Annotated in this window: 58 protein-coding genes, 1 tRNA gene and 2 pseudogenes (1 of these 61 running past the window's edge); 18 read left to right on the plus strand and 43 right to left on the minus strand. The window is 70.0% G+C overall.

What is annotated here, in order from left to right:
* Positions 1–357: 357 nt before the first annotated feature.
* From ABD716_RS00005 to ABD716_RS00045, 9 genes and pseudogenes are all read right to left on the minus strand, one after another.
* A pseudogene (locus ABD716_RS00005) lies at positions 358–852 on the minus strand (hypothetical protein); the annotation flags it as partial.
* A 12-nt stretch (positions 853–864) separates the two neighbouring features.
* Entirely contained in the window at positions 865–1,026 is a 162-nt protein-coding gene (locus tag ABD716_RS00010) for a hypothetical protein (RefSeq protein WP_344772489.1), read from the minus strand.
* Between the two features lie 158 nt (positions 1,027–1,184).
* The gene (gene rplA / locus ABD716_RS00015; protein ID WP_344772491.1) at positions 1,185–1,874 is read right to left on the minus strand and encodes a 50S ribosomal protein L1; all 690 of its coding nucleotides are present in this window, start codon (positions 1,872–1,874) and stop codon (positions 1,185–1,187) included.
* Between the two features lie 68 nt (positions 1,875–1,942).
* Complete coding sequence (rplK, locus tag ABD716_RS00020; RefSeq protein WP_344772493.1) at positions 1,943–2,374, minus strand: 50S ribosomal protein L11; 432 nt, start codon at positions 2,372–2,374, stop codon at positions 1,943–1,945.
* A 117-nt stretch (positions 2,375–2,491) separates the two neighbouring features.
* Complete coding sequence (gene nusG / locus ABD716_RS00025; protein ID WP_344772495.1) at positions 2,492–3,430, minus strand: transcription termination/antitermination protein NusG; 939 nt, start codon at positions 3,428–3,430, stop codon at positions 2,492–2,494.
* A 64-nt stretch (positions 3,431–3,494) separates the two neighbouring features.
* On the minus strand, positions 3,495–3,773 hold the full coding sequence (gene secE / locus ABD716_RS00030) for a preprotein translocase subunit SecE (protein WP_344772497.1): 279 nt from the start codon (positions 3,771–3,773) through the stop codon (positions 3,495–3,497).
* Positions 3,774–3,814: 41 nt separating this feature from the next.
* Positions 3,815–3,887 (minus strand) — tRNA-Trp (locus ABD716_RS00035).
* A 138-nt stretch (positions 3,888–4,025) separates the two neighbouring features.
* A complete protein-coding gene (locus ABD716_RS00040) occupies positions 4,026–4,682 on the minus strand; it encodes a LuxR C-terminal-related transcriptional regulator (protein ID WP_344772499.1) in 657 nt (218 codons plus the stop codon).
* Positions 4,679–5,683 (minus strand): ATP-binding protein, encoded by a 1,005-nt coding sequence (locus tag ABD716_RS00045; RefSeq protein WP_344772501.1) that lies wholly within the window; start codon positions 5,681–5,683, stop codon positions 4,679–4,681. Before ABD716_RS00045 ends, ABD716_RS00040 begins: the two co-directional genes overlap by 4 nt.
* A 114-nt stretch (positions 5,684–5,797) precedes the next feature.
* On the opposite strand from ABD716_RS00045, the gene ABD716_RS00050 reads away from it, so the two are divergent.
* Positions 5,798–7,357, plus strand: coding sequence for a PspC domain-containing protein (locus tag ABD716_RS00050; protein WP_344772503.1), 1,560 nt, complete (start codon positions 5,798–5,800; stop codon positions 7,355–7,357).
* A gap of 11 nt (positions 7,358–7,368) precedes the next feature.
* The gene (locus ABD716_RS00055; protein ID WP_344772505.1) at positions 7,369–7,752 is read left to right on the plus strand and encodes a hypothetical protein; all 384 of its coding nucleotides are present in this window, start codon (positions 7,369–7,371) and stop codon (positions 7,750–7,752) included.
* Here ABD716_RS00055 and ABD716_RS00060 read toward each other — a convergent pair.
* Genes ABD716_RS00060 through ABD716_RS00070 form a run of 3 tightly spaced genes read right to left on the minus strand, consistent with a single transcriptional unit; the run spans position 7,742 to position 9,691 of the window.
* On the minus strand, positions 7,742–8,821 hold the full coding sequence (locus ABD716_RS00060) for a UDP-N-acetylmuramate dehydrogenase (protein WP_344772507.1): 1,080 nt from the start codon (positions 8,819–8,821) through the stop codon (positions 7,742–7,744). The genes ABD716_RS00055 and ABD716_RS00060 overlap by 11 nt on opposite strands.
* On the minus strand, positions 8,818–9,243 hold the full coding sequence (locus tag ABD716_RS00065) for a MaoC family dehydratase (protein ID WP_344772509.1): 426 nt from the start codon (positions 9,241–9,243) through the stop codon (positions 8,818–8,820). Before ABD716_RS00065 ends, ABD716_RS00060 begins: the two co-directional genes overlap by 4 nt.
* 1 nt (position 9,244) lies before the next feature.
* Positions 9,245–9,691, minus strand: a complete 447-nt coding sequence (locus ABD716_RS00070) for an FAS1-like dehydratase domain-containing protein (protein WP_344772511.1) — start codon at positions 9,689–9,691, stop codon at positions 9,245–9,247.
* A gap of 219 nt (positions 9,692–9,910) precedes the next feature.
* Between ABD716_RS00070 and acuR the strand changes: the two genes are divergently transcribed.
* The 3 genes from acuR to ABD716_RS00085 are packed head-to-tail and all read left to right on the plus strand — an operon-like array spanning position 9,911 to position 11,638.
* Entirely contained in the window at positions 9,911–10,549 is a 639-nt protein-coding gene (gene acuR, locus ABD716_RS00075) for an acrylate utilization transcriptional regulator AcuR (RefSeq protein ID WP_344772513.1), read from the plus strand.
* Positions 10,550–10,609: 60 nt separating this feature from the next.
* Positions 10,610–11,251: an SDR family oxidoreductase gene (locus ABD716_RS00080; protein ID WP_344772515.1), complete on the plus strand. Its 642-nt coding sequence runs from the start codon at positions 10,610–10,612 to the stop codon at positions 11,249–11,251.
* Between the two features lie 21 nt (positions 11,252–11,272).
* Positions 11,273–11,638: a DUF2255 family protein gene (locus tag ABD716_RS00085; RefSeq protein WP_344772517.1), complete on the plus strand. Its 366-nt coding sequence runs from the start codon at positions 11,273–11,275 to the stop codon at positions 11,636–11,638.
* 67 nt (positions 11,639–11,705) lie between these two features.
* Here the strand turns inward: ABD716_RS00085 and ABD716_RS00090 are convergent, their stop codons facing one another.
* Positions 11,706–12,290 (minus strand): TetR/AcrR family transcriptional regulator, encoded by a 585-nt coding sequence (locus ABD716_RS00090; protein WP_344772519.1) that lies wholly within the window; start codon positions 12,288–12,290, stop codon positions 11,706–11,708.
* 159 nt (positions 12,291–12,449) lie between these two features.
* Between ABD716_RS00090 and ABD716_RS00095 the strand changes: the two genes are divergently transcribed.
* The 3 genes from ABD716_RS00095 to ABD716_RS00105 all read left to right on the plus strand — a co-directional run bounded on the left by ABD716_RS00095 (position 12,450) and on the right by ABD716_RS00105 (position 15,737).
* A complete protein-coding gene (locus ABD716_RS00095) occupies positions 12,450–13,346 on the plus strand; it encodes an SDR family oxidoreductase (protein WP_344772521.1) in 897 nt (298 codons plus the stop codon).
* Between the two features lie 70 nt (positions 13,347–13,416).
* Positions 13,417–14,229: a siderophore-interacting protein gene (locus tag ABD716_RS00100; RefSeq protein ID WP_344772523.1), complete on the plus strand. Its 813-nt coding sequence runs from the start codon at positions 13,417–13,419 to the stop codon at positions 14,227–14,229.
* A complete protein-coding gene (locus ABD716_RS00105) occupies positions 14,226–15,737 on the plus strand; it encodes an MFS transporter (RefSeq protein ID WP_344772525.1) in 1,512 nt (503 codons plus the stop codon). Before ABD716_RS00100 ends, ABD716_RS00105 begins: the two co-directional genes overlap by 4 nt.
* Positions 15,738–15,839: 102 nt before the next feature.
* Here ABD716_RS00105 and ABD716_RS00110 read toward each other — a convergent pair whose 3' ends face one another.
* The 4 genes from ABD716_RS00110 to ABD716_RS00125 all read right to left on the minus strand — a co-directional run bounded on the left by ABD716_RS00110 (position 15,840) and on the right by ABD716_RS00125 (position 19,074).
* Entirely contained in the window at positions 15,840–15,974 is a 135-nt protein-coding gene (locus ABD716_RS00110; RefSeq protein WP_344772527.1) for a hypothetical protein, read from the minus strand.
* 311 nt (positions 15,975–16,285) lie between these two features.
* Complete coding sequence (locus ABD716_RS00115; RefSeq protein ID WP_344772529.1) at positions 16,286–16,918, minus strand: CE1759 family FMN reductase; 633 nt, start codon at positions 16,916–16,918, stop codon at positions 16,286–16,288.
* An 83-nt stretch (positions 16,919–17,001) separates the two neighbouring features.
* On the minus strand, positions 17,002–18,165 hold the full coding sequence (locus ABD716_RS00120; RefSeq protein ID WP_344772942.1) for an LLM class flavin-dependent oxidoreductase: 1,164 nt from the start codon (positions 18,163–18,165) through the stop codon (positions 17,002–17,004).
* Between the two features lie 138 nt (positions 18,166–18,303).
* The gene (locus ABD716_RS00125) at positions 18,304–19,074 is read right to left on the minus strand and encodes an AraC family transcriptional regulator (protein WP_344772531.1); all 771 of its coding nucleotides are present in this window, start codon (positions 19,072–19,074) and stop codon (positions 18,304–18,306) included.
* Positions 19,075–19,168: 94 nt separating this feature from the next.
* Here ABD716_RS00125 and ABD716_RS00130 point away from each other — a divergent pair, with 94 nt between their 5' ends.
* Positions 19,169–19,957, plus strand: coding sequence for a TSUP family transporter (locus tag ABD716_RS00130; protein WP_344772533.1), 789 nt, complete (start codon positions 19,169–19,171; stop codon positions 19,955–19,957).
* Here the strand turns inward: ABD716_RS00130 and ABD716_RS00135 are convergent.
* Positions 19,920–21,368 (minus strand): DHA2 family efflux MFS transporter permease subunit, encoded by a 1,449-nt coding sequence (locus ABD716_RS00135; protein WP_344772535.1) that lies wholly within the window; start codon positions 21,366–21,368, stop codon positions 19,920–19,922. The genes ABD716_RS00130 and ABD716_RS00135 overlap by 38 nt on opposite strands.
* 63 nt (positions 21,369–21,431) lie before the next feature.
* Here ABD716_RS00135 and ABD716_RS00140 point away from each other — a divergent pair, with 63 nt between their 5' ends.
* On the plus strand, positions 21,432–21,869 hold the full coding sequence (locus ABD716_RS00140) for a MarR family winged helix-turn-helix transcriptional regulator (RefSeq protein ID WP_344772537.1): 438 nt from the start codon (positions 21,432–21,434) through the stop codon (positions 21,867–21,869).
* A gap of 1 nt (position 21,870) precedes the next feature.
* Here the strand turns inward: ABD716_RS00140 and ABD716_RS00145 are convergent, their stop codons facing one another.
* Positions 21,871–22,746: an NmrA family NAD(P)-binding protein gene (locus tag ABD716_RS00145; RefSeq protein ID WP_344772539.1), complete on the minus strand. Its 876-nt coding sequence runs from the start codon at positions 22,744–22,746 to the stop codon at positions 21,871–21,873.
* Positions 22,747–22,833: 87 nt separating this feature from the next.
* Entirely contained in the window at positions 22,834–23,391 is a 558-nt protein-coding gene (locus tag ABD716_RS00150; RefSeq protein ID WP_344772541.1) for a TetR/AcrR family transcriptional regulator, read from the minus strand.
* 204 nt (positions 23,392–23,595) lie between these two features.
* Here ABD716_RS00150 and ABD716_RS00155 point away from each other — a divergent pair, with 204 nt between their 5' ends.
* Together ABD716_RS00155 and ABD716_RS00160 are read left to right on the plus strand one after the other, a co-directional pair.
* Complete coding sequence (locus ABD716_RS00155) at positions 23,596–24,756, plus strand: hypothetical protein (RefSeq protein ID WP_344772543.1); 1,161 nt, start codon at positions 23,596–23,598, stop codon at positions 24,754–24,756.
* 112 nt (positions 24,757–24,868) lie between these two features.
* Positions 24,869–27,313, plus strand: coding sequence for a beta strand repeat-containing protein (locus tag ABD716_RS00160; RefSeq protein WP_344772545.1), 2,445 nt, complete (start codon positions 24,869–24,871; stop codon positions 27,311–27,313).
* 94 nt (positions 27,314–27,407) lie between these two features.
* Here ABD716_RS00160 and ABD716_RS00165 read toward each other — a convergent pair whose 3' ends face one another.
* Together ABD716_RS00165 and ku are read right to left on the minus strand one after the other, a co-directional pair.
* Complete coding sequence (locus tag ABD716_RS00165; RefSeq protein WP_344772547.1) at positions 27,408–27,785, minus strand: VOC family protein; 378 nt, start codon at positions 27,783–27,785, stop codon at positions 27,408–27,410.
* 22 nt (positions 27,786–27,807) lie between these two features.
* A complete protein-coding gene (ku, locus tag ABD716_RS00170) occupies positions 27,808–28,680 on the minus strand; it encodes a non-homologous end joining protein Ku (protein WP_344772549.1) in 873 nt (290 codons plus the stop codon).
* A gap of 76 nt (positions 28,681–28,756) precedes the next feature.
* On the opposite strand from ku, the gene ABD716_RS00175 reads away from it, so the two are divergent.
* Complete coding sequence (locus tag ABD716_RS00175; protein ID WP_344772551.1) at positions 28,757–31,228, plus strand: ATP-dependent DNA ligase; 2,472 nt, start codon at positions 28,757–28,759, stop codon at positions 31,226–31,228.
* Here the strand turns inward: ABD716_RS00175 and ABD716_RS00180 are convergent.
* Entirely contained in the window at positions 31,165–32,364 is a 1,200-nt protein-coding gene (locus tag ABD716_RS00180) for an XdhC family protein (RefSeq protein WP_344772553.1), read from the minus strand. The genes ABD716_RS00175 and ABD716_RS00180 overlap by 64 nt on opposite strands.
* A gap of 58 nt (positions 32,365–32,422) precedes the next feature.
* Between ABD716_RS00180 and ABD716_RS00185 the strand changes: the two genes are divergently transcribed.
* Positions 32,423–33,559: a ThiF family adenylyltransferase gene (locus ABD716_RS00185; RefSeq protein WP_344772555.1), complete on the plus strand. Its 1,137-nt coding sequence runs from the start codon at positions 32,423–32,425 to the stop codon at positions 33,557–33,559.
* Positions 33,560–33,739: 180 nt separating this feature from the next.
* Here ABD716_RS00185 and ABD716_RS00190 read toward each other — a convergent pair whose 3' ends face one another.
* From ABD716_RS00190 to moaA, 6 genes are all read right to left on the minus strand, one after another.
* A complete protein-coding gene (locus ABD716_RS00190; RefSeq protein ID WP_344772557.1) occupies positions 33,740–34,375 on the minus strand; it encodes a TetR/AcrR family transcriptional regulator in 636 nt (211 codons plus the stop codon).
* A gap of 23 nt (positions 34,376–34,398) precedes the next feature.
* Positions 34,399–34,728, minus strand: a complete 330-nt coding sequence (locus ABD716_RS00195) for a nuclear transport factor 2 family protein (RefSeq protein WP_344772559.1) — start codon at positions 34,726–34,728, stop codon at positions 34,399–34,401.
* Complete coding sequence (locus tag ABD716_RS00200) at positions 34,725–35,618, minus strand: SDR family NAD(P)-dependent oxidoreductase (protein ID WP_344772561.1); 894 nt, start codon at positions 35,616–35,618, stop codon at positions 34,725–34,727. The genes ABD716_RS00195 and ABD716_RS00200 overlap by 4 nt, the downstream gene beginning before the upstream one ends.
* A 59-nt stretch (positions 35,619–35,677) precedes the next feature.
* Positions 35,678–36,418 carry an SDR family oxidoreductase gene (locus ABD716_RS00205; protein WP_344772563.1) on the minus strand — a complete coding sequence of 247 codons (741 nt, stop codon included), beginning with the start codon at positions 36,416–36,418 and terminating at the stop codon, positions 35,678–35,680.
* A 247-nt stretch (positions 36,419–36,665) separates the two neighbouring features.
* The gene (locus ABD716_RS00210) at positions 36,666–36,911 is read right to left on the minus strand and encodes a MoaD/ThiS family protein (protein WP_344772565.1); all 246 of its coding nucleotides are present in this window, start codon (positions 36,909–36,911) and stop codon (positions 36,666–36,668) included.
* Complete coding sequence (moaA, locus tag ABD716_RS00215) at positions 36,904–37,974, minus strand: GTP 3',8-cyclase MoaA (protein WP_344772567.1); 1,071 nt, start codon at positions 37,972–37,974, stop codon at positions 36,904–36,906. Before moaA ends, ABD716_RS00210 begins: the two co-directional genes overlap by 8 nt.
* Positions 37,975–38,056: 82 nt before the next feature.
* Here moaA and ABD716_RS00220 point away from each other — a divergent pair, with 82 nt between their 5' ends.
* Positions 38,057–38,449, plus strand: coding sequence for a molybdenum cofactor biosynthesis protein MoaE (locus ABD716_RS00220; RefSeq protein ID WP_425553364.1), 393 nt, complete (start codon positions 38,057–38,059; stop codon positions 38,447–38,449).
* A gap of 95 nt (positions 38,450–38,544) precedes the next feature.
* Here the strand turns inward: ABD716_RS00220 and ABD716_RS00225 are convergent, their stop codons facing one another.
* The 3 genes from ABD716_RS00225 to ABD716_RS00235 all read right to left on the minus strand — a co-directional run bounded on the left by ABD716_RS00225 (position 38,545) and on the right by ABD716_RS00235 (position 41,921).
* Positions 38,545–40,737: an acyltransferase family protein gene (locus ABD716_RS00225; protein WP_344772571.1), complete on the minus strand. Its 2,193-nt coding sequence runs from the start codon at positions 40,735–40,737 to the stop codon at positions 38,545–38,547.
* 260 nt (positions 40,738–40,997) lie between these two features.
* Positions 40,998–41,459: a Fe-S cluster assembly sulfur transfer protein SufU gene (gene sufU / locus ABD716_RS00230; protein ID WP_344772573.1), complete on the minus strand. Its 462-nt coding sequence runs from the start codon at positions 41,457–41,459 to the stop codon at positions 40,998–41,000.
* Between the two features lie 63 nt (positions 41,460–41,522).
* Positions 41,523–41,921 (minus strand): hypothetical protein, encoded by a 399-nt coding sequence (locus ABD716_RS00235; protein ID WP_344772575.1) that lies wholly within the window; start codon positions 41,919–41,921, stop codon positions 41,523–41,525.
* A 47-nt stretch (positions 41,922–41,968) separates the two neighbouring features.
* On the opposite strand from ABD716_RS00235, the gene ABD716_RS00240 reads away from it, so the two are divergent.
* Together ABD716_RS00240 and ABD716_RS00245 are read left to right on the plus strand one after the other, a co-directional pair.
* Complete coding sequence (locus tag ABD716_RS00240) at positions 41,969–43,003, plus strand: LLM class flavin-dependent oxidoreductase (protein ID WP_344772577.1); 1,035 nt, start codon at positions 41,969–41,971, stop codon at positions 43,001–43,003.
* A 25-nt stretch (positions 43,004–43,028) separates the two neighbouring features.
* Complete coding sequence (locus tag ABD716_RS00245) at positions 43,029–43,223, plus strand: hypothetical protein (RefSeq protein WP_344772579.1); 195 nt, start codon at positions 43,029–43,031, stop codon at positions 43,221–43,223.
* Positions 43,224–43,353: 130 nt separating this feature from the next.
* Here ABD716_RS00245 and ABD716_RS00250 read toward each other — a convergent pair.
* A pseudogene (locus ABD716_RS00250) lies at positions 43,354–44,022 on the minus strand (NADPH-dependent F420 reductase); the annotation flags it as partial.
* Positions 44,023–44,147: 125 nt separating this feature from the next.
* On the opposite strand from ABD716_RS00250, the gene ABD716_RS00255 reads away from it, so the two are divergent.
* Entirely contained in the window at positions 44,148–44,405 is a 258-nt protein-coding gene (locus ABD716_RS00255; RefSeq protein ID WP_344772583.1) for a nuclease, read from the plus strand.
* A 61-nt stretch (positions 44,406–44,466) separates the two neighbouring features.
* On the opposite strand, the gene ABD716_RS00260 is transcribed toward ABD716_RS00255, so the two are convergent.
* The 10 genes from ABD716_RS00260 to ABD716_RS00305 all read right to left on the minus strand — a co-directional run.
* Positions 44,467–44,844: a four-helix bundle copper-binding protein gene (locus ABD716_RS00260; RefSeq protein WP_344772944.1), complete on the minus strand. Its 378-nt coding sequence runs from the start codon at positions 44,842–44,844 to the stop codon at positions 44,467–44,469.
* A gap of 180 nt (positions 44,845–45,024) precedes the next feature.
* The gene (locus ABD716_RS00265; RefSeq protein ID WP_344772585.1) at positions 45,025–45,684 is read right to left on the minus strand and encodes a methionine ABC transporter permease; all 660 of its coding nucleotides are present in this window, start codon (positions 45,682–45,684) and stop codon (positions 45,025–45,027) included.
* Positions 45,681–46,715, minus strand: a complete 1,035-nt coding sequence (locus tag ABD716_RS00270; protein WP_344772587.1) for a methionine ABC transporter ATP-binding protein — start codon at positions 46,713–46,715, stop codon at positions 45,681–45,683. The genes ABD716_RS00265 and ABD716_RS00270 overlap by 4 nt, the downstream gene beginning before the upstream one ends.
* A gap of 2 nt (positions 46,716–46,717) precedes the next feature.
* Complete coding sequence (locus tag ABD716_RS00275) at positions 46,718–47,695, minus strand: MetQ/NlpA family ABC transporter substrate-binding protein (protein ID WP_344772589.1); 978 nt, start codon at positions 47,693–47,695, stop codon at positions 46,718–46,720.
* A gap of 121 nt (positions 47,696–47,816) precedes the next feature.
* Complete coding sequence (locus ABD716_RS00280; protein ID WP_344772591.1) at positions 47,817–48,944, minus strand: LLM class flavin-dependent oxidoreductase; 1,128 nt, start codon at positions 48,942–48,944, stop codon at positions 47,817–47,819.
* 45 nt (positions 48,945–48,989) lie between these two features.
* Positions 48,990–50,663, minus strand: coding sequence for a dipeptide ABC transporter ATP-binding protein (locus ABD716_RS00285; protein WP_344772593.1), 1,674 nt, complete (start codon positions 50,661–50,663; stop codon positions 48,990–48,992).
* Complete coding sequence (locus tag ABD716_RS00290; protein ID WP_425553360.1) at positions 50,660–51,571, minus strand: ABC transporter permease; 912 nt, start codon at positions 51,569–51,571, stop codon at positions 50,660–50,662. Before ABD716_RS00290 ends, ABD716_RS00285 begins: the two co-directional genes overlap by 4 nt.
* Before the next feature lie 10 nt (positions 51,572–51,581).
* On the minus strand, positions 51,582–52,523 hold the full coding sequence (locus ABD716_RS00295; protein ID WP_344772595.1) for an ABC transporter permease: 942 nt from the start codon (positions 52,521–52,523) through the stop codon (positions 51,582–51,584).
* 51 nt (positions 52,524–52,574) lie between these two features.
* Positions 52,575–54,191, minus strand: a complete 1,617-nt coding sequence (locus ABD716_RS00300; RefSeq protein WP_344772597.1) for an ABC transporter substrate-binding protein — start codon at positions 54,189–54,191, stop codon at positions 52,575–52,577.
* Positions 54,192–54,285: 94 nt separating this feature from the next.
* Positions 54,286–54,701, minus strand: the 3' portion of a protein-coding gene (locus ABD716_RS00305) for an NtaA/DmoA family FMN-dependent monooxygenase (protein ID WP_344772599.1). Its footprint extends 982 nt past the window's final position; 416 of the gene's 1,398 nt are visible here — the last part of the coding sequence; its start codon lies off the right edge, out of view — the gene reads right to left on this strand; the stop codon is at positions 54,286–54,288.

The raw sequence follows: 54,701 nt of genomic DNA on the forward strand, positions 1-54,701 counted from the left end.
GTGCCAGGGAAATTGGCATTGACAATGTGCACGCTGTTGAGTTCTCAAGGACCGTACGCACCCGGATTCAGCCGACCGGAATCCGGCCGGATTCGCTCCGGGGCAACTTGTCTATCTTAGCAAGCCCGCGGCTCTCGCACCAAATCGGTGCGGGCTCTTGGAAGCTTGAAGATCATCTCCGCTTGAGGCCGGCGAGCTGAGCAGCTCAGCCGCACCTTTGGGGTGATGAGTATTACTTTAGGAGCCCGGTCGAGAGGGCCACAAATCGCGCCTGCAGCCCGGGCGTGTCGCGCGGATTTGCGCGGAAGCTCCCGCCCAGCCGGCCCCTGACGCAGTCAGGCGAGCTCGACCTGCGGCCTAGTCCGACTGCCTGATCGCGGCCTCCAGCCGGGCCACATCGGTTCCGTCGTCACGGACCTCGAACTGCCGCCCCTCGACGAGCACCGTCGGCACGTACCGGAGCGGGGTGCCCGTTCGACCGAGCGTGCGGGAGCTCGCGGCGTCGTTGGCGCGCTGGACCAACTCATTCCAGCGCCCGGACTCGACGGCATCCCTGAGCTCGGCCGACAGGCGCACGCCCTGCGTGCTCGCGATCTCGAGCAGCGCGAAGTCAGTGGGCGCAGGACCCGCCGCATCACGCGGCTGCGCTTCGAGGATCGCGCCATAGACCGCGGGGACCCTGTCGACCTGCCCGCTGTCGGCGATCGCGGCCAGCAGGTTCATCGCTCGCGTCGAGAACCCGGTGACGTCACCGTGCTTGCCGCTGACGTAGTTCACCGGGTGCAGCCGGAAGGTGATCTCGTCGTCGGCGATGAGCGCGGCGAGACGCTCGCGGGTGGCCTCGTCGAAGTGGCGGCAATAGGGTCAGGCGGCGTCGGTGAACAGATCGACCGCGACCGGCCCGGCACCGAAGGCGAATGCATACGAGTCCGTCCCTTGGGGTGCCTCGGCACGCTGCGCAGCGGGAGCCTGCACGGGTTCGGCCACCGGTGAGGCCTGAGAGCAGCCGCCGATGCCGAGCGCCATCGCGACAAGCATCCCGGCCGCCGCGCAGACCCGACGCCGGCAAGGCGCGTACCGCACAGACATTTGTCGCATACAAGCATGTGTCGGTCGAGAGCCTGCCCGCCGCAATATGACGAAAGGCCCGCCGAGTGGCGGGCCTTTCTGAAGGCGCGGTTCGCTTACAGAGCGTTGACGTCGAGCGGGATGCCGGGACCGAAGGTCGTCGAGACGGCGCCCTTCTGGATGTAGCGGCCCTTGGCCGATGCCGGCTTGAGGCGCTGGACCTCATCGACGGCAGCCTTGAAGTTGTCGGCGAGCTGATCGGCGGTGAAGCCGGCCTTGCCCACGACGAAGTGCACGTTGGCGTGCTTGTCGACGCGGAACTCGATCTTGCCGCCCTTGATCTCTTCGACGGCCTTGGCCGGGTTGGGGGTCACGGTTCCGGTCTTCGGGTTCGGCATGAGGCCACGGGGGCCGAGCACCTTGCCCAGGCGACCGACCTTGCCCATGAGCTCGGGGGTCGCGACCGCCGAATCGAACGCCGTGTAACCACCGGCGACCTTCTCGATGAGCTCGTCGCCGCCGACCTCGTCGGCGCCGGCGGCCAGAGCTGCTTCTGCCGCGGGGCCCGTCGCGAAGACGATGACACGTGCCGTCTTGCCCGTGCCGTGCGGCAGGATGACGGTGCCACGCACCATCTGGTCGGCCTTACGAGGGTCGACGCCCAGCTTGAGCGCGACCTCGACGGTCGAGTTGAACTTGGCCGAGCCGGTCTCCTTCGCGAGGTTGACGGCTTCGACCGGCGTGTAGAACTTGCCGGCCTCGATCTTCTCGGCCGCGGCCCGATAGGCCTTGGACTTCTGTGCCATGTCTGGTTCTCCTTGAGAGAGGGTGGTCGTCGCGCCTGGCCGGCGCTGCCACGAAAGTGTGTGAGGGGTTACGCGTCGACGGTGATGCCCATGGAGCGGGCAGTGCCGGCGATGATCTTCTCGGCGGCGTCGAGGTCGTTCGCGTTCAGGTCGACGAGCTTCTCCTGCGCGATGGCACGGACCTGCTCGCGGGTGATCTTGCCCACCTTGTTGGTGTGCGGAACGCCCGAGCCCTTCTGCACGCCTGCGGCCTTCTTGATCAGCTCAGCGGCGGGCGGGGTCTTGAGGACGAACGTGAACGAGCGGTCCTCGTAGACGGTGATCTCGACCGGGATGACGTTGCCGCGCTGCGCCTCGGTGGCGGCGTTGTACGCCTTGCAGAACTCCATGATGTTCACGCCGTGCTGACCCAGCGCGGGGCCGATAGGCGGAGCAGGGTTCGCGGCGCCGGCCTTGATCTGAAGCTTGATCAGACCAGTGACCTTCTTCTTGGGAGCCATTGGTTTCCTTCTTTCTGTTCGAGTGCGCTGGCCATCAGGCGATGGAGCGCGCGCTCTCCCGCGCGGCGGACGCCGGCGGTGGACCGTGGAATCTTAGACGAAGAAGCTGGACGCCTCTTACAGCTTGGTGACCTGGTCGAAGCTGAGCTCGACCGGGGTCTCGCGCTCGAACAGCGAGACGAGCACCGTGAGCTTGCCGCTCTGGGTGTTGATCTCGCTGATGGAGCCGGGCAGGCCCGCGAACGAGCCCTCCTTGATGGTGATCGTCTCGCCGATCTCGAAATCGACCTCGGCGGGGATGGCGCGGGCTGCGGCCTTCTGGCCCTTGGCCCCCGCGCGACCGGCCGGAGCCGCCTCGACCTGGACAAGGCTCTTCAGCATGTCGAACGCCTCGTTGAAGCGCAGCGGCGTCGGGTTGTGCGCGTTGCCGACGAATCCGGTCACACCGGGCGTGTGCCGCACGACCGACCAGCTGTCTTCGTTGAGGTCCATGCGAACGAGGACGTAGCCGGGGATGCGCACACGGGTGACCATCTTCCGCTGGCCGTTCTTGATCTCGACCACGTCTTCCATCGGGACCTCGATCTGGAAGATATAGTCCTGCATGTCCATCGACTGGATGCGGTTCTCGAGGTTCGACTTCACCCGACGCTCGAAGCCGGCGTACGAGTGGATGACGTACCACTTGCCGGGCTTCATGCGCAGCTCGGTCTTGAACGCCTCGTACGGGTCGACCTCGGCCTCGGCCTCGGCTTCCTCGTCGGCGTCCTCAAGCGCGTTGACGACGGCCTCAGCGTCTTCCGAGGTGGGAACCTCGAGAGCCTCGTCGACGACCTCGTCGGCCTCGGGGTCGGAGGCCTCGGCGATCGCATCGAGCACTGCGTCGAGGTCAACGCCGTCGCCGTCAGCACCACTCACGTGCAGGGCACCGTGCTCGGCGGCATCCACATCGGCCTCGTCGACCGCGTTGATGCTGCCCGTCTGCGCCTCGTCGTCTTCAGCCGACTGCTCTGCGGCGGTCGCCCAATCGACGTCTTCGCGCTCACTCTTAGCCACTGCTCACCAATCCATTTCTGTTACTCGGCCTGCACGCACCAGCGACAGACCGTCTGACCCGTGATCAGGAACCGGTACCGGAACCGAAGGCCAGCAGCACGAGCCAGCCGAACAGCTGGTCGAGGCCGAACACCAGCGCCATCATGATGATCACGAAGATCAGCACCACGCCGGTGTAGCTGAACAGCTCGCCCCGCGTCGGGGTGACCACCTTGCGGAGCTCGCCCACGACCTGACGGAAGAACAGAGCGAGGCGCGCGAAGGGGTTGCGGCGCTCAGCGCGCTGTCTCTTCGCAATCGCTACGACGTCCTCGCTGGGCTCGTCGATGACTTTTCGGGCCACTCAGCTCACCTTTCACGGGCCGACACATCAGCGCCGGCTTGCAGGGCGGACAGGACTCGAACCTGCAACCTGCGGTTTTGGAGACCGCTGCTCTACCAATTGAGCCACCGCCCTATGGGCTGAAATCTCTCTTCCAGACCGAGAACGCACGACCGGGATGATCATGAATTCGGGCACGGGAAAGCTTGGCAGATTTCAACTACCTCGGACAGTTTAGGCGAGGCATGAGGGGGGCGCAAAACGACCAGTGCCTCACAGCAGCCTGCGCTCGAGCGCCCACGCCGTCAGCTCGTGCCGCGAAGACAGCTGGAGCTTGCGCAGCACGGCGGAGACGTGGGTCTCGACGGTCTTGATCGAGATGAACAGCTCTGCAGCGACCTCTTTATAGGAGTAGCCCCGAGCGATGAGCCGCATGACCTCGCGCTCGCGCGCGGAGAGCCGGTCGAGCTCTTCGTCGGTCTGCGCCTGCTCGCCGGCTGCGGCGCCGAAGGCGTCGAGCACGAACCCTGCAAGACGCGGGGAGAAGACGGCATCCCCACCGGCGACGGTGACGACCGCGGCACTCACCTCGGCGCCGGAACTGCCCTTCGTGATGTAGCCGCGCGCGCCGGCCCGGATGACGCCGACCACGTCTTCGGCGGAGTCGCTGACGCTCAGCGCGAGGAAGCGCGTGGCCGGCGCCGCCGGGGCCGCCCTGCGGATCACCTCTGCGCCGCCCCCGCCTGCGCCGCCGGGGAGGTGGACGTCGAGCAGGACGACCTGGGGCTGGTGCTCGCTCACCGCGAGAACGGCGCCGTCGACGTCGCCCGCCTCGCCGATGACGCGCACGCGGTCGTCGAGGTCGGCGCGCAGACCGGAGCGGAAGATCGAATGGTCGTCGACGACCACGACGGTGACCGGCTCGCTCACGTCTCGTCCCTTCGTTGCCCGTCGAAGTGCAGGTGCACTTCCGTGCCCACACCGCCCGCGCCCGGGCCGACGACGGCGGAGCCGCCCGCGCGGCGCATGCGGCCGATGATCGACTCTCGCACCCCGAGGCGGTGCTCCGGAACCTGCGCGGGCTCGAAACCCGGGCCGCGGTCGCGGACGAAGACGTCGGCGCCGGACTCGGAGCCCTCGATGTAGACCGACACGTCGCCGCCGGCGTGGCGCGCGGCGTTCAGCATCGCCTCGCGGCACGCCGCCGCGAGCTCGCCGCTCGAGCGCTCGGTGCTCTGCCCGACCGCGACCACGTCGAAGCGCACGGGGTAATCGAGCTCGAGGGCGGCGGCGTAGTCCTTGAGGTCGGTGGCGAGGTCGCTGTCTGCGGTGCCGACGCCGGCGTAGAGCCACTCGCGCAGCTCGCGCTCCTGAGCGCGGGCGATGCGCGCGACCTCGCTCGACGCACCCGCACGGTTCTGGATCAGGGCGAGCGTCTGCAGCACGGAGTCGTGCAGGTGAGCGGCCATCTCTGCGCGCTCCTCTTCGCGGACGCGCTTCGTGCGCTCGGCCATGAGCTCCTGCCAGAGCCGGATCGCCCACGGCCCGAAGACGCCGACCGCCGCGAGGAGCACGGCGAGGGTGAAGAGGAGGCCGGAGACGACCCCGCCTGCACGTTCCCAGACGAGCAGCAGGACGAGGGCGGCGACGAGGCAGGCGACCACCCCGACCCAGCGCAGAGGGATGCGGTGCCTCACGGGAGGCGCCGCGGCACCGGCATCCGCCACCGGGTCCTCGACGGGCACCGTCGCCCACAGCCAGGCATAGAAGAGGACGCCCGCTCCACCGAGCAGGCTCGTCGCGACGAAGAGCCAGCGCACCGCCGCGACCGACCAGCCGAGGTGACGCGACAGGCCGACGCTGACCCCGCCGACCACGCAATCGCGCGGGCGCAGCAATGGCACGCGGCGCGGGGCGGGAATCGAGCTCATGCAGGAATCAAACCATTGCGGAACGCACCCTGAGCCGCGTGCGGCGCGTATTTCAGGGTGCGGTCAGGGCAGTCCCGCATGGTCACGGGGACTTCCCGGCGGGACCATCGAAGTGTGACGAACCAGACCTCGACCCCGACCCCGCCGCCGAACGCCGAGCGGCCCGAATCCAACCGATTCTTCGCCTGGCTGCGCGGCCTCGGCGTGGTGCGCGCCGACGGGTGGATCGGCGGCGTGTGCGGCGGCATCGCCCTGCGCACCGGCCTGGACCCCCTGATCGTGCGCGGCGTCGCGGTCGTCGTCGCCATTCTCGGCGGGCCGGCCCTCTTCTTCTACGCGGCGGCCTGGCTGCTGCTGCCGGACACGCACGGCGAGATCCACCTCGAGCGGATGCTGCGCGGCGTGTTCGACGCGCCGCTGATCGCGATCGGCATCCTTGTGGTGCTCACCTTCATTCCGTTCTCGCACGGGGTGTGGTGGGTCGGCGACAACCTCTCCGACTCCGCATGGTGGATCGCGGCCCCGGCCGTCGTGCTGCGCGTCCTGTGGAACCTCGCCATCATCGGCGCCATCGTGTGGTTCGTCGTGTGGCTCGTCGGCAGGGTGCGCAACACGCCTCGCGGCGAGCGCCCGAACTGGACCCGGCCATCCCAGGCGCACCACGGGCAGCAGGCGCAACAGGCGCAGCAGGAGCAGCAGGCGCAGCGCAGCGCCCCGCCCACGGCGGAGACGCCGTCGGCGCAGGCATCCGCTCAGCCGAGTCAGGACGAGCCTCCGGCGGCTCCTGCCGCGCCCGGTGCGGGCGCGCCCAAAGACGACGTGACCGAGTGGCGCGAGCGCTACGCCGCCTGGCGCGAGCAGCATCGCGCCTGGCAGGAACAGCAGCGTGCACAGCTGCGCTCGGCGCGCGACGTGCGCAGCGCAGAAGTGCGCGCGAGGTCGCAGGAGCTCGTCGCGCAGCTCGAGCAGAAGCGGCTTGCGCGCCGCGCCGCGAACCCGCGCGCCGCGGGCTGGCTGGTCGCGCTCGTGCTCGGGGTTGCGCTGATCGGCGGGGGCATCGCGGGCATCGTGGCGGCCGGGGACTCGGACCTCGCACGGTACGCGGCGCCGATCGGCATGGCCGTGGCGCTCGCGGTCATCGGCCTGGGCATGGTGGTGGCCGGCGCCGCACGGCGCCGCAGCGGCGCGCTCGCGTTCTTCGCCATCGTGACGCTCATCATCGGCCTCGGCTCCTTCGGCTGGCCCGTGCACGACGCGCCCGTCGGATACACCCAGTTGCGCGCCGACCGCGACGTGAGCTTCACCCAGTTCGCCGGTCAGGTCGAGATCGACGCGGCCGCCGGAGACCTGGACGCGAGCGGCACGCGCGAGATCGAGATCGACCAGACGTTCGGAGCGGTCGCCGTCTACCTCGGCGACGGCGTGAAGGCGCGGGTCGAGGTGACCAGCACGGACTCGGACGTGCACAGCTATGAGCGCCGTGACGGCATCATGGCGCAGCAGGGCGAGCTGCGGGCGAGCTCCCCGGACAGCCGCGCGGCCGTCACGCGCAGCTGGGACAACACGCACGGCGGCACGGCCGACCTCGTCGTCGACATCAGGCAGGGGCACGGCGGCATCTACATCTACCAGGGCGGCGAGCGCCCGAACAGCGGCCACGGCTATCTCGACTGAGGAACAGAGACATGAGCGACGAGAAGAACGCAGAGCAGACCGACAAGCTGGGCGAGCTGTTCACGGCAGAGACGGATGCCGGGGAAACCGGCGCCACGGCACCGTTGCCCGAAGCCGAGCCGGCCTGGCTGGCCGGGCGGCAGCAGCAGCGCCCCCTGCGAACCACGCCCCGCGTGCGCTGGGCCGGAATCATCTGGGGCCTGGTCTTCGCCGCCGGCGGCTGGTGCACCGTCTGGACTCTGCTCGAGCCGGACCGGCGCGCCGCGTTCCGCAACTGGATCCTGTCGCTCGACGACGGCGGATGGGCGATCGTCGGGGCGCTGGCCCTCGGCGCTCTGCTGCTGCTGATCGGCCTAAGCCAGGGGCTGAAGGCCGCCACGCGCTCTAGAGGATGACGGGCTCGGGCTGCAGGTTGATGCCGAAGTCGCTCGAGACCCGCGCCTGAATGAAGGTGGCGAGCTGGACGATCTCGGCCGCCGTCGCTCCCCCGCGATTCGTGAGCGCGAGGGTGTGCTTGCCGGAGACCGCAGCTCGGGAGCCCGGCAGCGCGAAGCCGCGGCCGATTCCGCTGTGCTCGATCAGCCAGGCGGCGCTGAGCTTCACGAGCACGGGGCCCTCATCGGGTTGATCGGCCACGGGCCAGCGGGGCGCGTCGCCCGGGAGGCTGCGCGCGAACGCCTCGGGAACGATCGGGTTCGTGAAGAAGGAGCCTGCACTGAAGGTGTCGGCGTCGAGCGGGTCGAGCACCATGCCCTTCGAGCGGCGCAGTGCGAGCACGGCCTCACGCGCATCGCCGAGCGGCACCCTCGTGCCGACGTCGACCCCGAGGGCGGCGGCGAGCTGGCCGTAGGCGACGGGGGAACCGAGGGCTGAGGCATCCGCCCCCATCATGGTCAGCCTGAGTTCGACGGCCGTGATCAGCCCCTGATAGCCGTGCTTGAAGATCGAATCGCGGTAGCCGAGTTTCAGATCGGATGCCGCAAGCCGGCGCACCTCGAGCGACTCGGCGTCGAGCACGTCGACGGCGACGAGCGCTGAGCCGACCTCCTGCCCGTAGGCACCGACGTTCTGCACGGGAACCGCGCCCGTCGAGCCGGGGATGCCGCTGAGCGCCTCGATGCCCGCCCAGCCGTTCGCGACCGCGTGGGCGACGACCTCGTCCCACGGCTCGCCGGCCTGGACACGCAGCCGCACCTCGCCCTCGGGCGCTTCGATCCGGTCGATTCCGCGGGTCGCGACGTGCAGCACGGTTCCGGGGAAGCCATCGTCGGGCGCAACCGTGTTGGAGCCGCCGCCGAGGATCAGCCACGGCTCGTCCTGCGACCAGAGCTCGCGAGCCGTCTCGACCAGCTCGCTCTCGCTCGCCGGCGCGAAGTACGCCTCGGAGGCGCCCCCGACGCGCAGCGTCGTCAATGCGGACAGCGCCGGGATCGCGCCGGGGGTCGGTGCCGCCTGCTCGCTCACAGGCGGACGAGGGCCTGGGCCTTGCCGAGCACCGTCTGCTCGCCGACCGTCACGGTCAGGTCGATGCGCGCCTGCCCGGCCTCGGTGTCGAGCTTGCCGACCTTGGCCACGACGAGGACCTCGGCGCCTGACTCGGGGTCGACGACGACGGGGCGCGTGAAGCGCACCTGGTAGTCGAGGATGCGGCCGGGATCGCCGACCCAGTCGGAGACGGGCTGGACGGCGAGGCCCATCGTGAGCATGCCGTGGGCGAGCACGCCGGGCAGCCCGACCGAGACCGCCACGTCGTCGCGGTAGTGGATCGGGTTGAAGTCGCCCGAGGCGCCGGCGTAGCGCACGAGCGAGTCGCGCGTCAGCGGGAAGGCGGCTTCGGCGACGACGTCGCCGACGGCAAGGGTGCCGAGGTCGGTGCTGCCGGTCATGTCAGTCCTCCGCTCGCACGACAAGGGTCGAGATGGCCGTGACGACGCGCTCCCCCGAGGCATCCGCCACCACGGTCTCGGCCGTGACCATCGAATTGCCCGCCAGTGTCTTCACACCCGTCACCGTCAGCCGGCCCGTGAGCTCGTCGCCCGCGACGATCGGGCGCGTGTAGCTGAAGCGCTGGTCGCCGTGGACGACGCGGCTGAAGTCGATGCCGGCGTCGGGTTCGGCGAGCAGTCGGTCGAGCGTGAGCTGCTGGATCACGATGGGGAACGTCGGCGGCGCGACGACATCACGATAGCCGGCGGCCTGGGCCGCAGCCGGATCGAGGTTGATCGGGTTCGTCGCGAAGACGGCACGGGAGAACTCACGGATCTTCTCGCGGCCCACCAGATAGGGCGCCGTCGGCTCGAGCGCACGGCCCACGATGTCGGGATTGATCGGCACCCGAAAAGCCTAACGGTGCGCACATTCGCTTCATGCGCGAGGTCGAGCTCACGGCAGGGCTGGTGCGCGCCCCTCCGGGCGCTGGTCGCGAGAGTTCCGTAGCCGATGCGCTCGCTCGCCGAGGAGCTGGGCTGCGACAAGTCCTACATCACACAGGTGCACGACAGCGCGGTGCGGGCGTGCATAGACATTTAGAGACGATCGGTCTAAATTAGGCGCATGACCGAAGCCGCGACTGTCCGGCGCCGCGGGCGCCCACCGAAGATTCCGCGCGAGCATGGGGACACGCGCGAGATGCTGCTGCGGTGCGGCGTGGAGCTCCTGACCGCGCAGGGGTTGGGGTCAACCGGCATTGAGACAGTGCTCAAGCGCGTGGGCGTGCCGAAGGGCTCGTTCTACCACTACTTCGAGAGCAAGGACGCGTTTGGCCTCGAGGTGCTGCGGCGATATGCCGACTACTTCGCACGAAAGCTCGATCACTGGCTGTTGGAGGAAGATCAGCCGCCGCTTGAGCGTGTGGCTCGCTTCGTCGAGGACGCGAAGACCGGCATGGCGAAGTACGACTTCGAGCGAGGGTGCCTCGTCGGGAACCTCGGCCAGGAAGTCGCAACGCTTGCTGCCGACTTTCGCGGTGCCCTCGAGGATGTTCTCAGCGATTGGGAACGTCGGCTCGCCGCGTGCCTTGAATTGGCGGTGCGCGACGGCTCCTTGCCGCCCGGCACCGACTGCGAGCGGCTCGCCGCGTTCTTTTGGATCGGATGGGAGGGCGCAGTGCTGCGCGCCAAGCTCGCCCGTGACACCCGCCCCCTTGACGTGTTCATCGCAGGTTTCCTCACGGGCATCCAGAACAGGAACTGAGAACAAGTGCCCGCCATCGCTCAACGTGGGCGAGGCGCCGCATAGAAGAGGGGTAAGACAATGACGAAGATCGCAGTGCTCGGCGCCGGAGGGCAGATCGCGAAGCTCGCGATCCGGCAATTGCTCGGAAGCGGGATGGACGAATTGACGCTCTACCTCCGGCATCCGAAGAAGGTCTCGGATCTCGCGAACGAGCAGGTGAGCGTGACCGTCGGTGACGTGCTCGACGAAAGTCTGCTGACGCAGACAGTGCGCGGGCAGGACGTCGTCTACGCCAACCTCGGCGGGTCCGACATCGAGGCCCAGGCGCGGACCGTCGTCTCCGCCCTGGACGCCGCCGGGGTCACCAGGCTCATCTGGATCTCAACCTTGGGAATCTATGACGAGGTTCCCGGCGCATTCGGGGCATGGAACCACTCGATGCTCAACGGCGGCTATCTCGAGACCTACGCGGCCGCGGCCGCCGTCATCGAAGCATCCGATCTCGACTACACGATCGTGCGGCCAGCCTGGTTGACCAACAAAGACGAGGTCGACTACGAGCTCACGCAGAAGGGAGAGCCGTTCAAGGGCACCGAAGTCTCCCGCAAGAGCGTCGCAGACCTCGTGGTCCAGCTCGTGCGCGACCCTACTCGCGAGATGCGTGCCTCGATCGGTGTCAACAAGCCCGGCACCAACGGCCCCAAGCCTTCCTGGTACTGACGAGATCACGGAGACACGGGAATGACCTGGACAACCGCCGAAGTGGCGACCATCGGCGCCACCGAAGAAATACTCATCACCACTCCCCACGCCGACGGCACGCCGCGCAGATGGGTGCCGATCTGGGTGGTGGAGTCCGACGGCGAGCTCTTCGTCCGCTCGGCATACGGCAGCACGGCGGCCTGGTATCGGCACGCACTCGCGAGCGGCGCTCGCGTGCGCGTCGGCACAGTGGAATACCCCGTCACCCTCGAACCGGTTCAGGGCGCCAATACCCGGATCGACGAGGGCTACCGGCGAAAGTACGCGAGGCAACCGAGCTCGATGCAACAGATGATCGGCCCGGTCGCCGCGCCGACCACCGCGAGATTGATAAGGGCCACATAGCGCGACAGTGGCGAGCGGGGGCGCGTCAGTGGCGAGCGGGGGCGCGTCAGTGGCGAGCGGGGGCGCGTCAGCCGACAGGGATGTCTGCCGCGATGCGCAGGAACTCGCGCACCAGTTCGCGCGCGTCGAGGTCACGAGACTCGCGGCCGCTGAGGACCCAGAAGAACACAGGACCGACCAGCAGCGCCGTCGCCTGCGCCATAGGCAGCTTCCTATCAGCTTCGGGGATCGCGCGCATGATGACCAGCTCGGCACTCTCGCCGAGCACGTCCGCGTCCGCGAGGAGCTCTCCGACAGCCTTGTCGTGCTGTGCCTCGCCGATCAGCGCGCGGTACGCCGCGCCGGCGTCTGAACGCGAGAGGAAGCCGATCAGCGCCTCGACGTAGGCCGCGAGGTCATCCACCGGGTCGTCGTGCGCCGCCACCGAGAGCTCCTTCCGCGCGTCGATCGCGCTGGCCTCGAGCAGGATCTCGGCCTTCGTCGACCACCACCGGTAGACGGTCTGGCGGGAGACGCCGGCGCGTTCCGCGATGCCCTTCAACGTGACGGCCCCATAGCCCAGTTCGACCACGAGGTCATCGACGGCGTGCAGTACGGCGGCGCGCGCCTCCTCACTACGCGGACGGCCCGGCCTGCCGTGCTCGCTGACCATATCGTCCCCTCTGCCGACTCCTCGCCGACGCAGCTCGCCGACGACTCGATCGTACATTACGAGACACGGTGAACCGTTATGTGCTAGCGTTTCGGTACACCATGACTCGAAAGTCGGTTCCGCCGACGTTATGCCCGAGAGGGCGGAAAGGAGACCGCGATGCGCGTCTTCGTGACAGGTTCCACCGGCTGGATCGGATCGGCCACCGTCGATGAGCTGCTGCAGAACGGCCACGAGGTCCTCGGGCTCGCGCGTTCCGACGCCGGGGCGTCGAAGCTCAAGGCGAAGGGCGCCGCCGTGCTGCGCGGCGACCTCGACACCCCGGCGGTCTTCGGCGCGGGTGCGCGCGACGCCGACGCCGTCGTCCATCTGGCCAACAAGCATGACTGGGCGGACCCCGAGGGCAACGACCGTGTGCAGCTCAGCGCCGTCGAGGCGATCCTCGAGGCGCTCGACGGCTCGGCGAAGCCGTTTGTGATCTCCAACGGCCTCTCCGGCATCGTCGACGGCCGGCCCGTGCTCGAAACGGACGCCTCTCCCGCGGTCGGCCCCGACTCCGACCGCGCGGGCACCGAGAACCTCGCCCTCGAGGCGGTCTCGCGCGGCATCCGCTCTATTGCGGTGCGGTTCGCGCCCACCGTGCACGGGCGCGGCGACTGGGGCTTCGTGAACTGGCTGGCCGCCGCCGCACGCAAGCAGGGTGTGTCCGGCTATATCGGCAACGGCAGTGCGGAGTGGTCGGCCGTGCACGTGACGGATGCCGCCCGCCTCATCCGCCTCGGACTCGAGAGTGGCGCAGCCGGCACCCGCATGCACGCGGTCGCCGAGCAGAGCATCTCGACGAAGGCGATTGCCGAGGCGCTCGGCGAGGCGCTCGGCCTGCCGGTCACCTCGATCGACCCCGCGGACGCCGGTGAACACTTCGGCGTCGTCGGGCACTTCTTCGGCCAGACCATGACCGGATCCAGCGAGCTCACCCGCGAGCGCCTCGGCTGGCAGCCCACGGGCCCCGGCCTCGTCGAGGACATCCTCGCCGGCGCGTACAGCGCCGACTGAACCACCCACTGACACCCGTGGTGTCGCCGGCGCCCCGTTGTGGACGCCGGTGACACCGCGCAGGAGGACCATGAACACCACCCCCACTCGCGAGGCGAGCCGCCACCCGTACCCGCCGAGGCTGCGCACCCTCAGCGTCATCAGCAGCGAGCCGCTGTCGCCGACGATGCGGCGCTTCGTGTTCGCCGGCGGCGAGCTCGAGCCCGAGTTCCCCTTCGTGCCGCTCGCCACGGGCATGCACGTGAAGGTCGTCGTCCCGCAGGAGGACACGGGCCGGCTCGAGATGCCGACGCTCGGTGAACACGGCCTGATCGCACCGGAGGGCGCCCGGCTCGCGATCCGCGACTACAGCGTGCGCGGATTCGACGCCGAAACGCGCCTGCTCACGATCGACTTCGTGCTGCACGACCACGGACCGGCCGGGCGCTGGGCGATCGGCGCGCGCAACGGATCCCGTCTCGGCATCCTCGGCCCGCGCGGCTACACGATCTACCCGAACGGCTTCGAGCGCTACGTGCTCGGTGCCGACGAGACCGCCCTGCCCGCCCTCGAGCGCTGGATCGAGGAGACCCCAGCCGGCGCCCGCATCGACGCCTTCGTCGCAGGGCCCGCCGAGAGCCGCCGGCCGCTGCCCAGCCACCCCAAGCTGAGCCTGCACTGGATCGCGGGCACCGGCAGCACCCCGCTCGTCGACGCCCTCACCGCCGCCGCACCGGCCGGCGACGGCCGCACCTATCTCTGGGCCGCCGGCGAAGCCGGCATCGTCGCACCGCTGCGCCGTCACCTGCAGGGCGCAGGGTTCGCGCGCACCGAGTTCGACGTCTCCGGCTACTGGCGGCTCGGCCTCGCCGGCAGCGGCGAGCACGCGGAGGAACGGGCATGACCACGGCCGCCTCCGACCTGACCGCGCCGGCCGCCCCCACCGAGCGGGGGGCGCGTCGCCGCGAGCTGCTGGTGCTCGCCGCGGTGTGCGTCAGCACGATCCTCGTGATGGGCCTCGTCGCCGCGATCAACCTCGCCGTGCCGATGCTCACCGCAAGTCCCCTCCACCCGAGCGCAGCGCAGCTGCTGTGGATCATCGACGCCTATGTGCTGGTCTTCGCGTGCCTCGTGATTCCCGGCGGGGCGGTCGGCGACCGCTTCGGCCGCAAGGGTGCCCTGGCGGCGGGTCTCGTCGTGTTCGCGGCCGGCGCCGCACTCACGGCGATGGCGCCGAGCATCGGCATCCTGCTCGCCGGACGCGTCGTCACCGGGCTGGGCGCCGCGCTGGTTCTACCCAACTGCGTCGGCGTGCTCGTGCACGCGACCGCGGCCCCGCGCCGCGGCGGAGCTCTCGCCGTCTGGGGCGCGATCTCGGGCCTCGGTGGCCTGTTCGGCAACCTCGGCGGCGGCGCGCTGCTGCAGAGCGGCCACTGGCAGCTGCTGTTCTGGGTGATCTCACCGCTCGCGCTCGCCTGCGCGATCTGGGTGCTCGCGGGCGTCTCGCGCAGCGATCGCAGTCCGCGCTCGCTCGACCCGGCCGGCACGGCGCTGCTCGTGCTCGCGACCGTCGCGCTGCTGATCGGCATCATCGAAGGCCCCGAAGAGGGCTGGGGCAGCACCCTCGTCGCCGGCGCCTTCGCACTCAGCGCCGTCGTGTGGGCGGTGTGGATCCTGGTCGAGCTGCGGGTCAGGCATCCGCTGCTCGACCCCCGCCTGTTCCGCATCCCGCTGCTCACGGCGGCGAGCCTCGGCATGTTCGTCACCTTCTTCGGCAGCTTCGGCCTCTTCTACGTGAACGCATCGCTGCTCGAATACGGGCGCGGCTTCTCGGTGCTCGGCACGGGCTTCGCGATCCTGCCGATGGTGCTGCCCCTCGCGATCGGCGCGCGCTTCGTACCCGCACTGGCACGACGCATCGGCCTCACCCTCACGCTGATGTTCGCGTTCCTCTTCATCGGCGTCGGACTGTTCGGGCTGTCGTCGGCGACGCACGCGCCGTATGCGGTCTACGCGCTCTGGCTCGTCCTCGTCGGCTGCGGCTTCGCGCTCGCGATGCCGACGCTCACGATGGAGCTCACCTCGGCGCTGCCCGCGCACCAAGCCGGCGTCGGCGGCGGGCTGCAATCCGCCACGCGCGAGCTCGGCAGCGCCCTCGGCGTCGCCGTCGTCGGCACCGTGCTGACCGCGGTGTTCTCCGCCGCGCTGCCACCCGCCGCGCAAGGGCAGCACACCCTCGCCGCCGCACTCGCCGTCGCGCCCGGCAGCCACGCCCAGATCGTCGACGCGTTCATCACCGGGGCGGATGCCGCACTCCGCGTCGCCGGAGCAGCGACCCTCGTCGCGGGCGCCGTCGTGCTGCTCATCGCCTGGCGCGCGGGGCGAGCTGCGGGCGCGGATGGGCGGTTCTGAGGAAGGAGCCCGACGGAGGATCGATCACCCGGCGCAGCGTTCCGCAGCTTAAACAGAAGAGCCCCGGCCGTTACGACCGGGGCTCTTCGAAGATTGGTTGCCTTACTGGCAGCTGTCGCACTGCAGCAGGTCCATCGGGTCGACGGGAACCGCGTAACCGCCGACGGTGTCGTTGCTCTCGTAGTCCATGGTTGCCCCCTCGAATCGAAGCTCTGTGCCGAGGACTCTTGGTGCCAAGAGGACCTCTTCCGCGTTTGCGGTAGGAACACTATATATCCGGAATTACACGAATGTCATGCCACTAGATGTGGTGTTTCCCGGATTTTTCTCTCCACACTCTTCAACACAGATTGCCCACACTTTCATCCACATCCAGGATCCGCAGAACCACTGACATTCCGGGCGGTTATGCACAGAGAAGCGCCGCTGCGGATTCCACATCCACAGCGGCGCTTCTCGGCGTGTCGCGGGTCTCCATTCGGCTTCGCCGAGTCGACCAGCGGGGGCGCCGCGCTTCGCCGAGTCGACCAGCGGGGGCGGCGCGGGGGCTACTCGGCGGAGAATCCGCCTGTCACCGAGAACGAGCCGTCCAGCGCGAACGGGTCCGCGATGCGGCTCGAGCGATCGGTGACCGCGACGCGCGCCGCGAACTCGCGGCCGGCGCGAGCGATCCGGTCGGGCAGGCTCGGCAGCGAGGCATCCGCCTGCCCCGCCCAGTCCTCGGTCGCGGCGTATACGCCGGTCGGCAGGACGTCGGCGTGCATATAGGTGAGGACCGGGCGCATCGCGTAGTCGAGCACCTGCGAGTGGCGCGGCGACCCGCCGGTCGCTCCGATGAGCGTCGGAAGGCCGGTCAGGGCGCTCGGCTCGATGACGTCGAGGAACGACTTGAAGAGGCCGTTGAACGACGCATTGAAGACCGGCGTCACGATGATCAGTCCGTCGGCCGCTGCGACGGTCTCGATCACCTCGGCGAGCTTCGGGCTGGGGAATCCGGTCACCAGGTTGTTGGTCACGTCCTTGGCCGTGTCGCGCAATTCGAAGACGGATGCCTGCACATCGGTTCCGAACTCGTCGCGCAGCGCCTCGATCGCCGCGGCCGACAGGCGGTCGGCGAGCATGCGCGTCGAGGACGGAGCGCCGACACCGGCGGCGACGACGGCGAGATTGCGGGTTGTCATGGGGAGTCCTTTCAAGAGGAGAAGGTCTGGTCTCGATACGTGCTGCGCGCTACTCGACCCGGCGGATACGGTCGCTGCGCGAGCTACTCGACCACCGGCACCGCGGCGTCCTGATACGGAGAACCGTTGGTGAGGTTGTCGCCGCGGTTCGCGCCGGGGCGGAACTCGCGGGCCCCGCCGGCCGCCTCGACGAGTGCGGCGTGGTTCGGCGCATCCGGCACACCCGGCGCACGGCGCGCGTCGAGCTCCTTCCGGAGCACGGGAATGACCTCTTCGCCGAGCAGGTCGAGCTGCTTGAGGACGGCAGACAGCGGCAGTCCGGCGTGGTCCATGAGGAACAGCTGGCGCTGATAGTCGCCGACGTACTCACGGAATCCGAGCACCTTGTCGATGACCTCCTGCGGGCTGCCGACGGCCAGCGGCGTCTGCTCGCTGAACTCCTCGAGGGTCGGGCCGTGGCCATAGACCGGCGCGTTGTCGAAGTAGGGGCGGAACTCGCGCTTCGCGTCCTGCGAGTTCTTGGCCAGGTAGATCTGGCCCCCGAGCCCGACGATCGCGTCCTTCTCGTCGCCGTGGCCGTAGTGCGCGAAGCGCTGGCGGTACAGCGCGATCATGCGCTGGGTGTGGGATGCCGGCCAGAAGATGTGGTTCGCGAAGAATCCGTCGCCGTAGTAGGCGGCCTGCTCGGCGATCTCGGGGCTGCGGATCGAGCCGTGCCACACGAACGGCGGCACGCCGTCGAGCGGCCGGGGCGTCGAGGTGAAGCCCTGCAGCGGGGTGCGGAAGTGGCCTTCCCAGTCGACGACGTCCTCGCGCCAGAGGCGGTGCAAGAGCGCGTAGTTCTCGATCGCGAGCTGGATGCCCGAGCGGATGTCCTTGCCGAACCACGGGTACACCGGCCCGGTGTTCCCGCGGCCGAGCATGACGTCGACGCGACCGTCGGCGACGTGCTGCAGCATCGCGAAGTCCTCGGCGATCTTCACGGGGTCGTTCGTCGTGATCAGCGTGGTCGCGGTCGAGACGATCAGCCGCTCGGTCTGCGCGGCGATCGCCGCGAGCAGTGTCGTGGGCGACGACGAGAAGAACGGCGGGTTGTGGTGCTCGCCGATGGCGTAGACATCCATGCCGACCTCTTCGGTCTTCTTCGCGATCGCGATGGCCGCCTTGATGCGCTCGGCCTCGCTGGGGGTGACGCCCGTGGTCGGGTCCGGGGTGATGTCACTGACCGAGAAGATCCCGAACTGCATTGCTGAAGAGGACATGTGCCGTCGCTTCCGTTCGTCCCGTGGGCGGTTCCTGCGCCGCCCCATTTCCATACGTTTGCATGGAACCAGGCAGAGAATCCGCTTATTCCCTTCCCACTCGAGCGAGGCGCATCGGCTCGCTCAGCGACGGCCGGGGCCGCGGAACCGCGACGGCGGCCGGCCGAGCAGGCGCGTGAAGTGGGCGGTGAATGCGGAGGGTGACGAGTAGCCGAGTCGGGCGGCGACTTCCGTCACGGTGCCGGTGCGCAGCAGGGGCAGGCTGGCGAGAAGGCGGGCGCGGGCACGCCACGCCGCCGGGCTCATGCCGGTGGCTTCCGCGAAGCGACGGTCGAGCGTGCGCTCGCTCATTGCCGCCCGGCGCGCCCATTCCGCATTCGTGACCGTCACGTCGGGGTCTGCGAGGTAGCTGCGGCAGAGCGCGCGGAGCGGCTCGCCCGAGGGGAGCGTCAGCGCCAGGGGAAGCGGAGAGACGGTCTGGAGCTCGCGGAGGATGAGCTGGACGAGCGCCCCGTCGCGGCCCGCGAGGTCATAGTCCGCCTCGAGCTCGTTCGCGGCGCGGAGCAGTTCGCGAAGGAGCGGCCCGACGTCGACGACGGTGCACGACGCGGGCCACCACGGCACAGCCTGCGGCTCGATGTAGAGGCTCCAGGTGGTCACGCCGAGCATGCGGACCTCGTGTGCGGTGCGTGGCGGAATGAGGACGGCCCGGTCGGCCGGGACGGTCCACGCGCCGTCGTCGGTCTCCACCAGCATCACGCCGCGCGCGCCATAGAGCAGCTGCGCGCGCCGGTGCTCGTGCCGGGCCAGCAGATGGTCCGGCGGGTAGTCGGTGCCGATCGGAAGCACGTCGACGGCCAGATGGTCGTAATCGGCGACGGACACGTTCCGCATCGCTCCAGGGTATGGCGCTGTTGCGAAGGTTTCTGCCGAACCTTCGACTGCGCGTCAAGCCGCGCGCGGCTGTGCTGGGAGCGTGACGTTTTTCATGCTTCTCACCGTGGGGGTCGTCGTCGGCGTGACGACCGCGCTCTTCGGCTTCGGCGGCGGTTTCGTCACCGTGCCGGTCATCACGGCGGTGGACGCGGGGCTCGGCGGGGATGCGATCCATGCCGCGACCGCGACCTCGGCCGTGGTCATGCTGGTCAACGCCGGATTCGCGACCGCCGCGACCCGGCGCGACGTGCTCATGCGGCTGGGCAGGAGCGCTCCGCTGCTCGTGCTGCTTGCCGCTGGCGGTGCGGCCGGGACGTTGGCCGGCCGATTCGCTCCCGCCTCTCTCGTGCGCTGGGGCTTCGTCGCCTACCTCGCCGTGACGGTGGTCGACGTGCTCGCACGGCCCGGATTCTTCCGCCCGCAGCGCGCTGCCGCCGAAGGGGGCGACGCGCGCGGCACTCGCGGCCTGCGCAGCCGGCTCGGCTTCCCGATCGGGACCGTCGCCGCGTTCCTCGGCGTGGGCGGCAGCGTCATGACCGTCCCGCTCATGCGCCGATCGGGAGAGGCGATGTCGGTGGCGACGTCGCTGGCGAACCCGCTGACCGTGGCCATCGTCGTCCCGGCCGTTGCCCTGTCACTGTCCACGCCCGCGGGCATACCGCACACCACCGGATTCGTCGGCGCTGTCGATATGCGCGCCGCGGCCGCGCTGCTCGCGGGCGCGATGCCCGTGATCCTGCTGCTGCGGCGCCGACCGCCACGGATTCCCGAGACAGCGCACAGCGTGGGCTACCTGCTGCTACTCATCGCCTCAGGAGCCGCGGTCGCGCTACTGGGGTAGGGCGCATCGGCCGGCTCATCGTCGCTGCAGCATCGGCGTCTCTGATCACGAGTGCGACCGCTACCGCGGCCAGTGCCACGGCGGCCGCAGTCAGGAACGCGACGTGGTACGGGAACAGGTCAGCCGACGCGGCGGCCCCCGGTCGCGAGCCGATGAGCGAGCCGACGACCGTCGACAGCAGCGCTACGCCGACGGCGCTGCCGAGCTGCTTGCCCGCGTTGAAGACGGGTGAGGCCCTGCCGGTGTCCGCCCTCGAGATCGTCGCCATGGAGATGGCCTGCGACGGGATGAACACGGCGGCAACACCGAGGCCGAGCACGAAGAGGTCGAGACGCGCCCACCACAGCTGGTCGGCTGCGGTGATGCGAGCCATGAGGGCGAGGCTGAGTGCGATCAGGACCAGCCCGGCAGCCGTCAGGCGCCGCGGGCCGACGCGGGCATACAAGACCCTGCTGACCAGCTGACCGCCGAGCACGACACCGACCGCGGAGCCGATGCTGGTCAGCCCCGAGACGAGGGCTGAGACACCGAGGCCCTCCTGCAGGAAGACGGCGACGAGATAGAGAGCCCCGATGTATGCGACGGAGGCAAGACCGTAGAGCGCGGTGGCGACAGTGAAGAGCCGGTTGCGGAACATCCGCATGTCGATGAGCGGATGCGCCACCCGCAGCTCCACGAAGACGAGCGCCACGAGCATCAGTACGCCTGCGAGCACGGCGGTGAGGACGAGCGGGCTCCCCCAGCCGAGGCTCGCACCTTCGGCCACGCCGGTCATCAGCGCCCCGAGGCCCACGGCAGACAGGACGAGACCCGCGAGATCGAGGCGACCGGGGCGCGGCTGCATGTGCGCGTCGAGGCGCAGCGCGCCCCAGACGAGCGCGGCCAGCCCGATCGGCACATTCACGAAGAACACCAGCCGCCAGGTGGCGTAGCTGGTGAAGACGCCGCCGAGAAGCGGTCCGAGAGCGGGTCCGATCGCGGTGACCAGAGCCAACGTGCCCGAGAGCCGCACGCGCTCGGCGGGCGGGTAGGCGCGGAACAGCATCGCCAGCCCGACGGGCAGCATCACGGCGCCGCCGACGCCCTGCAGCGCACTGAGGGCCACCAGCATCGGGAGGGAGCCGGCGCACCCGCACAGGGCCGAACCGAGCGTGAACAAGCCGATCGCACCGAGCAGCGCCCGCTTGCCTCCGATGCGATCGCCGAGCCAACCGGAAACCGGGATGAACACGGTCAAGGCGAGCAGGTACGCGATGGACACTGCGCCGACCGAGGCGGCCGACACGTCGAAGTCGCGCGCGATCGCCGGCAACGCGACCGTGACGATCGTCGTGTCGAGCACCGACATGAACATCGCCGCGACATAGACGACTGCGACCACGACTCGTTGAGAATCATTCTCATTAGGCATGCGGTCCAGTCTATGGAACCAGTTGAGTCTGTCAACCATATGGGGCGACCGTAAGCTGAGGGCATGCCCCAGGGCACCGATTCGACAGCCGACGCAGCCCGCACCGCATGGCGCCGGATGCGGGAGCTGATCGCCTCCCCCGACATCGTGGGGGCCGAGCACCGCTTCATGAACGAAGTCGGCCTCACGGCGGGACCGGTGCGTGCCCTGCGCGCGCTGCTCACGGGCGGGCCACAGCCGATGCGCGTACTCGCCGACGAGCTCGGCTGCGACAAGTCCTACGTCACGGGCCTGGTCAAACCACTGCTCGCCAAGGAACTCGTGACGCTCGAACCCGACGCATCCGACGGGCGCGTGAAAGTGGTGACACTCACGGAGGCCGGCGCGAATGTCGCCGCGCGCGCCCAGCGCGTGCACGAGACGCCGCCAGAGGCGATCAGCAGCATGGCACCCGAGGCACTGCAGGAGCTCGCGCGCCTGCTCGGCGAGGCATCCGGATGAGCTAGGCGGAGCGCTTCGTGCCGGCCGCCTGGAACGCAGCGGCGTAGTCGCGCGCAAAGGCGTCGATGTCGCGGGCGGGCCGCCCGAGCACGTCGGGCACGGCCGTCGTGACAGCCCGCGCCTCGCCCGCCGCGTAGTGCGCATAGTCCTCGACGAGGCCGTCGAGTTGCCAGGCCGGCACCACCCCGGCCAGCGCCGCGGCGAACGCGTCGGGCGCCACATCGATGAAGCGCACCGGCCGGCCCAGTGCCCGCGTCAGCGCCGCGGCGATCGCTGCATGCCCCAGCGCCTCCGGACCCGTGAGGGTGAGCGTTCCGAGGGGCTCGGTCGCCGTGAGGGCTTCCGCCGCGACCTCGCCGATGTCCCTGGCGTCGATGACGCTGACCGCAGCATCGCCGATCGGCGCAGGCAGCGTGCCGTCGACGGCGATGGGCACCGCCATGGCAAGCAGCCCCTGCATGAACAGATTGGGTCGCAGCGAGGTGCCGCCGATGCCACTGGCGCTCAGATGCTCCTCGACGGCGGCGTGATAGCGCAGGAAGCGCACGGGAGAGTCGGCGCGCGCCGCGAACTGCGAGAGCAGCACGATGTGCTCCACGCCGACAGCCCTGGCCACGTCGATGAATCGGCGCTGCTGGGCTTCGGCCTTCTCCGTCGAGGGACTCACGAGATAGGCGGCGCGGACCCCGCCAAGGGCGCGGCGCAGCGTCTCGGCGTCATCGAACTCCGCGGCAACGGCCTCTGCAGCGGGGTCGGTGATCAGTTCGGGGCGGCGCGTGACGGCGCGGTACCTCACGCCCCGGGCGGAGAGCGCCGCGGCCGTGGCACCACCGGTCGTGCCCGTGACGCCGGTGATGAGCAGTTCGGGTGCAGTCATAGTACAGTCCTTTCACTGATGAGAGTGATCGGTCACTCACTTCGACGGGAAGCGCGATCGGCGTGCTCCTCACCGAGCGGCGCGGACTCAGCCAGGGTGGCGGACTCCGTGGGTCAGGGTCTTGGCCCAGTCATCGGGCAGGTCCCAGATCTGCGCCGTCACGATCAGGTGGCACAGCTGCCCGAACGCCATGAAGCGCTGCACCTCATCGTCGGTCGCGCCCGAGCGGGTCTTCGCGAAGGAGGTGACGCGGGCGAGACCGGCCCGCAGTGCGGCGCCGATCTCGGGCACATCCGCGACGGACTGCGCATGGACCTGCAGCAGCAGTAGCCGGCGGTCGGCGATGAGCTGAGCGTAGGCGGCGCCCATCGCATCCAGCACCGCGTCGGCTGACTGCTCTTCGGCCGCGTCGGCGCCGCGCTCGAGCGCGGCGAGGATCTCGTCGAAACACCGCTCGAGGGCCGCGACGAACACCGCGTTCTTACCCGAGAACAACTTGAACACGTAGGCCGACGAGATCTTCGCCCCGCGAGCGACATCGGCCACCGTGGTCGCATGGAAGCCGCCGCGCGCGAACGCGTCGATGGCCGCAGCCGCGACGAGTGGGCGGCGGCTCTCGGCGGAGGAGAGGACAGGACGGGGCATGTGAGTGACTATACACTCACCGCTCTTGAGCGCCACATTTCGCCGCGACTGGGCGCCCGACATACTGCGGAGGGCGCCCCGGCCCCCATCGACGGGCCGAAAGTGAGGAAAGGTTTCGCGGTCGCTATTGAGCCCCGGTCAGTTGTCAGATAGCCTGACGATGGATTTCTACCCTGGGGGACGGTAATGGATTCGGATCGGCGCATGCCGTCGTGGCTCAAAGCCACGATTCGCAGCGCGCTGATCGCGACCGCCGTCGGAGGCGGACTCTTCGCCCTCTCGCAGGTTCTGGCGCCATCTGAGGCGCACGCCGAAACCGTCTCGGCCGAAGCGCCGGCAGGTTCGGGCGACTCTCTGCTCGGCTCGACGCTGAGCGGCGTCGGCTCGACGCTCGGCGCCGTCACCGGCGTGGCGGACAGCACCGTCGGGGGCGTCGGAAAAGTCGTCACCGCGGTCACGACGCCGGTCAACACCACGGTCTCAACGGTGGTCTCGACGACGGTGAACGCACTTCCCGCACCGGTTCAGGCGCCGGTCAAGCAGGTGACCGCACCCGTCGTCAACACCGTCACCCACGTGACGCAGCCCGTCACGAACACGGTGTCGCAGCTCGCCGCCGCGAAGCCCGTGGGGAGCCTCGTAGGCGGCGTCCCGAGCACCGTCGACAGCGTCGTCACCGACGTCGAGCAGGTGCCCGTGGTCGGCGGGGTCGTCAGCGGAATCGCTGGTCAGAACCCGGTTTCAACCGTGCTTTCGCCTGCCGCATCCGGGCTCGACAACACCGTCGGCTCGGTTGCCGAGACCGTCGACACGACCGTTACCGACACCACGGGCGCGCTCACGTCGAGCCTCACGCCCGACGGCTCCGACAGCTCTGAGCCCGGCTCTCTGCCGACGACCGGCGGCGTCGCTCCGGGCACGCCAGGTGCGATCGGCACGCCCGACGCGTCGGCGAGCGCGCACGCCGTCGCCGATTCGGATTCCAGCTCCGTCGCCGCCCCTCTCGAGGCCGTCGGCGCAGCGACCAACGCGGGCGCACCCTTCGGGCCTGCGCTGCACACCTTCGCGGAGGCCGGCCAGCAGCATCTCGCCGCGGCCGGTGCCGCGCTCGCCGCCGCCCACTCGGCGCCGCTCGGCGGCACCGCTCCCACGCCCGCGCCTCTGGCGCCTGGCGCCGGGCTCGCCTCCGCAGGCGGACCGGCGGGAACGTCGGCCAGCGGGTCGGGCGGCTCGGGCACCACCGCACTCGCCGGCACGATCGGCGACTTCTTCTTCCCCGCAGCGCTTGCGGGGTTCTCTTCCCTCGTCGACGGAGATGCACTGCCGGCATCCCCCGTCTTCGAGAACGACTCGTCTCCTGACTAGGTAGGGCGCAGTCTGCCCGTTCGCCGTTGCGGCGAGCGCGTGGCGGACAGACGCATCCGCAGGACCGCCCGCGTGCGGGCGATCCCTCCTACCCAGTCAAGGAGCTTCTCCAATGAAAACCAATGCCGTCAGGGCGCTGTGGTTCGCAGTCGCCCTCGGGGGTCTGACCCTCGCGGGGGCCGCAGCGGCGAATGCCGCCACCGGTGACCCCGACACCTCAACAACTTCCGACGCCTCGAACACCTCCGGCACCGGGCTCGTCTCGTCTCTGCTGGCGAACAACGGCCCGGTCGACGCCATCGCCGGCGATACGGTGGTCGACAGCCTGGTCGGCTCAAACACGGCTCTCGACCCGGTGGCCTCGGCCGTCGACGCCGCTACCGCAGGGACCGCGGTCCCGACGGTCGTCGACGCGCTGGTCGGGTCCGACTCGGCTGCCGCTGACGTTCCCGGGGACGGGAGCGTCGTCGACGGCGGCACCGTCGGGGATGCCGCGGCCAACGTCGACGGAGTGCTGCACGCCGCCGCCTCGGGCGGGGACGTGGCAGGCGCCCTCACCGACACGGTCGACGGAGCCGTCGCCGATGTGAACACCACGCTGAACGACGTGCAGACCGACAGCTCGCAGCTGCTCGGCGACTCGGGCGTCGTCCCGACGGCGACCGACAATGTCGCCACCACGGCGGGCGACCTGCTCGGCGGCGACCCGGCCGCGACCGGCGATGACCTCGCCGCGACCGTGAACGACGCTCTCACCGGCACGGCGGATGCCACCGACTCGAGTGGCCTCACCGACGACGTTCTCGCCGACACCCTCGGTGCGACGACCGACACGAGCTCGGCACCTGGAACCGACACGGTGGCCGGCGACGACCTGACGGCCGTTCTCGCGCCCGTCACCGACACCGGGCTCACCGACGTCACCTCGGCCGTGCTCGGCGGCACGGATGCGACGCCGCTCGAGGATCTGACCGGTTCCGACAGCCCCGTCGACACCCTCGTGGGCGACGATGTGCTCGACCCGGTGCTCGGTTCGGACAGCGAGCTGCCTGCGACCCTTGCGCCGGTGACCGGTGCTGTGGACGGCCTGACCGACACGACCGCCACGTCGGACATCGTGGACGCGGCCGTCGGGCAGGACTCGGGACTGAACGACATCGCCGGTGACGGCACGCTCGTCGAGGGCGGCCTCGTCGGCGACGCCACCACGAACACCGATGCCGTGATCGACGACCTCGCCTCGGGCGAGCCCGTGGCGGCCGACCTCGGCACCACCGTGGACGGCGTCGTGAACGACCTGACCACCACCGGCCAGGACGCCGCTGACAACCTCACCGACCAGGTGGCCAACGGCCTCGTCGCCGATGCCCTCTCGGACGGCGCACAGACCGTGAACGACCTGCTCACCGGCGGCGACGTCGCGGGCGATCTCAGCGAGACTGTGGCGGATGCCGGCAGCAACACCGCCGACGCGCTCGACTCCACCGGGCTCGTCGACGACGCGGCAGCGGACCTGCTGGGCGACTCCGGCACCTCGGCTCCCGCAGGCGGCGCGTCTGCCGTCACGGCGCCGATAACGGGCGCCCTCGACGACGGCCTCGTCGACAGCCTGCTCGGCGACGACAACATCGTGGACCAGCTCACCGACGACGGCAATGTCGTCGAGGACCTGACCGACCCGGGCACGGTGCTCGACCAGGTTGTGGGCGACCCGATCGTCGACCCGCTGCTCGGTTCGGACAGCCCGCTCGACGCGCTCACCGGCGACGACTCGCCGATCGCCGATGTCACCGGCGACGACTCCGCGTTGAACGACGTCGCCGGTGACGGCGCCCTCGTCGAGGGCGGCCTCGTCGGCGACGCCGCGAGCAACGTCGACGACATCCTCACGGACCTCGAGTCCGGCGGCGACGTGGTCGGCGACATCACGGACGCCGGCGGCCTGCTCGACGACGCCGTGACCGACACCGTCCAGACCGTCGACGACACCCTCGCCGGCGCGAACCAGACCCTCGCCGATGCCGCTGACGCGCTTCAGTCGGACGACCCGGTGGGCGGCCTGCTCGACGTCGTGAGCTCGGATGTCACCGCCCAGTCCGGGCTGCTGGACCCCGTGCTCACCGACGTGCTCGGTGACACCGACCCGGCCGCAACCGACCCGGGCGACGGAACCGACCCCGGCGACGGAACCGACCCCGGCGACGGCACCGACCCCGGCGACGGCACCAACCCCGGCGACGGCACCAACCCCGGCGACGGCACCAACCCCGGCGACGGCACCAACCCCGGCGACGGCACCAACCCCGGCGATGGCGCGAACGGCGGCAACGGCGGCTCCGAGACGACCGGTCTGATCACCGGCGCCGTCGCTGCCAGCGCCCCGGTCACCCTCGACGCGGCAGCTGCCCCGGCAGCCGCTTCGGCCGCGGGCGCCCTGGCCACCACCGGAACAGACATCAGCGCCGGGCTCGCCTCTGCGCTCGCCCTGCTGATGATCGGCGCAGTCGCACTTCTGCTGCGCCGGAAGGAGCGGACTGCCGGCACTCCCCGCCGGTAACCGCATCCCTTGACTGGGGCCGACGCGGTCAGGAGCCACCCCTCCTGACCGCGTTGGCCCCATCAGTCGTCGGGCGGGCGATCACCGCGAGGGGTCAGCCCTGCAGGATCGACAGGATGTTGCCGCTCGGGTCCCGGAACCAGCCGATGTCGGGCCCCTGCCCGGCCTCTCTGCCGCGCACGACGCCGTTGTGGCTGTGCGGCATGCCCTCGTAGCGCTCGAGCTCGATGCCCGCCGCCGCGAGCTCTGCGGCAGCCACGTCGATGTCCTCGACCTCGAAGTTCAGCACCGTGTAGCCCGCAGGGGTGAAGCTCGGCGACTGGTAGACGAACAGCGTGCCGCCGGGCAGTCGCAGCGTGAGCCCAGCGGGGTTCTCGTCGATCGTGAGACCGAGCTTTCCGCCGTAGAACTGCTTGGCCGCATCGAGGTCGTCGACGCCGAGGCCGCTGAACGCGTGCGTGGATGTCAGCATGGTGTGGCTCCTTTGCTCGCGGTCAGTTTGCCTTTCGGCGCCTGCTGCCGGAAGAGCGCGAGCCGGACGACCCGGAAGACGCGGACGACCCCGCCGACCGCTTGCGATCGACGCTGCGGCGCAGCGCCTCCATCAGGTCGACGACCTCGGCGCCGCCTTCCTCGCCGCCCTCGTCCTCGGCTTCCTCGCCGAAGGTGGCCGCGGTGTCGACCGTGTCGCCCTGTTCGAGCTTGGCGTCGATGAGCTTCTTGAGCTCGTCCTGGTACTCGTCCTTGTAGTCCTCGGGGTTGAAATCCGCCTCGAGGCTCTTCACGAGCGAGTCCGCGAGCTCCTGCTCCTTTGGGGTGATGCGCGGCGGCTTCTCGAGCACCGAGAAGTCGGCCTCGCGCACCTCGTCACCCCACAGCAGCGACTGCAGCACCATCACGCCGTCGTCGTGCACGCGCAGCGCACCCAGATGGGTCTTGTTGCGCAGCGCGAATCGCACGATCGCCGTGCGGTCGGTGCGCTCGAGCGTCCGGCGCAGCAGCACGTATGCCTTCACGCCGCCCTTCTCGGGCTCGAGGTAGTAGCTGCGCTCGAAGGTGATCGGGTCGAGCTGCTCAGACGGCACGAACTCGATGACCTCGACGTCGTCGCGGCTCGCCTCTGGCAGCGCCTCCATGTCGTCGTCGTCGATCACGACCGTGCGGTCCCCCGCGTCGTAGGCGTGGTCGATGTGCTCGAACGGGATGACCTTGCCGCAGATATCGCAGCGGCGCTCGTAGTGGATGCGCCCGCCGTCTTTGTCGTGCACCTGGTGCAGGGCGATGTCGTGGTCCTGCGTGGCCGTATAGATCTTCACGGGCACGTTCACGAGCCCGAAGGAGATCGAGCGCTTACCGATAGCTCGCATAGATCCATCTGGCCCAGGCATCCGCTCGATTTCAACCCCCTGGAGGCGAGGCGGGCGCGACCTTAGCCTGCCGCACGTGGCGAAGAAGAATGAGCAGATCGTTGAGGTCGAGGGTCACCGCCTCACGCTGAGCAACCTCGACAAGGTGATGTACCCCGAGACGGGGACCACGAAGGGCGACGTGATCAGGTACTACACCGAGGTCGCGCCCTACCTGCTGCCGTACGCCGCAGGCCGGCCCGTGACGCGCAAGCGCTGGGTGAACGGCGTGGGCACGGCCGAGAAGCCCGGCATGGTGTTCTTCCAGAAGGACCTCGACGACTCGACGCCCGACTGGGTGGCGCGTCAGGTGATCCACCACAAGGACCACGACAACAGCTACCCGCTGCTGAACGACGTCGCGACGCTGACCTGGCTGGCGCAGATCGCGTCGCTCGAGCTGCACGTGCCGCAGTGGAGATTCACGGATGCCGGCGAGCGCGGCAATCCCGACAGGATGGTGCTCGACCTCGACCCCGGTGAGGGCGTCGGGCTGCCCGAGTGCGTCGAGGCGGCGAAGCTCGTCAAGGCGATCCTCGACGACATGGGGCTCGACTCCGTTCCCGTCACAAGTGGCAGCAAAGGCATCCACCTCTACGCCGCGCTCGACGGGAACTCGACCTCAGAGCAGATCAACCAACTCGCTCACGAGCTCGCCCGCTCGCTCGAGGCGGATCACCCCGACCTCGTCATCTCGACCATGAAGAAGGTCGATCGGCGCGGCAAGGTGATGCTCGACTGGAGTCAGAACAACGCCGCGAAGACGACCGTCACGCCGTACTCGCTGCGCGGCCGATCGCGGCCGTTCGTGGCGATGCCGCGCACCTGGCGCGAGATCACCTCTGGTCGCCTGCGCCAGATCGAGCTGCACGAGGTCATGGGGCTGATAAAGAAGCGGGGGGATGCCGCGCAGCCGCTGGCCCCGCCCGCCCAGAACGATGCGGAGGCGGACAGGCTCGCGACCTATCGCAGCATGCGCGATGCGAAGAAGACGCCGGAACCGGTGCCCGAGAAGGCACCGCGGCCGGGGGCCGGGAAGTCGTTCGTGATCCAGAAGCACGCCGCGCGGCGGCTGCACTACGACTTCCGGCTCGAGCACGACGGCGTGCTGGTCAGCTGGGCGCTGCCGAAGGGCGTGCCCGCGCCCGGAGAGAAGAACCACCTCGCGGTGCACGTCGAGGACCACCCGATCGAGTACGGCTCGTTCTCGGGCGACATCCCGAAGGGCGAGTACGGCGCGGGCCACGTGGATATCTGGGACCACGGGACATACGAGTTCGAGAAGTTCCGCGACAACGAGGTGATCGCGACACTGCACGGGCAGCGCGACGGGGGCCTCGGCGGCGAGCCGGTGAAGGTGGCGCTGATTCAGACCAAGCAGGGCGGCGACGAGAAGAACTGGCTGATTCACCGGATGGAACTGGATCAGCAGGGGAAGAGGGGGAAGAGCCCGTCGTCAGGAGAGGGTCTCGATACGGTCGCAGAGCGACCTACTCGACCAGCGGGCAAGAAGGCCCCTGCCAAGAAGGGGTCAGGCAAGGCATCCGCTTCGAAACGCGAGTACCGGCCCATGCTCGCAACGCTCGGCAGCGAGAAGTCCGCGCATGCGGAAAACGTGGCCGTCGAGATGAAGTGGGACGGCGTGCGCGTGCTCGCCTATGTGCGCGGCGGCACGACCAAGCTCGTGAGCCGCAACGGCATCGACATCACGACGACGTACCCCGAGTTCGCCGACCTCGCCGAGCGCACGGGCGGCCACGACGCGGTGCTCGACGGCGAGGTGATCGGCGTCGACAAGCGCGGGCTGCCCGACTTCGGGCTGCTGCAGCAGCGCATGAGGCTGACGAAGCCCGGCGACGTCGAGCGCGTGCGCAAGGGCGTGCCGGTGAAGTTCATGCTGTTCGACCTGCTCGAGCTGGACGGCGAGGAGGTCACGGGGCACGGCTATGACGAGCGGCGGCGGATGCTGGAGGACACGGTGCGCTCTGAAGGCGACATCCTGGTGCCGCCCGAGTTCGACGGCACGGTCGACGAGGCGCTCGGCCGGGCGCGCGAGCTGCGCCTCGAAGGCGTCATGGTGAAGGACCGCGAGGCGCCCTACCGCGTCGGAAAGCGCTCGGAGGCATGGATCAAGGTCAAGCTGCACCGCACGCAGGAGGTCGTCGTCGCCGGGTGGCGCCCCGGCAACGGGCGGCGGGCCGGAACCGTGGGGTCGCTGCTGCTCGGGATTCCGAGCGAGGCCGGCCTCACATACGTCGGGCGCGTGGGCACCGGATTCACCGACCGAACGCTCGACGAGCTGGCGGCGCTCGCCAAGAAGCGCGAACGGAAGACGCCCGCGCTCGTCGATGTGCCGCGCGCGGATGCGAGCGACGCGCACTGGCTGAGGCCCGATCTCGTCGGCGAGGTCGAGTTCGCCGAATGGACGCGCGACGGCCGGCTGCGTCAGCCGTCGTGGCGGGGGCTGCGGCCCGACAAGGCGCCGGAGGAGATCGTGCGCGAGTCGTGAGCCCAGGGCGACGCGAGGTCGTTCGCGCGATGGATGGGGCCGGAGGCCTCGGCGAGCGCGGCGCCCGAGCCGCCCCAGCGCGCCGCGATGATCTCGGCGGCGATGGACACCGCGGTCTCCTCAGGAGTGCGCGCGCCGAGGTCGAGGCCGAGCGGGCTGCGCAGCCGCTTCAGCTCGGCATCCGTCACTCCCGCCTCGCGCAGCCGCCGAGCGCGGTCGTCGTGCGTGCGGCGCGACCCCATCGCGCCGAGGTACGCGACCCGCGGGCCGCGCAGGGCGACCTCGAGCAGCGGCACGTCGAACTTCGGGTCATGGGTGAGCACGCAGATCGCGGTGCGGCCGTCGACGGCACCGGCGGCGAGCTGCGCGGCGAGATAGCGATCGGGGCGATCGACGACGACCTCGACCCCGGGGAAGCGCTCGGCCGTCGCGAACACCGGCCGCGCGTCGCACACCGTGACCCGGAAGCCGAGGAAGGCGCCCTGCCGCGCGAGGGCCGCCGCGTGCGCCGTCGCACCGAAGACGAGCATGCGCGGGGCGGGCGCGAAGCTGTGCACGAAGACGCGCATGCCGCTGCCGAGCCGCTCGCCCTCTGGCCCGCACTCGAGGACTCCCGTGCCGCCCTGCGCGAGCATGCCGCGCGCATCGTCGCCCACGCGCAGGTCGGCGACGGGCGAGCCGAGCGTGCCGAGCGTCTCGTCGGCGCGCACCACGAGGTGGGCGCCGACGCGTGAGGCATCCGGATGCCCCACAACGGTCGCGAGCGCGACCGGTCGGTCATCGGCGAGGTCTGCGGCGAGCGCCTCGAGCTCGGGGAAGGTGCGCGGCGAGAGAGCCTCGATGAAGACGTCGAGGATGCCGCCGCAGCTCAGGCCCACCGCGAAGGCGTCGTCGTCGCTCACGCCGAAGGTCTCGAGGGTGGGCGGGGTGCCGGCGATCGCCTCGCGGGCCAGGTCGTAGACGGCGCCTTCGACGCAGCCGCCCGAGACCGAGCCCATGACCGAGCCGTCGGCCGTGACGAGCATCGCGGCGCCCGGCTCGCGCGGCGCCGAGCGGAAGGTGCGCACGACCGTCGCGAGGCCGGCGCTCTCACCCGAGCGCCACGCCCCCAGCATCCGTTCGATCACATCGCGCATTTCAGGCGAGCGTAATGCGCCGGGGCGCCGGGTGCGCGCACGGTGTGAGAATCGAGGGGTGCCGGATCTCGCGCGCTACTCCCGTCAGCTGATGCTGCCCGGCTTCGGCTCGGGCGGCCAGGCGGCGCTCGGCGCGGCGCGCGTGCTCGTCATCGGCGCCGGCGGTCTCGGCAGCGCGGTGCTGCCGCAGCTCGCGGCGATGGGCGTCGGCACGATCGGCATCGTCGACGACGACGTGGTCGATGCGACCAACCTGCACCGGCAGACGCTGTATGCGCCGTTCGACGTCGGGGCACCCAAGGCGGCCCGGGCCGCGGCCCGGCTGCGCGAGCTGAACCCCGAGGTGAGCGTGCGTGCGCACCTCGACCGGCTGTCGTCGTCGAACGCGCTCGAGCTGTTCGGTGCATACGATCTCGTCATCGACGGCAGCGACAACTTCCCGACGCGGTACCTCGTCGACGACGCCGCGACGCTGAGCGGCATCCCCTCGGTGTGGGGCGCGGTGCACCAGTTCGGCGGCCAGCTCGGCGTCTCGTGGTCTGATCGGGGGCCCACGTATCGCGACCTGTTCCCCGTGCCGCCCGAGCCCGGCACCGTGCCGTCGTGCGCCGAGGCGGGCGTGCTGCCATCGGTGTGCACGGTGGTCGGCGGCCTGCTCGTGAGCGAGGCCGTCAAGCTCATCACCGGCATCGGCGAGCCGCTGCTCGGGCGCGTGGTCGCGTACGACGCGCGCGACGGCGGCTTCCGCGAGCTCGCGTATGCGCGCGACCCTGAGCGAATGCCGGTGACCGGGCTCATCGATTACGAAGCTTTTTGCGGCGTCGCCGCCCGAGAAGAAACGGATGCCACAGCCATGACTCCCCCTGCAGACCAGACCCCCGACGAGATCTCGGCGGAGGCGCTCGCCGCACTGCGCGCCGCCGGCGAGGCGATCCAGCTCGTCGATGTGCGCGAGCCGTGGGAGGCCGACCTCGCGTCGCTGCCTGGCGCAGTGCTGATTCCGTCGCGGCAGCTCGTCGCGCGCTGGAGCGAGCTCGACCCTGCTGCGCCCACCGTCGTCTACTGCCACTCGGGGTATCGCTCTGCGATCGCGCGCGACCAGCTGCGGCAGCTGGATTTCGAGTCGGTCACCTCGCTCGCCGGCGGCATCGACGCGTGGTCGCGCGAGGTCGATGCGTCGGTTCCTCGCTACTGACGGGGTCTCGATACGGTCGCAGAGCGACCTACTCGACCAGCGGGCGCGGCACAGAGCGAGCTACTCGACCAGCGGGGCGCGGCGCAGCGCGAGCTACTCGACCAGCGGGGTGAGGCGCAGCGCGAGCTACTCGACCAGCGGGCAGGGCTCCGCGCGAGCTACTCGACCAGCGGGGCGGGGCTATTGGATGCCGCGCAGCAGGTTGTCGATCAACGCGTCGACGAACGCCTCGGTGACGGGCTCGTCGGGAATGAGCAACCGGTGGTAGACCGCGCCCCAGAGCTGGTCGACGAGCACCTGCAGGTCGACATCGCCCCGGATCTGGCCCGCCTCGACCGCCTTCTGCATGCGCGCGACCGCGAGGCGCCGCCGCTCTGAGGAGTACAGCTCGCGGTACGCCCGGGCGAGGTCGGCGTCGCTCTGGGCGCGGCCGATGATCTCGGTGAGCACCCGGCCGCCGGCGGTCTGCGTCATCACACGGGCGAACGAATGCAGTTGATGGGTCAGATCGGCGCGGATGTCCCCCGTGTCTTCGAAGGCCAGCATGGGCTCGACCGCGTGGAAGTAGCCGTCGAGGGCGAGCGCCCCCGCCGACGGCCACCACTTGTAGATCGTCGTCTTGCTGACGCCCGAGGCGCGGGCGATGCCGTCGAAGGTGACCGCCGCCATGCCCTCGCGAAGCAGCAGCTCGCCCACGGTGCGCAGCACGTCGGCCCTGACCTCGTCGGCGGGCCGGCGGCCGCGGCCGCGGCGGGGTGTCGCCGGCGGTTCGGCGCGGGTCTCTGCGGGCACGTCGTTCTCTTTCGTCTGGCTCATCTTCGTCCGGCTCATCGTGGGCGTCAGCTGATCAGCAGCTCGGCGATCAGGCCGTCGCGCAGCGTGAACGTCATCGGCCCCGTCCCGTTATACCCGTCGCCGCTCACGGTCAGCGTCACCAGGTAGCTGTCGGGGTGCTCAGCGGGAGCCACGTCGACGAGCTCGAAGTGCGCGTTGACGCCGATGTTGTCGGTGCGGTTCCACGAGAGCACGCCATCGCGGCCGGTGAAGTCGCGACCCCAGTCGTTGAGGTGCGCGTCCTCGGTGAAGGCCGCCGCGAAGGCATCCGTATCGCCTCGATTGGTCGCGTCGATGAACGTGTGGATCGCCGCGGGCAGCTGCCGCTCGCTCATCGCCCAGCCCCGGTCACGAGGTCGTCGAGGCCGACGCGGGTGAGGAACTCGCGGCGGATGCGATCGGCGAGCTCCGAGACCTCTTCCGAGCCGTCGTTCGCGGGGTCGATGTGCACCCGATACGGCCGCTGCCCTGCCGGCAGCGCGACGATGCGGGCGATCTCGTCCGACACGAGCGAGGCGTCGGCGCCCTCGGGCGCGAGCGCGGCGAGCTTCTCGGCGACCTGGTCCATCAGGCCGGCATACTTCGCCTCGTACTCGGCCTCGGTCGCCGTGTCGCTCGGGCGGCCGGAGTGCGCGAAGTGGTTGGTGCCGCTCGTGAACGAGCCGGGAACGACGATCGAGGTCTCGACCCCCCAGCGGGCGAGCTCGGCCGCGTAGGACACCGCGAGCGAGTCCATGGCGGCCTTGGCCGCGAAGTAGGGCGCCAGATACGGGGGCGTGCCGCCCTTGACGCTGCTGCTCGAGACCCAGAGCACGAGGCCTGCCCCGCGCCGGCGCATGCCCGGCAGGGCGGCGCGGTTCACCCGCTGCGTGGACAGCACGTTCACGTTGTACAGCTCGGCGAGCTGCTCGGGGGTGAACGCCTCGGCGGGGCCGACGACCATGTGGCCGGCGTTGTGGACGAGGACGTCGATGCGGCCGTGCTCGCTCTCGATCTGCGCGATGGCGGCGTCGACGGAGTCCTGCGAGTTGACGTCCATCTCGATGGCGCGCAGGTCGACGCCGTTCGCTGCCGCGAAGTCCGCCGCGGCCTTGACCTGCGGCGCGTTGCGCCCGGCCGTCTCGCGCATGCCCGCATAGACGGTGTTGCCCGCCTGCGCGAGGGCGCGCGCGGTGAGCGCGCCGAAGCCGCTCGACGCGCCCGTGATGACGATGATGTTGCTCATTGCTGTCTTCCTTGTCTCTCGTTGCGTATGTGCTGCCAGCGCGTCGGGGCGGCGGATGCCTAGGCCAGGCCGCCGTTGGTGAAGATGACCTGCCCGTTCACCCAGCGCGCCGGCCCCGCGAGGAACGCGACGGTCTCTGCGATGTCCTCCGGCTGACCGAGGCGCTCGAGCGGAACCGCCTTCGCGAGGCCCTGGATAGCGGCGTCGTCCTTGCCGTTCAGGAACAGCGGGGTCGCGGTGGGCCCGGGCGCCACGGCGTTGACAGTGATGTCCTTGCCGCGCAACTCGCGGGCGAGGATCATCGTGATGCTCTCGACGGCCGCCTTGCTGGCGACGTAGGCGCCGTACGTCGGGAACTGGGTGCGCGTGACCGAGGTCGAGAAGTTGATCAGGGCACCCCCGGCGCGCAGCCTGTTGGCGGCGAGCTGGGAGACGACGAAGGCGCCGCGGATGTTGGTGCGGTGCATCCGGTCCAGCTCGGCGAAGTCGAGCGTCGCGATCGGGCTGAGCAGCATGATGCCGGCGGTGTTCACGACGACGTCGATGCCGCCGAACGCGGTCTCGGTCGCGTCGAAGGCCTCCTTCATTGCGATCTCGTCGGCGACGTCGCCGCCCACTGCGATCGCGCGACCGCCGTTCGCGGTGATCTGCTCGACGAGGGCGTCGGCCTTGGCCTGGTTGCCGGCGTAGTGCACGGCGACGGCGAAGCCGTCTGCGGCGAGCTTCTCGACGACGGCCTTGCCGATGCCGCCGGAGCCGCCGGTGACGAGGGCGACGCGAGGGGTGGTGGTGTCGGTCATGATGTGCCTTTCGGGTGTGATTGGAAAATGAACGCTGTGTTCATATAAGCACAAAATGAACGCTGTGTCCATATCTTTACCGAAGAGGATGTTGGCGCGTTTCGGCTCGGTTCGGCCAGGCCGACGGGCGGGGTGGGGTCTCGATACGGTCGCAGAGCGACCTACTCGACCGGCAGGGCGCGGCGCAGAGCGACCTACTCGACCAGCGGGCGCGGCGCAGAGCGAGCTACTTGACCGGCGGGCGGGGTCAGCCGCCGGCGAAGGGCGGCAGCACGTCGACCGTGCCCGACAGCGCCGTCGCGCGGTCGCGGCGCACGATGCCGCCGACGAGGAACGAGCCGGAGCGCAGGATGCGCCGCATCGGCTCGCCGTAGCGCTCGACGAGCGCGTCCTGCAGGGTGCCGAGCGTCGCGGGCTCTACGGCGAGCGCCTCGCTCTCGACGCCGGTCGCCTCGGCCGCCGCCGCGAAGTACCTGATGGTGAGTTCAGCCACCGATCGCCCCCATCGAACGCACCGGCGGCGCGAACTCGGGCAGCGAGATGCCGTGCCCGGCCTGCTTGTTCCACATGGCGGCTCGCCAGGCATCCGCCAGCTCATCATCGGTGCCGCCCGCGCGCAGCAAGCCGCGCAGATCGGTCTCGTCGTCGCCGAACAGGCACGAGCGCACGGTGCCCTCTGCGGTGAGGCGGGTGCGGTCGCAGGACTCGCAGAAGGTGCGCGTGACCGACGCGATGATGCCGAGGGTGGCGGGGCCGCCGTCGACGAGCCATTCCTCGGCGGGCGACGACGGGTCGTCGGGCCGGCCGACGGGCGTGAGCTCGTAGTGCTCGCTCAGCACGGCGATGAGCTCGGCCGCAGTCACCATGTGATTGCGGGCCCAGTTGTGGTCGGCATCGAGCGGCATCTGCTCGATGTAGCGCAGCTGCGCCCCGTTCTCGAGCGCCCAGGCGAGCAGCTGGGGGGCGTCGCCAAGCGTCTCGCGCATCATCACCGCGTTGAGCTTGAGGGGCGAGATCCCCGCGTTTTTCGCGGCGCGGATGCCGGCAAGCACGGACTCGAGCCGGTCGCGCCGCGTCAGCTTCGCGAAGTGCTCAGGGTTCACCGTGTCGAGCGAGATGTTCACGCGGTCGAGCCCCGCGGCGAGCAGGGCGGGCAGGCGGCGGTCGAGGCCGATGCCGTTCGTGGTGATCGAGAAGTCGGCACCGGTGGCCGCAGCGCGGCTCGCGGCGATGATGTCGGCGAGGTCGGCGCGCATCAGCGGCTCGCCGCCCGTGAACCGCACCTCGCGCACGCCGAGCTCGCGCACGGCGATACCGACGACGCGGCCGATCTCGTCGGCGGTGAGCAGGTCGTCGCGCGCGATCTCGGGCAGGCCCTGCTCGGGCATGCAATAGGTGCAGCGCAGCGAACAGGTCGAGGTGATCGAGACGCGCAGATCGTGGGCGACCCGGCCGAAGCGGTCGATCAGCTCGGGGGTGTCGGGGCGGCCGTCGGTGGGCGGCAGCGCGCGGGGGTCGCGCCGCAGCTGCGGCATCCCCAGCGCGATCGACGTCATTCGGTCACGATAACCCGCCGTGACGTATCGTCGCAGGGTGACCGATGCGCGAACGGATGCCTCACCCGAGGTGCTGGCAGGGATCAGCGCCGATCCCATCACCGTCGAGCCGGTCGAGGCATTCGTGCGCGCGTCGGTGAACGGCGCGGTCGTGAGCTTCAGCGGCGTCGTGCGCGACCACGACGGCGGCCGCTCGGTGAGCGCGCTGGAGTACCAGGCGCACCCCGAGGCCGAGCGGTTCATCGCCGAGTGCTGCCGCCAGGTCGCCGCGTCGACGGGGCTGCGGGTCGCGGCCGTGCACCGGGTCGGGGCGCTCGAGATCGGCGACACCGCGCTGGTGGCCGCGGTCGCCGCGCCGCACCGCCGCGAGGCCTTCGATGCGTGCGCAGAGCTCGTCGAGCTGATCAAGCAGCGGGTGCCGATCTGGAAGCGGCAGCGGTTCCGCGACGGCGTCTCGGAGTGGGTCGGGCTTTAGGGTGCGTTGCCCGCCCAGTGCCGACTTAGGGGTGGCGCGCACGACGCACGATTGCGCGTACGCGTTGGGCGGCTGCGTACGCGCACTCGTGCGAGCTAGGGCTCTCGGTCTCCATTCGGCTTCGCCGAGTCGACCAGCGTCGGCGCCGAGTCCGCCGAGTCGACCTGCGTCGGCGTCGGCTTCGCCGAGTCGACCTGCGCCGGCAGGCTCCCTTGCGCGTCGGCCAGCTGAGTCAGCAGCCACGGCGTGATGGCGGCCTCACCTGCCGGCGTGAGATGGAGCCCGTCGGAGGTCAGCGCCTGCCCGTCGGGCGTCTTCGTGCGACAGCCCGACTTCGGGCAGATGTAGGCGTTGAAGTCGAGCAGGCGCACGTCGGGCTCCTGTGCCGCGGGCTTGCGGATCGCCGCGTTGAAGCAGCGCACCTGGCGCTTGTCGCCGACGACCACCGTGTTGATCTGGTCCGTCGCGAGCAGCACCGTCGCGGGGTGCTTCGCCCCGCGGACGATGCTCAACAGGGCACCGACCTTCTCGGTGTAGCGCTGCTGCCAGGCGGCGTCGCAGGGGCGCATCCAGTTGCCGTCGATGCGCTGCTGCGCGGCATCCCACCCGATGTGCGCGACGACGAAGTCGACGTCGCCCTTCGCGATCTGCAGTCGCAGGTTGTCCTGCCAGGGCCAGCATGCCCGCTTGTTGTCGGCCTTGTTCTGCGTCCACCCCTGAGCCGTCATCACTTCATCGGAGTCCAAGATGCCGCAGCCTCCGTATGCCTCGTCCTGGGTCGTGATCGCGCCGGGCGCATTCGCCTTGAGGGCGGCCGCCCAGTCGACGGCCATCGAGTCCCCGACGAACACGGCCCGGGGCGCTCCGCCGGCGATGCCGGGCCGCAGGGTGGGAACCGGCGCGGGCGCGCTCGCACCGGCCGTCAGAGACGCCGCCTCGGCTGCCGTTCCCGGCAGCGACTGCAGCGACGGCAGGTACAGGCCTGTCGCCACCACCGCCAGGCACGCGATCGAGGCGGCGGTGAGGCCGCCCGCGCGGGTCCAGGGTCGGATGCGGATCGGCTCGGTGATCAGCCGGTGAACGAGCCACGAGACGACCAGCGTCACGGGGGCGCCGATGGCGAACATCGCCCAGCCGCTCACGCTGCCGCCGCTCAGCGTCTGCAGCATCCAGTACACGGGCAGATGGAAGAGGAAGAGGACGTACGACATCTTCCCGACCTCGACGAAGAAGCGGTTGTGGAAGACCCGCGCCAGCAGATTGCCCGGCAGGCAGAGCGTCGCCGTCAGCAGTGCGGCCACGGCAGCGACGCCGGCGAGGCCGCCCTGGTAGATCCACGCGTCGTGGTAGCTGCGCACCGCGACGCTCGCGCCGACGAGCACCGCGAAGAGCGCGAGAGACGCGAGGGTGAGGCCCACCCGTGGACGGCGCGCCACCTGCGCTCCGCCGCGCGCTTCCCAGGCCTCGACGACAGCCGCTGCCGCGGCCCCCGCGATGAAGGCGACCGCGCGGCTGTCGGTGCCGAGATACAGCCGGTCGCTGTTGCTGCCGTCGAAGAGCAGCGGCGCGACGGCGCCGGCCACCACGGTGAGCACGATCAATGTCGTGATCAGCGCCGCCGAGCGATGACGCGTGAGCAGCCACACGATGAGCAGGACGACGGGCCAGACCAGATAGAACTGCTCGGTGATCGACAGCGACCACATCTGCCCCAGCGGATTGATCGCACCGAGCGAGTCCCAGTAGGACTGATTGGCCGCGAGCTGCTCCCAGTTCGCGACCTGCAGCATGCCGGCGATCGCGGTGCGCTTGGCGCGGCCGAACTCCGCCGCCGTTCCGAAGTGCGCGACCAGCACGAGGGTGACGAGCAGCGCGAGCACGACGCCCGGCAGGATGCGACGCGCCCTGCGCCCGAAGAACGCACCGAGGCGCAGGCGCCCCGAGCGGCGCAGCTCGCGCAGCGCGAGCAGCGTGACGAAGAAGCCCGAGACCACGAAGAAGACGTCGACGCCGAACAGCCCGCGGCTCGTGACGCCCGAGTGGTAGAAGAGCACCGAGAGGATCGCGAGGCCACGAAAGCCGTCGACGGCCGTGAAGCGCGCAGAGGCGCCGCGCTGACCGTGGGCGCCCTGCGGCGCCCGGCGGGCCCGCCGCGACTGCTCGACCTGCTGCGCCTGCTCCGCCTGACGCAGCGAGCGCCTGGTCGGAAACGGCGCCTCTGCTATCGCCGTCGACTGATCGGTCATCGCCCCAGGCCCGGCGCGCTCGTCGGCTTCGCTGTGTTGCACATGCCGACAGCCTTGCAACGAGGGCTACGGCGTGATCACTGAGAGCACTACGGAAGATCGCACGAGGGACTACTGAAAATCGACGAGCGTCTGGTCTCCATTCGGCTTCGCCGAGTCGACCAGCGTCAGTCTCGGCTTCGCCGGGGCGAGCAGGGGTGGGGTCTGGCCGGGGCGGGGTCTCGATACGGTCGCAGAGCGACCTACTCGACCAGCGGGTGGGTCGGCGCGGGTTACTCGACCAGCGGGTGGGTCGGCGCGGGCTACTCGACCAGCGTGTGCGCCGGCAGCTTGGCCAGGGCGTCCTCGACGGCGACCCACGAGAGCATCGCGCACTTGACCCGCGCGACGTAGCGCGAGGCGCCCCCGAGCACGACCGCATCGCCGAGCAGCTCCTCGTCGCCCTCGACCTGGCCGCGCGAGCGCATCATCTCGCGGAACTCGTCGATACGGCGGGTGAGGTCTGCGGCGGGCAGGTCCACGACGAGGTCGGAGAGCAGCGAAGCGGACGCCTGCGAGATGGCGCAGCCGTGCCCTTCCCAGCTGAGCGATTCAACGCGTTCGCCGTCGGCGCTCACGTGCAGCTGCACGGTGACCTCGTCGCCGCAGGTCGGGTTGAGCTGGTGCGATTCCGCCGCGGCGCCGTCGCGCAGGCCGAAGTGGTGCGGCGCGCGGGCGTGATCCATGATCGTCTCGCGGTAGAGGTCTTCGAGGTCATCGCTCACCCTCTCAGGCTACGTCCGGTGCGCGCATTGCGTCTGATGAGCGGCTGATCGGATGCCCGAGCCTCACTCCTCCGCCAGCGCCTGCGCGACGCCCTGCGCCGCGGCCTGCAGATCGGCGCCCGCGCTCGTCTCGTCCTTCGCGGCGACGGCCTGCTGCGACTGCGCGATGAACCCGTCGACGGCGGACTTGTCGTCTGCGGACAGCTCGGACGAGGCATCCGCGTACTTCTTGAGCAGCCGGCCCGCCTGATCGATCTCGGTGAGCGGCGTCTTCGGCGTGACCGTGAGCGCATACGCGACGGCGTCGTTCAGCGTCGCCACCTGCGCGGCCGATGTCGCGGTCGTCGTCGGCACCGAGATGGTGCTGGTCGCCCCCTTGCTCGCGCCGCTGCTCGTGCAGCCGGTCAGCACGAGCGCTCCCGCGAGGGCCAGTGTCATCACAATGGGGGACTTTTTCCTCACACCGCCAAGTTATCGACGGGCGGGGCCGATACGAAAGGATCTGTGACATGAGCGACGACCTGGTCTTGGGGCTCGACACGTTCGGCGATGTGCTCGAGGACGATCACGGCGAGTTGAAGACGTATGCCGCGAGCATCCGCGACATCGTCGAGCACGCGGTCATCGCCGACCAGTCGGGCGTGGACGCCATCACCCTGGGTGAGCATCACCGGCCCGAGTTCGCGATCAGCTCGCCCGAGATCGTGCTCGCGACGATCGCCGGGCGCACCTCGCGCATCAAGCTCGGCACGGGCGTCACGGTGCTGTCGTCGGACGACCCCGTGCGCGTGTTCGAGCGCTTCGCGACGCTGGATGCTGTCTCGAACGGCCGCGCCGAGGTGATCATGGGCCGTGGGTCGTTCATCGAGTCGTTCCCGCTGTTCGGCTACGACCTCGCCGACTACGACCTGCTCTTCGAAGAGAAGCTGGGGCTCTGGGCGAAGCTGCTCGACGAGAGGCCCGTGACGTGGCGTGGCAAGACCCGGCCGCCGCTCACCGACGCCGACGTCTACCCGAAGACCGAGAACGGGATCACCACGTATGTCGGCGTGGGCGGCTCACCCGAATCGGTCGTGCGCACCGCGCGCTACGGATTCCGGCTGATGCTCGCGATCATCGGCGGGTCGCCGTCGCGATTCGCGCCATACATCGACCTGTACCACCGCGCGGTCGGCGAGCTGGGGCAGCCCGCGCTGCCGATCGGGGTGCACTCCCCCGGCTTCGTCGCAGACACCGACGAAGAGGCGAAGGAGCTGCTGTTCCCGCGCTTCAAGAAAGTGCGCGACAAGATCGGCGCCGAGCGCGGCTGGCACGGCGAGGTGACGCGCGAGCACTTCGAGCAGGAGGCCACGGCAGGGTCCGTCTATGTCGGCTCGCCCGAGACCGTGGCGCGGCGCATCGCGGCGACCGTTCGGGAGCTCGGCGTGCAGCGCTTCGATCTGCTGTACACCTCGGGCTCGGTGCCGGCCTCCGCCGCGGCACGTGCCGTCGAGCTTTACGGCACGAAGGTGATTCCCCTGGTGCGCGACATCCTGAACAGCTGAGCCGGCATCCGGGTACCGCACCGGCATGACCGAGAACGGAACACACCCGCAGGACCCCGCCGAGGGGCCGGACGACGACCAGCAGCAGCAGGGCGACGACCGCAGTCAGCACCCCGAGCAGCCCGCCGAGGGCGGCGACGGCGCGCGGCAGAACGAGCCGCGCGAGCTGAACAGCGGCGACGACGTCACGCAGCCGGGCGGGGACGAGCCGGCGGACTGATCGCTGCGCGGGTGACGGATGCGTGAGGCATCCGCCACCCGCCGAGGGGTGCCCGGACGGCGAAAAAACGCGGCAAACGGCCCTCTCGGCACACCTCGGTGAAGCGCTCGGCGAAGACGTGCGGCGACGGCTACGAGTGCACGACCGCCCGCTCGGCCTGCCGCAGCGCGGCCTCGAGCTCGGCGACGGTCTGGCGCGCCCCATAGCCGGGAGTGCCGCGCTCGATGCGCCAGCTCTCGGACACCGGGCTCGCGTCGACGGCGTCGTAGCCGAGCTCGTCGTAGAAGCGCCGCGCGAACTCGAGGGCGTCCGGGTGGTCGCTCGCAATCGCGAGGGCTCGGCGGTTCGGGGCGCCGGCGGGCAGGCCCTGGGTCGGGATGTGCGTCCAGTTGATGTGATTGAAGACCTTCACGACGTGGGAGTCGGGCAGGTGCTTCTGCAGCAGGCCCGTGGTCGTGTCGCTCTCGTTGTCGATGGCCTCGATGCGGCCGTCGCGCGCGGGGTAGTAGTTGTTGGTCTCGAGCACGATCTTGCCGACGAGCGGTGCGGGGTCGAGCTGCCAGATGTTCTTGAGCGGGATCGACACGAAGGCGACATCTGCGGCAGCCGATGCCTCGGCCGCCCAGGCCGCGCGGGCCGTGCCCCCGATCTCCGCAACGAGGTCGGCGAGCGTCTCAGGAGAGCGCGAATTGCTGACGACGACGTCATAGCCGTGCTGAGCTGCGAGCTTCGCGACCGTTCCGCCGATGTGGCCGGCGCCGATGAATCCGAGAGTTGTCATGCTCGGGGCAACGAGCGCGGGGCGGCGCGGATTCCTCGCGCCGCGGTGTTTCTCAGCGTGTTACGGATTGCGACCGGGCCGCTTGGCCGGCGGAAGCCGCCCGCGTACCGTCGACCTACCGAACCCGCGAAGAAGGTGAAGCCATGTCCCGCACGATCTCGTCGACAGTCCTCCCGATCCAGCAGGTCATGGCCGGCGCGACACCGACCGCCTGGCGCGACGGCGTGGTGCTCGAGGCATCCGATCGCGAACTGTCCGTCGCGTTCCTCGACGGCGGTGTGATGCGCCTGCAGACGTTCGACGCGTTCGCCGGGCTGAGCGTCGGCGAGCCGGTCGCGTTCCACCCGGTCGCCGAGATCCTCGACGTGCGCAGCGTCGCGACGACCGCGCGGGTCGTCTAGGGTTTCCATTCGGCTTCGCCGAGTCGACCCGCGTCATCGCCGAGTCGACCCGCGCTCGGCTCTAGGCCATCAAAGCCTCGCACTTCGCGACCATGTCCTCGCAGGCCATCGCGCAGTAGCGGCAGTGCTCGGCCATGTCGGCATGCATGCGGCACTCGGCCGCGCACGCCTTCCCCATCGTCATGCAGGCCATGAGCATCGCGTTCATGACCTCCATGTCCATGCCGGCGGGGCGCATCATCATGCGCATCGTGGCGTCGGCCATGTCGGCCATGTTCGAGCACATCGCGGTGCACTTCGCCATGTCCGTCTCGGTCATGTCGGCGCCGGCGCACATGGTGGCGGCCATCGAGCACGCGTTGAGGGACTGGATGCAGTCCTGCATCGCGGCCATGTCCATCGGCATGCTGCCCATGGGCATGGACTTCATCATTTCCATCGTGTCCACGTCGTCTCCCGTCGCAGGGCCCGGCCGCGGCCGAGGCATCCGGTTATGTGACGAAATGTTACGGCAGCAGCCGTTCGGCGTCGAACCCGGGAACGAGGCGACTGATGCCGCGATGCTCGCCGGGCTCGTCGAGGATCAGCGGCGGCGCGGACGGCGCCAACGGGATCGTCATCAGCGCCGCATCACCCGGCGCGCGAGCCAGTTGCCGAAGAACTGGCCCAGTTGCACGATCACGATGATCACCGCGACCGTGATGTAGATGATCGGGTAGTTGAAGCGGTTGAGGCCGTACTGAATGGCGAAGTCGCCCAGGCCACCGCCGCCGACGGCCCCTGCCTGCGCCGACATGTCCACGAGCGCCACATACACGAAGGTATAGCCGAGGATCAGCGGGCCGAGCCCCTCGGGGATCAGCACCGTGAAGATGATGCGAGCCGGGCTCGCGCCCATGGCGCGCGCCGCCTCCACCACGCCGGGGTCGACCGCGACGAGGTTCTGCTCGACGATGCGCGAGACGGCGAACGCGGCCGCCAGCGAGATCGCGAACGCCGCGCCCTGCACGAAGAGGTACGTTCCGAGCACCTTCACGGTGAGCGGCGCGATCGCGGCGATGAAGATGATGAACGGCACGGGGCGGACGATGTTGACGACGACGTTGGTCACCACATTCGCCGCCCGGTTCTCGAGGAGACGGCCGGGTGCCGTGGCATACAGCAGGATGCCGATGCCGAGGCCGAGCGCACCGGAGACCACGAGCGCGGCGAACACCATGACGAGCGTCTGCCAGATGGCGGTGTAGAAGGTGGGCAGATCGTTCAGGAATCCGGTCATTCCGCGACCTCCTCGACCACGTCGACCCCGCCCGCGCGCAGCGCGGCGAGAGCCGCATCGATCGCGGCATCCGAACCGGTCAGCTCGTAGGTGAGGGAGCCGATGGGCTTCTCCTGCAGTTCGCTGATGCCGCCGTAGACGATCTCGCCGGAGACGCCGTGCTCGGCGAGCGTGCTCGCAAGCAGGCCTGCGAAGCCGCGCCGGTCCGGCACCTTGGCGGTGACGAGCCGGCCCGCGTGGGACGCCCGCAGGCGCCGCAGCGTCTCGGCCGACGGTCGGTCCCGCAGCACCGTGGCGACGAAGCGCGCGACGGTCGGCGTGGAGGGCCGGGCGAACACGTCGTACACGTTGCCGAGCTCTGCGAGACGCCCGCCATCCATGACCGCGACGCGGTCGGCAATCGCGCGGATGGCGTCCATCTCGTGCGTGATGACGACGATCGTGACGCCGAGCTCGCGGTTGACGCGCTTGAGCAGCGCAAGCACGTCGGCTGTGGTCTCGGGGTCGAGCGCGCTGGTGGCCTCGTCGGCGAGCAGCAGCTTGGGGTCGGTGGCGAGCGCGCGGGCGATGCCCACGCGCTGCTTCTGACCGCCCGAGAGCTGCTCGGGGTAGGCGTGCGCGCGCTCGAGCAGCCCGACGAAGTCGAGCAGTCGCGCTACCTTCCGGTCGCGCTCGGGCTGCTTCACGCCGGCGAGCTTCAGGGGGTAGCCCACGTTGCCGGCGACGGTGCGCGAATTGAAGAGGTTGAACTGCTGGAAGATCATGCCGATCTCACGGCGAACCGCGCGGCGCTGCTTCTCGGGCAGTGCGGTCAGCTCGTCGTCGCCGACGAACACCCGCCCGGCCGTCGGTAGCTCGAGCGCGTTGATCAAGCGGACGAGAGTGCTCTTGCCCGCGCCGGAGTACCCGATCACGCCGAGGATCTCTCCCTGGATGACCTCCAGGGAGAGATCGGTGACGGCCGTGACCGGCCCGGCCGGGCTGGGGTACGTCTTGCTGACGCCCTCGAGTCGGACCAGTGCGTCGGTCATGCTCAGCCCTTGGCTGCCTTCTCCTGCTCCTGCGTCTTGGCCAGCAGGTCCTGCAGCTCCTTGGCGGTCAGGTCGCTGAACACGGCGCTGCCGCCGTTGACCTCCTGCACGGACTTCTCGACGCTCGGGTCGAGGTAGAGGGCCGCGAGCTTCTGGTAGAGCTTGTTGTCCTTGTCCGCGTCGCGCGCCACGAACACGTTGACGTAGGGCTGCGCAGAAGGGTCGCTCGGGTCGTCCTTCGCGATGATGTCGGTGTTCGGCAGCTTGGCGTCGGTCGCATAGTTCTTGTTGACGATGGCCGCCGCGACCGAGCCGGACTGCAGGGCGCGCGCCGTCTGCGCGGCATCCACGGTCGTCACCTTGACCTTCGACGAGGTGATGTCGTTCACGGTCGAGAACGGCGAGCCGCCGTCCTTGAGCTCGAGCAGGCCGGCCGACTGCAGCACCAGCAGGCCGCGCGCCTCGTTGATCGCGTCGTTCGGGATGGCGACCGCGGCGTTCGCCGGAAGGTCGGCCGGCTTCTTGTAGTCCGTCGAGTACAGCGGCAGCGGGTAGATCGCCGTCGGCCCGATCGGCTGCAGGGTGTCGCCGCTCGAGTTGTTGTAGTCGGCGAGGTACTCGATGTGCTGGAACTCGTTCAGGTCGGTCTGCTTCTGCTTCAGCGCGGGGTTCGGCTGGCTGTAGTCGGAGAAGTTCACGAGCTTGATCGTGACGTTGTACTTCTTCTTCGCGAGGTCGGAGTAGATCTTCCAGTACGGCTGCGAGGCATCCGTCACCCCGATCGACACGGTCTGCGCCTTGGCGGTCGTGCCGCTCGCACCGCCGGACGCCGCGTCATCGGCCTTCGGCTTCGCGACGTTGACGATGATCAGGACCACCGCGACGATCACGACGACGGCCGCGATGACGGCGCCTGCGATCAGGCCGGTGCGGCGCTTCGGCTTCTCGGGAAGTCGCGGGGGCAGGGACGGCTCGGACATGGGTGCTCCTTTTCCTCGTGGGGTGAGCGTCCATCGTCACGGCGCCTCGGCAGCTCTGCCAATTCGTGTTGCGCCGCGTTGAGCCATGTGACGTCACACTGTCACGGCGGGTTGCGCGTGATCAGGCGAGGGCGACGGATTCCCGAGCCGGGGTGCGCGTGAGGGCGAGCGTGGGCTCCGGCCATTCGGGGTCGGGGAGCGACGCGCGCAGCTCGGGCAGCACGTCGGAGGCGAACAGCTCGAGGCTCTCGCGCAGCGCCGCCTGGCCGAGCTCGCCGCCGTGGCCGCTGATGTGGATCACGGTGTTGCCGAAGGCCTCGTGGTAGCGGTGGACCTTGTCGAGCACCTCCTGCGGGCTACCGACGAGGGCCGAGCTCTGGGCGAGGTACTCGTCGTAATCCTTGTAGAGCGTGAAGGTGCCGGGCAGCTGGTGGCTCGCGTTCTCGCGCAGCGATGCGGCGAGCTTCTCGTACGACGGCCGGAACGCCGCCCGCGCGTCCTGCGAGGTCGGCCGCACGACGAGGGCGATGTGGCCGGCGCCGACCGTCGCGTCGTGCGGGTCGCGGCCGAACTCCTCCCACTTCCGGCGGTAGTGGTCGATCAGCCGGCCGTAGTGCTCGAGCGGGTTGAATCCGTTGGCCGAGAAGATCGGATCGCCGTGCTCCGCCGCGAGCTCGACCGAGCGCTCGGCCGAGGCCGAGCCGTGCCAGATGCGGATCTTCGGCTGCAGCGGCTTCGGCCAGATCTCGGCGTCGCGCAGGGGCGCCGTTCTGATGCTGGGGACGCCGGCCGGGGCATCCCACGTCACCTTCTGCTCGCTCCAGATGCGGCGCAGCAGCAGGTAGTTCTCGCGGATCGTGTCCCACGCGTCGAGGCGGCCGATGCCGAACAGCTCCGCCTGCTCTGGCCCGTTGCCCTTGCCGATGATGAGCTCGAGGCGGCCGCCCGAGAGGTTGTCGAGGGTCGCGTAGTCCTCGGCGACTCGCACCGGGTCGAGCACCGAGAGCAGCGTCACCCCGGTGAAGAGGCGGATGCGGCGGGTGAGCGCGGCGAGGTGGGAGAGGATCACGGGCGGCGCGCTCGAGAGGAACGGCGGGTGGTGGCGCTCCCCCACGGCGAAGCCGTCGAAGCCGAGCTCCTCGAAGAGGATCGCGGTGTCAACCGTCTGCGTGAGGCGCTCGGCGGGCGTGGGGGTGTGCCCCGCGGCATCCGGGCCGTTCGGGATGATGTCGAGGCCGATGACCTTCATATGTCTCCTGTCGAGGCTTGGATTCGACGGGTGCGAAAAGCACGCTCACGTCGCGCTGAACGTACTTCTCGCACCGCCGAACGCGTGCACTGCACTGCCTGGGATCGCCTCCAGCAGGCGGCGTGTGTAGGGGTCGCGCGGGGATTCGAGGATGTCTGCAGCCGGCCCCGCTTCGACGAGGCGGCCGCCTTGCATGACGCCGACGCGGTCGGCGACCTGTCGGACGACGGCGAGGTCGTGCGTGATGAAGAGGTAGGCGAGGCCGAGCTCGGCCTGCAGGTCGGTGAGCAGCTGCAGGATCTGCGCCTGCACGGACACGTCGAGGGCCGAGACCGCCTCGTCGAGGATCAGCAGCTCGGGCGAGAGCGCGAGGGCGCGGGCGATGGCCACGCGCTGGCGCTGCCCGCCGGAGAGCTCGGCGGGGCGGCGGCTCGCGAATGAGGCCGGCAGCGCGACCAGGTCGATGAGCTCGGCGACTCGCTTCGCCCGCTCGGCGCGGGAGACCCCGAAGGCGCGCAGCGGCTCGTCGACGGCGTCGGCGACCGTGAAGCGCGGGTCGAGCGAGGCATACGGATTCTGGTAGACGAGCTGCAGTCGGCGGCGCAGCTGCCGCAGCCGTTCGCCGCGGGCGTGCGTGTAGTCCTGCCCGTCGAGCAGGACGATGCCGTCGCTCGCCGTCTCGAGGCGCGCGACGAGGCGCGCGGTCGTGCTCTTGCCCGAGCCGGACTCGCCGACGAGGGCGAAGGTCTCGCCCCGTGCGATCTCGAAGCTCACGGCGTCGACGGCGCGCAGGCGCTCGCGGCCCGAGCCGAAGTCCTTCGTGAGGTCGGTGACGGTCAGCAATGGCGGGCGGGCGACGCTCACCTCGGCATCCGCCCGCGCTTGCTCGCCGATGCTCGTCGAGGGTCGCAGCCGCGCGGCGGACAGCGCGGGCGCCGCGGCGACGAGCGCCCGCGTGTACGGATGCCGCGGCGCACCGAGCACCTGTGCGGCGGCACCCGTCTCGACGATCTCGCCGCCCTGCATCACGAGGATGCGGTCGGCGCGGTCGGCGGCGACCGCGAGATCGTGCGTGATGAGGAGCACCGCGGTGCCGCGCCCGCGCACGAGGCTCTCGAGGTGGTCCAGGATCTGCTTCTGCACCGTCACGTCGAGGGCGCTGGTCGGCTCGTCGGCGATGATCAGCTCGGGCTCGGGGGCGAGCGCGGCCGCGATGAGGGCGCGCTGCTTCATGCCGCCGGAGAGCTGGTGCGGGAACTGCCTCGCCCGCAGCGCGGGCTGCGAGAGCCCGGCGAGCTCGAGCAAGGCGACGGCCCGCTCCCCCGCGGCGCGGCGGCTCGCGAGCTTGTGCACGCGCAGCGCCTCGGCGACCTGCTCGCCGACCTTCTTGACGGGGTCGAGCGAGACGACCGGGTCCTGCGGGATGAGCCCGATGCGCGCGCCCCGCACCTCGCGCCACTGCCCGCGGCTGAGCTTCGTGAGCTCGATGCCGTCGAAGGCGAGCTCGTCGGCAGCGACCCGCGCGGTCGGGTCGAGCAGGTGGATGACCGCCTGCGCCGTCGTCGTCTTGCCGCTGCCGGACTCGCCGACGATCGCGACGATCTCACCGCGACCGACCTCGAAGTCGACCCCGCGCACCGCCTCGACGCGGCGGCTGCCCGTCTCGTAGGCGACGCGGAGGTTCTTGACGGAGAGCAAGAGCGAGGCATCCGTTGTCATCGTGTCGCTCCGTTCTTCTCGAACGCGCGGCTGACCCGGTTCGCGGCCAGCACGACCGCGACGATGATCAGCCCCGGGAAGGTGGTCAGCCACCACGAGGTGGCGAGGTAGTTGCGGCCCTCTGAGATGAGGGCGCCCCACTCGGGCGCGGGCGGGGGCGCCCCGAAGCCGAGGAAGCTCAGGCTTGAGATCGCGAGCACGGCGGTGCCGAACTCGAGCGCAGACAGCGACAGCACGGGCCCGAACGAGTTCGGCAGCACGTGCCGGCGCAGGACCGTGTACCAGCGCACGCCCGAGGCACGGGCCGCCTCGACGTAGAGCGCGGTCGAGATCGTGATGACCTCAGAGCGCATGACGCGCGCGAAGCTCGCGGCGCTCGCGAAGCCCACCGCGACCGCGACGTTGATGGTGCCGAAGCCGAGCGCCGTGATGATCGCGAGCGAGAGCAGCACGGTCGGGATGGCGAGCACGACGTCCATCACCCGCATGATGACGTCGTCGACCCAGCCACGCAGGAAGCCGGCCAGCAGGCCGAGGATCGAGCCCACGAGCAGGGCCAGCACGACCGCCAGGAACGTCGCCGCGAGGGACTGCGCCGAGCCGTAGACGACGCGCGCCCACAGGTCGCGGCCGAGGTTGTCTGTGCCGAAGATGTGCTGCGCGCTCGGCGCCTGCAGGCGTTCGGCGACGTTGCCGGTGAGCGGGTCGTGGTGCGCGAACAGGCTCGGCGCGAGCGCCCACACGATGACGAGGGCGATCACGAGCACGGAGATGACGAGACCGGGTCGCGTCACTGCGCCCCGCAGTGCACGCGAGAATCCGGATGCCCGTGCCGGTCGTTCCTCGGCATGGCCGGTGTTCTCGGCGCTGCCGTCGGTGAACCGCTCGTTCAGGATGAGCTCTGACACGGTGGACCCCCTAGGCGGTTGCGGCGGCGCGCCCGAGCACGATGCGCCGGTCGATGAGCGGGTAGACGAGGTCGACGGCGAGGCTCGAGACGACGAAGACCAGCGCGGCGAAGACCACCACGACCTGCACGACGGGAAGGTCGCGGTCGCCAACGGCCTGCACGACGAGCCGGCCGACGCCGGTGCGCGAGAACACGGTCTCGGTGACGACCGTGCCGGCGAGCAGGTTGCCGATCAGCACGCCGACCATGGTGAGCGTCGGCAGCACGGCGTTGCGCAGCGCGTGCGCGAAATGCACCCGCGCCTCGCCCGCGCCCTTGGCCCGCACCTGCTCGATGTACGGCCGGCCGAGCGTCAGGCGCAGGCTGCGCGAGAGCAGCTGCGCGATGTAGGCCCCGGTCGGCACGGCCAGTGTGACGGCGGGGAGCACCAGGCTGCGGAATCCCTCGTCGCCCAACGACGGGAACCAGCGCAAATGGAACGAGAACCACTGCAGCAGCAGCAGGCCGATCCAGAACACGGGCACCGCGGCGCCGAGCGGCGGCAGGGCGCCGAGCGCCTGACGCAGCCACGCCGCGCGCGGGAAGGTGCTCGCGACCGCGAGCAGGAAGCCCACGACGACCGCGAGCACGAGGGCCGCAGCGGCGAGTCCGAGCGTGTTCGGCAGCACCTGGGTGACCTCGTGCAGCGCCGGCTGGCCCGTCTGCGGGTTGCTGCCGAAGTCGCCGCGCAGCGCCTTGCCGAGCGCGTGCAGGTACTGCAGCCACAGCGGCTGGTCGAGCCCGTACTCGTGGCGCAGCTGCTCGACGAGCTTCGGGTCGACCGTGCTGGCGTCACCGCCCCCGGCGGCCGCGACCGTGGCCGCGTCGCCGGGGAGGGTGAACAGGATCAGGAACGACAGGGTGTACGCCGCCCACAGCACGAACACGCCCTGCAGAAGCCGTCTGGCCACATATTTCACTGGTGCTGCTCTGAGCATCGCCGCTCCGTTCGCCCGCGTCGCCTACTTGCTGAGCCAGGTGTCGTAGAAGTCGAGCCGGCTGGACGCTTCGAACTTCAGGTCGTGCACCTTGTCGGAGGCCGCGATCGTGGTCGACAGCTGGAACACCGGGATGGACCAGGCTTCCGTGATCAGGGTCTTCGCGGCCTGGTCGACAAGCTTCTGCCTCGCCGCCTTGTCGGTCGTGGCGGCCTGCAGGTCGAGGACGTCGTCGACCGCTTCCGCCGCGCGGTGGTTGTTGTTCTGCGTGCCTCGGGCCGAGAAGACCGTGCGCACCACATCGGGGTCGGCGCGGGTCAGATTGCCCCATGACAGCGCCTGCGTGCCGTCGTTGGTCGCGGTGGCGTCGGCGATCGTCGTCTGCTTGAGCTGCAGCTCGATGCCGACCGCCTTGAGCTCCTGCTGCACGAGCTGCAGCTGGTCGCTCGTCGGCTGCCAGTAGACGAGCGTGAAGGACAGCTTCTTCCCGCCCTTCTCGCGGACGCCGTCACTGCCGAGCTTCCACCCGTCGTCCTCGAGCAGCTTCTTCGCGCCCGACACGTCCTGCGTGAGCAGGCTGCTCTGGTCGCTCCAGTAGGGAGTGGAGGAGGACAGCACGCTCTTCGCCGGCTTGTCCCACTTGGTGAGCAGCTTCGTCACCGCACTGCGATCGATGGCCTTCGAGATCGCCTGGCGGACCTTCTCATCGGCCAGGGCCGGGTTCTTCGCGTTGGGGTAGAGGTTGTACACGACACCCGGGTTGGTGCGGTTGCGCACCCAGAACCCGTTGCCGTCGAACTGCGGCAGGTCGGTGGCCTGCACATCTGCCGACGCGTCGATCTGGCCGCTCGACAGCGAGCCCGTGAGGGTCGACGCCTCGGGGACGACCTTGAAGGTCACGCTGTCGAGGTAGGCCTCACCGGTGTGGGAGTTCGTCGAGGGGCCCCAGTCGTAGCCGTCTCGCTTGACGAGCACCGCCTGCTGAGCCGGGGTGAAGCTCTTCACCGTGAACGGGCCCGAGCCGGCGAACTTGCCCGCGCAGCGATCGGCGACAGAGAGCTTCGTGCTCGCGTTCGACACGAGCCCCAGCGTGAAGGTCGAGGTCGCCTGCAGGAACTGCGCGCTCGGCTTGCTGAAGTCGATCTCGACCGTCTGCGGGTCGATGACCTTGACGTCCTTGAGGCCGCTCAGGTAGGTCGAGCCGAGCGTCGCCTTGGCCCCGAGGGCCTGGATGCCCGCGAAGTTCTCCTTGACGGATTCCGCATCGATCGGCGTGCCGTCGGCGTACGTCGTACCCGTGCGCAGCGTGAACGTGAAGCTCGACGCATCCGCATTCACCTTCCACGAAGAGGCGAGCCACGGCTTGATCTCGCCGGTCTTCGGGTCCTGCGAGGTGAGCGAGGCGACCGTCTGGCGCGCGATGGCGATGTCGTCGTTGTTGCCGACCTGCTGCGGGTCGATGCAGCCGTTCTCGCTCGAGATGGCGAAGGTGAGGTTGCCGCCCGAGACGGGCTTGGAGGCGGCGCTCGAGCCGGCGCCGTTCGTGGAGCCGGAGCCGCCTGAGCAGCCGGCGAGCGCGAACGCGAGCGCGGCGGCCCCTGCAGCGAATGCGGCGACGCGCGCCGTGGTGCGTGAGGTCACAGTGGTACTCCTGGTTGGGGTCGAGGTGGGGCGATTCGAACGTTAGGCACCCGGCGGAGGCCGGCGCCCGAGTGTGAACTACTGGGTCCCTGCGTTACGAAGATGACGTCACGAGGTCGGCGGGCTGCGCGACCGGCGGCTTGACGCCGAGCAGTTCGCGCAGCGTCGCCCCTTCCGGGTACTCGGTGCGGAACACGCCGCGCTCCTGCAGCTCGGGGATCACGCGGTCGGCGAACTCGTCGAGGCCCGTGGGGCTCAGGTGCCCGACGATGACGAACCCGTCGGCGGCATCCCCCTGCACGTAGCGGTTGATCTCCTCCGCGACGTGCTGCGGCGTGCCGACGAAGGAGTGCCGGCCGGAGACCCTGATCACGAGCTCGCGGATGCTGAGGTTCTCGGCCTCGGCCAGTTCCCGCCACTGCCGCGCGGTGGCCGCGACATCGCGATCGTGCCGCACCCGGCCTCGGGTGACGGATGCCCCGCCGAGGTCGGGTTCGATGTCGGGCAGCG

This window comes from Gryllotalpicola kribbensis, assembly GCF_039538245.1.
Lineage (GTDB): Bacteria > Actinomycetota > Actinomycetes > Actinomycetales > Microbacteriaceae > Gryllotalpicola > Gryllotalpicola kribbensis.

What these genes read in the sequence shown, in the direction of transcription:
- ABD716_RS00045 (WP_344772501.1), bottom strand. Translation starts at nt 5,683, where the DNA reads ATGAGCTCGATTCCCGCCCCGCGCCGCGTGCCATTGCTGCGCCCGCGC.
- moaA (WP_344772567.1), bottom strand. Translation starts at nt 37,974, where the DNA reads ATGACGTCGATCGCGCTGGGGATGCCGCAGCTGCGGCGCGACCCCCGC.
- ABD716_RS00200 (WP_344772561.1), bottom strand. Translation starts at nt 35,618, where the DNA reads ATGAGCAACATCATCGTCATCACGGGCGCGTCGAGCGGCTTCGGCGCG.
- ABD716_RS00090 (WP_344772519.1), bottom strand. Translation starts at nt 12,290, where the DNA reads ATGGTCAGCGAGCACGGCAGGCCGGGCCGTCCGCGTAGTGAGGAGGCG.
- ABD716_RS00100 (WP_344772523.1), top strand. Translation starts at nt 13,417, where the DNA reads ATGAACACCACCCCCACTCGCGAGGCGAGCCGCCACCCGTACCCGCCG.
- ABD716_RS00150 (WP_344772541.1), bottom strand. Translation starts at nt 23,391, where the DNA reads ATGCCCCGTCCTGTCCTCTCCTCCGCCGAGAGCCGCCGCCCACTCGTC.
- ABD716_RS00240 (WP_344772577.1), top strand. Translation starts at nt 41,969, where the DNA reads ATGAGCGACGACCTGGTCTTGGGGCTCGACACGTTCGGCGATGTGCTC.
- ABD716_RS00265 (WP_344772585.1), bottom strand. Translation starts at nt 45,684, where the DNA reads ATGACCGGATTCCTGAACGATCTGCCCACCTTCTACACCGCCATCTGG.
- ABD716_RS00180 (WP_344772553.1), bottom strand. Translation starts at nt 32,364, where the DNA reads ATGCGCGATGTGATCGAACGGATGCTGGGGGCGTGGCGCTCGGGTGAG.
- ABD716_RS00205 (WP_344772563.1), bottom strand. Translation starts at nt 36,418, where the DNA reads ATGACCGACACCACCACCCCTCGCGTCGCCCTCGTCACCGGCGGCTCC.
- ABD716_RS00190 (WP_344772557.1), bottom strand. Translation starts at nt 34,375, where the DNA reads ATGAGCCAGACGAAAGAGAACGACGTGCCCGCAGAGACCCGCGCCGAA.
- ABD716_RS00130 (WP_344772533.1), top strand. Translation starts at nt 19,169, where the DNA reads ATGCTTCTCACCGTGGGGGTCGTCGTCGGCGTGACGACCGCGCTCTTC.
- ABD716_RS00105 (WP_344772525.1), top strand. Translation starts at nt 14,226, where the DNA reads ATGACCACGGCCGCCTCCGACCTGACCGCGCCGGCCGCCCCCACCGAG.
- ABD716_RS00010 (WP_344772489.1), bottom strand. Translation starts at nt 1,026, where the DNA reads ATGGCGCTCGGCATCGGCGGCTGCTCTCAGGCCTCACCGGTGGCCGAA.
- ABD716_RS00260 (WP_344772944.1), bottom strand. Translation starts at nt 44,844, where the DNA reads ATGGAAATGATGAAGTCCATGCCCATGGGCAGCATGCCGATGGACATG.
- ABD716_RS00125 (WP_344772531.1), bottom strand. Translation starts at nt 19,074, where the DNA reads ATGCGGAACGTGTCCGTCGCCGATTACGACCATCTGGCCGTCGACGTG.
- ABD716_RS00145 (WP_344772539.1), bottom strand. Translation starts at nt 22,746, where the DNA reads ATGACTGCACCCGAACTGCTCATCACCGGCGTCACGGGCACGACCGGT.
- ABD716_RS00135 (WP_344772535.1), bottom strand. Translation starts at nt 21,368, where the DNA reads ATGCCTAATGAGAATGATTCTCAACGAGTCGTGGTCGCAGTCGTCTAT.
- rplK (WP_344772493.1), bottom strand. Translation starts at nt 2,374, where the DNA reads ATGGCTCCCAAGAAGAAGGTCACTGGTCTGATCAAGCTTCAGATCAAG.
- ABD716_RS00080 (WP_344772515.1), top strand. Translation starts at nt 10,610, where the DNA reads ATGACGAAGATCGCAGTGCTCGGCGCCGGAGGGCAGATCGCGAAGCTC.
- acuR (WP_344772513.1), top strand. Translation starts at nt 9,911, where the DNA reads ATGACCGAAGCCGCGACTGTCCGGCGCCGCGGGCGCCCACCGAAGATT.
- ABD716_RS00165 (WP_344772547.1), bottom strand. Translation starts at nt 27,785, where the DNA reads ATGCTGACATCCACGCACGCGTTCAGCGGCCTCGGCGTCGACGACCTC.
- ABD716_RS00065 (WP_344772509.1), bottom strand. Translation starts at nt 9,243, where the DNA reads ATGACCGGCAGCACCGACCTCGGCACCCTTGCCGTCGGCGACGTCGTC.
- ABD716_RS00160 (WP_344772545.1), top strand. Translation starts at nt 24,869, where the DNA reads ATGAAAACCAATGCCGTCAGGGCGCTGTGGTTCGCAGTCGCCCTCGGG.
- rplA (WP_344772491.1), bottom strand. Translation starts at nt 1,874, where the DNA reads ATGGCACAGAAGTCCAAGGCCTATCGGGCCGCGGCCGAGAAGATCGAG.
- ABD716_RS00285 (WP_344772593.1), bottom strand. Translation starts at nt 50,663, where the DNA reads ATGACAACGGATGCCTCGCTCTTGCTCTCCGTCAAGAACCTCCGCGTC.
- ABD716_RS00255 (WP_344772583.1), top strand. Translation starts at nt 44,148, where the DNA reads ATGTCCCGCACGATCTCGTCGACAGTCCTCCCGATCCAGCAGGTCATG.
- ABD716_RS00140 (WP_344772537.1), top strand. Translation starts at nt 21,432, where the DNA reads ATGCCCCAGGGCACCGATTCGACAGCCGACGCAGCCCGCACCGCATGG.
- ABD716_RS00275 (WP_344772589.1), bottom strand. Translation starts at nt 47,695, where the DNA reads ATGTCCGAGCCGTCCCTGCCCCCGCGACTTCCCGAGAAGCCGAAGCGC.
- ABD716_RS00270 (WP_344772587.1), bottom strand. Translation starts at nt 46,715, where the DNA reads ATGACCGACGCACTGGTCCGACTCGAGGGCGTCAGCAAGACGTACCCC.
- ABD716_RS00085 (WP_344772517.1), top strand. Translation starts at nt 11,273, where the DNA reads ATGACCTGGACAACCGCCGAAGTGGCGACCATCGGCGCCACCGAAGAA.
- ABD716_RS00245 (WP_344772579.1), top strand. Translation starts at nt 43,029, where the DNA reads ATGACCGAGAACGGAACACACCCGCAGGACCCCGCCGAGGGGCCGGAC.
- ABD716_RS00195 (WP_344772559.1), bottom strand. Translation starts at nt 34,728, where the DNA reads ATGAGCGAGCGGCAGCTGCCCGCGGCGATCCACACGTTCATCGACGCG.
- ABD716_RS00155 (WP_344772543.1), top strand. Translation starts at nt 23,596, where the DNA reads ATGCCGTCGTGGCTCAAAGCCACGATTCGCAGCGCGCTGATCGCGACC.
- ABD716_RS00055 (WP_344772505.1), top strand. Translation starts at nt 7,369, where the DNA reads ATGAGCGACGAGAAGAACGCAGAGCAGACCGACAAGCTGGGCGAGCTG.
- ku (WP_344772549.1), bottom strand. Translation starts at nt 28,680, where the DNA reads ATGCGAGCTATCGGTAAGCGCTCGATCTCCTTCGGGCTCGTGAACGTG.
- ABD716_RS00115 (WP_344772529.1), bottom strand. Translation starts at nt 16,918, where the DNA reads ATGACAACCCGCAATCTCGCCGTCGTCGCCGCCGGTGTCGGCGCTCCG.
- ABD716_RS00280 (WP_344772591.1), bottom strand. Translation starts at nt 48,944, where the DNA reads ATGAAGGTCATCGGCCTCGACATCATCCCGAACGGCCCGGATGCCGCG.
- ABD716_RS00120 (WP_344772942.1), bottom strand. Translation starts at nt 18,165, where the DNA reads ATGCAGTTCGGGATCTTCTCGGTCAGTGACATCACCCCGGACCCGACC.
- ABD716_RS00095 (WP_344772521.1), top strand. Translation starts at nt 12,450, where the DNA reads ATGCGCGTCTTCGTGACAGGTTCCACCGGCTGGATCGGATCGGCCACC.